The 57,350-nt window shown below is 59.5% G+C and carries 57 protein-coding genes, 1 tRNA gene and 1 pseudogene (1 of these 59 running past the window's edge); 42 read left to right on the top strand and 17 right to left on the bottom strand.

Annotation, left to right across the window (positions count from 1 at the left end):
- From BGO89_06575 to BGO89_06440, 28 genes are all read left to right on the top strand, one after another.
- Window positions 1-880, top strand: partial view of a transketolase gene (locus BGO89_06575; protein ID OJX57632.1) — the 3' portion only. Its footprint begins 107 nt before the window's first position; 880 of the gene's 987 nt are visible here — the last part of the coding sequence; the start codon falls outside the window, past its left edge; it ends in the stop codon at window positions 878-880.
- Between the two features lie 65 nt (window positions 881-945).
- Window positions 946-2,421 (top strand): tRNA nucleotidyltransferase, encoded by a 1,476-nt coding sequence (locus tag BGO89_06570; protein ID OJX57631.1) that lies wholly within the window; start codon window positions 946-948, stop codon window positions 2,419-2,421.
- A 17-nt stretch (window positions 2,422-2,438) separates the two neighbouring features.
- The gene (locus tag BGO89_06565; protein ID OJX57855.1) at window positions 2,439-2,969 is read left to right on the top strand and encodes a gamma carbonic anhydrase family protein; all 531 of its coding nucleotides are present in this window, start codon (window positions 2,439-2,441) and stop codon (window positions 2,967-2,969) included.
- A gap of 2 nt (window positions 2,970-2,971) precedes the next feature.
- Window positions 2,972-3,175 (top strand): hypothetical protein, encoded by a 204-nt coding sequence (locus tag BGO89_06560; GenBank protein ID OJX57630.1) that lies wholly within the window; start codon window positions 2,972-2,974, stop codon window positions 3,173-3,175.
- A 5-nt stretch (window positions 3,176-3,180) separates the two neighbouring features.
- Window positions 3,181-4,389 (top strand): AmmeMemoRadiSam system protein B, encoded by a 1,209-nt coding sequence (locus tag BGO89_06555; GenBank protein OJX57629.1) that lies wholly within the window; start codon window positions 3,181-3,183, stop codon window positions 4,387-4,389.
- 96 nt (window positions 4,390-4,485) lie between these two features.
- The gene (locus tag BGO89_06550) at window positions 4,486-4,947 is read left to right on the top strand and encodes a 50S ribosomal protein L13 (GenBank protein OJX57854.1); all 462 of its coding nucleotides are present in this window, start codon (window positions 4,486-4,488) and stop codon (window positions 4,945-4,947) included.
- Between the two features lie 25 nt (window positions 4,948-4,972).
- Window positions 4,973-5,359, top strand: a complete 387-nt coding sequence (locus tag BGO89_06545) for a 30S ribosomal protein S9 (protein OJX57628.1) — start codon at window positions 4,973-4,975, stop codon at window positions 5,357-5,359.
- 168 nt (window positions 5,360-5,527) lie between these two features.
- Window positions 5,528-6,337, top strand: a complete 810-nt coding sequence (locus tag BGO89_06540) for a 30S ribosomal protein S2 (GenBank protein OJX57627.1) — start codon at window positions 5,528-5,530, stop codon at window positions 6,335-6,337.
- A 31-nt stretch (window positions 6,338-6,368) separates the two neighbouring features.
- Window positions 6,369-7,229: a translation elongation factor Ts gene (locus BGO89_06535; protein OJX57626.1), complete on the top strand. Its 861-nt coding sequence runs from the start codon at window positions 6,369-6,371 to the stop codon at window positions 7,227-7,229.
- A gap of 28 nt (window positions 7,230-7,257) precedes the next feature.
- Entirely contained in the window at window positions 7,258-7,971 is a 714-nt protein-coding gene (locus BGO89_06530; protein OJX57625.1) for a UMP kinase, read from the top strand.
- Between the two features lie 62 nt (window positions 7,972-8,033).
- Complete coding sequence (locus BGO89_06525) at window positions 8,034-8,588, top strand: ribosome recycling factor (protein ID OJX57853.1); 555 nt, start codon at window positions 8,034-8,036, stop codon at window positions 8,586-8,588.
- A gap of 95 nt (window positions 8,589-8,683) precedes the next feature.
- Window positions 8,684-9,397 (top strand): 7-cyano-7-deazaguanine synthase QueC, encoded by a 714-nt coding sequence (locus tag BGO89_06520; GenBank protein ID OJX57624.1) that lies wholly within the window; start codon window positions 8,684-8,686, stop codon window positions 9,395-9,397.
- Window positions 9,398-9,492: 95 nt separating this feature from the next.
- Window positions 9,493-10,284 (top strand): hypothetical protein, encoded by a 792-nt coding sequence (locus tag BGO89_06515; protein OJX57623.1) that lies wholly within the window; start codon window positions 9,493-9,495, stop codon window positions 10,282-10,284.
- 18 nt (window positions 10,285-10,302) lie between these two features.
- Complete coding sequence (locus BGO89_06510; protein OJX57622.1) at window positions 10,303-11,118, top strand: hypothetical protein; 816 nt, start codon at window positions 10,303-10,305, stop codon at window positions 11,116-11,118.
- Window positions 11,119-11,195: 77 nt separating this feature from the next.
- A complete protein-coding gene (locus BGO89_06505) occupies window positions 11,196-11,741 on the top strand; it encodes a hypothetical protein (protein OJX57621.1) in 546 nt (181 codons plus the stop codon).
- Window positions 11,728-12,915, top strand: coding sequence for a hypothetical protein (locus BGO89_06500; protein OJX57620.1), 1,188 nt, complete (start codon window positions 11,728-11,730; stop codon window positions 12,913-12,915). The genes BGO89_06505 and BGO89_06500 overlap by 14 nt, the downstream gene beginning before the upstream one ends.
- Complete coding sequence (locus tag BGO89_06495; GenBank protein OJX57619.1) at window positions 12,912-13,490, top strand: hypothetical protein; 579 nt, start codon at window positions 12,912-12,914, stop codon at window positions 13,488-13,490. Before BGO89_06500 ends, BGO89_06495 begins: the two co-directional genes overlap by 4 nt.
- Window positions 13,491-13,573: 83 nt before the next feature.
- Window positions 13,574-14,164, top strand: a complete 591-nt coding sequence (locus tag BGO89_06490) for a hypothetical protein (protein ID OJX57618.1) — start codon at window positions 13,574-13,576, stop codon at window positions 14,162-14,164.
- 29 nt (window positions 14,165-14,193) lie between these two features.
- Window positions 14,194-17,886, top strand: coding sequence for a hypothetical protein (locus tag BGO89_06485; protein OJX57617.1), 3,693 nt, complete (start codon window positions 14,194-14,196; stop codon window positions 17,884-17,886).
- Window positions 17,887-18,394: 508 nt separating this feature from the next.
- On the top strand, window positions 18,395-18,997 hold the full coding sequence (locus BGO89_06480; GenBank protein OJX57616.1) for a 30S ribosomal protein S4: 603 nt from the start codon (window positions 18,395-18,397) through the stop codon (window positions 18,995-18,997).
- A gap of 99 nt (window positions 18,998-19,096) precedes the next feature.
- Window positions 19,097-22,180, top strand: a complete 3,084-nt coding sequence (locus BGO89_06475; protein ID OJX57615.1) for a hypothetical protein — start codon at window positions 19,097-19,099, stop codon at window positions 22,178-22,180.
- A 4-nt stretch (window positions 22,181-22,184) separates the two neighbouring features.
- Entirely contained in the window at window positions 22,185-22,847 is a 663-nt protein-coding gene (locus tag BGO89_06470) for a hypothetical protein (GenBank protein ID OJX57614.1), read from the top strand.
- On the top strand, window positions 22,823-24,106 hold the full coding sequence (locus tag BGO89_06465) for a hypothetical protein (GenBank protein ID OJX57613.1): 1,284 nt from the start codon (window positions 22,823-22,825) through the stop codon (window positions 24,104-24,106). Before BGO89_06470 ends, BGO89_06465 begins: the two co-directional genes overlap by 25 nt.
- A gap of 37 nt (window positions 24,107-24,143) precedes the next feature.
- On the top strand, window positions 24,144-26,456 hold the full coding sequence (locus BGO89_06460) for a hypothetical protein (GenBank protein ID OJX57612.1): 2,313 nt from the start codon (window positions 24,144-24,146) through the stop codon (window positions 26,454-26,456).
- Entirely contained in the window at window positions 26,444-27,367 is a 924-nt protein-coding gene (locus BGO89_06455; GenBank protein OJX57611.1) for a hypothetical protein, read from the top strand. The genes BGO89_06460 and BGO89_06455 overlap by 13 nt, the downstream gene beginning before the upstream one ends.
- Before the next feature lie 161 nt (window positions 27,368-27,528).
- A tRNA-Pro gene (locus tag BGO89_06450) sits at window positions 27,529-27,602 on the top strand.
- Between the two features lie 262 nt (window positions 27,603-27,864).
- Window positions 27,865-28,329, top strand: a complete 465-nt coding sequence (locus BGO89_06445) for an AraC family transcriptional regulator (GenBank protein ID OJX57610.1) — start codon at window positions 27,865-27,867, stop codon at window positions 28,327-28,329.
- 143 nt (window positions 28,330-28,472) lie between these two features.
- Window positions 28,473-29,009, top strand: a complete 537-nt coding sequence (locus BGO89_06440; protein OJX57609.1) for a hypothetical protein — start codon at window positions 28,473-28,475, stop codon at window positions 29,007-29,009.
- Between the two features lie 127 nt (window positions 29,010-29,136).
- Here BGO89_06440 and BGO89_06435 read toward each other — a convergent pair whose 3' ends face one another.
- Window positions 29,137-29,763 (bottom strand): hypothetical protein, encoded by a 627-nt coding sequence (locus BGO89_06435; GenBank protein ID OJX57608.1) that lies wholly within the window; start codon window positions 29,761-29,763, stop codon window positions 29,137-29,139.
- A gap of 57 nt (window positions 29,764-29,820) precedes the next feature.
- A complete protein-coding gene (locus BGO89_06430; GenBank protein ID OJX57607.1) occupies window positions 29,821-30,345 on the bottom strand; it encodes a hypothetical protein in 525 nt (174 codons plus the stop codon).
- A 623-nt stretch (window positions 30,346-30,968) separates the two neighbouring features.
- Between BGO89_06430 and BGO89_06425 the strand changes: the two genes are divergently transcribed.
- A complete protein-coding gene (locus BGO89_06425) occupies window positions 30,969-31,874 on the top strand; it encodes a hypothetical protein (protein ID OJX57606.1) in 906 nt (301 codons plus the stop codon).
- Here the strand turns inward: BGO89_06425 and BGO89_06420 are convergent.
- Both BGO89_06420 and BGO89_06415 read right to left on the bottom strand, forming a co-directional pair.
- Entirely contained in the window at window positions 31,871-32,206 is a 336-nt protein-coding gene (locus BGO89_06420; GenBank protein OJX57605.1) for a hypothetical protein, read from the bottom strand. The two genes, BGO89_06425 and BGO89_06420, sit on opposite strands and share 4 nt — an antisense overlap.
- Window positions 32,203-32,511 (bottom strand): hypothetical protein, encoded by a 309-nt coding sequence (locus BGO89_06415; GenBank protein ID OJX57604.1) that lies wholly within the window; start codon window positions 32,509-32,511, stop codon window positions 32,203-32,205. The genes BGO89_06420 and BGO89_06415 overlap by 4 nt, the downstream gene beginning before the upstream one ends.
- A 115-nt stretch (window positions 32,512-32,626) precedes the next feature.
- On the opposite strand from BGO89_06415, the gene BGO89_06410 reads away from it, so the two are divergent.
- From BGO89_06410 to BGO89_06380, 7 genes are read left to right on the top strand one after another with little or no spacing between them, the layout of a single operon-like run.
- The gene (locus BGO89_06410; GenBank protein OJX57603.1) at window positions 32,627-33,592 is read left to right on the top strand and encodes a hypothetical protein; all 966 of its coding nucleotides are present in this window, start codon (window positions 32,627-32,629) and stop codon (window positions 33,590-33,592) included.
- Window positions 33,589-34,035 carry a hypothetical protein gene (locus BGO89_06405; GenBank protein OJX57602.1) on the top strand — a complete coding sequence of 149 codons (447 nt, stop codon included), beginning with the start codon at window positions 33,589-33,591 and terminating at the stop codon, window positions 34,033-34,035. The genes BGO89_06410 and BGO89_06405 overlap by 4 nt, the downstream gene beginning before the upstream one ends.
- Window positions 34,036-34,041: 6 nt before the next feature.
- A complete protein-coding gene (locus BGO89_06400; GenBank protein OJX57601.1) occupies window positions 34,042-36,015 on the top strand; it encodes an NAD(+) synthase in 1,974 nt (657 codons plus the stop codon).
- A gap of 48 nt (window positions 36,016-36,063) precedes the next feature.
- Complete coding sequence (locus tag BGO89_06395) at window positions 36,064-36,756, top strand: hypothetical protein (protein OJX57600.1); 693 nt, start codon at window positions 36,064-36,066, stop codon at window positions 36,754-36,756.
- 25 nt (window positions 36,757-36,781) lie between these two features.
- Entirely contained in the window at window positions 36,782-37,678 is an 897-nt protein-coding gene (locus BGO89_06390) for a hypothetical protein (protein OJX57599.1), read from the top strand.
- Window positions 37,678-38,568, top strand: coding sequence for a 4-hydroxy-tetrahydrodipicolinate synthase (locus BGO89_06385; GenBank protein ID OJX57598.1), 891 nt, complete (start codon window positions 37,678-37,680; stop codon window positions 38,566-38,568). The genes BGO89_06390 and BGO89_06385 overlap by 1 nt, the downstream gene beginning before the upstream one ends.
- Window positions 38,569-38,578: 10 nt before the next feature.
- Complete coding sequence (locus BGO89_06380) at window positions 38,579-39,376, top strand: dihydropteroate synthase (GenBank protein ID OJX57597.1); 798 nt, start codon at window positions 38,579-38,581, stop codon at window positions 39,374-39,376.
- Between the two features lie 2 nt (window positions 39,377-39,378).
- Here the strand turns inward: BGO89_06380 and BGO89_06375 are convergent, their stop codons facing one another.
- The 6 genes from BGO89_06375 to BGO89_06350 form a co-directional block, all read right to left on the bottom strand.
- A complete protein-coding gene (locus BGO89_06375) occupies window positions 39,379-40,848 on the bottom strand; it encodes a hypothetical protein (GenBank protein OJX57596.1) in 1,470 nt (489 codons plus the stop codon).
- Window positions 40,849-40,859: 11 nt separating this feature from the next.
- Window positions 40,860-41,342: a hypothetical protein gene (locus BGO89_06370; GenBank protein OJX57595.1), complete on the bottom strand. Its 483-nt coding sequence runs from the start codon at window positions 41,340-41,342 to the stop codon at window positions 40,860-40,862.
- Complete coding sequence (locus tag BGO89_06365; GenBank protein ID OJX57594.1) at window positions 41,339-42,796, bottom strand: glutamate--tRNA ligase; 1,458 nt, start codon at window positions 42,794-42,796, stop codon at window positions 41,339-41,341. Before BGO89_06365 ends, BGO89_06370 begins: the two co-directional genes overlap by 4 nt.
- 56 nt (window positions 42,797-42,852) lie before the next feature.
- On the bottom strand, window positions 42,853-43,275 hold the full coding sequence (locus BGO89_06360; protein ID OJX57593.1) for a hypothetical protein: 423 nt from the start codon (window positions 43,273-43,275) through the stop codon (window positions 42,853-42,855).
- Between the two features lie 3 nt (window positions 43,276-43,278).
- Complete coding sequence (locus tag BGO89_06355) at window positions 43,279-43,617, bottom strand: NADPH-dependent 7-cyano-7-deazaguanine reductase QueF (protein OJX57592.1); 339 nt, start codon at window positions 43,615-43,617, stop codon at window positions 43,279-43,281.
- 135 nt (window positions 43,618-43,752) lie between these two features.
- Window positions 43,753-45,603 (bottom strand): signal peptide peptidase SppA, encoded by a 1,851-nt coding sequence (locus BGO89_06350; GenBank protein OJX57591.1) that lies wholly within the window; start codon window positions 45,601-45,603, stop codon window positions 43,753-43,755.
- 124 nt (window positions 45,604-45,727) lie between these two features.
- Between BGO89_06350 and BGO89_06345 the strand changes: the two genes are divergently transcribed.
- The gene (locus BGO89_06345) at window positions 45,728-47,002 is read left to right on the top strand and encodes a hypothetical protein (protein ID OJX57590.1); all 1,275 of its coding nucleotides are present in this window, start codon (window positions 45,728-45,730) and stop codon (window positions 47,000-47,002) included.
- Here BGO89_06345 and BGO89_06340 read toward each other — a convergent pair.
- From BGO89_06340 to BGO89_06325, 4 genes are read right to left on the bottom strand one after another with little or no spacing between them, the layout of a single operon-like run.
- Window positions 46,991-47,887 (bottom strand): hypothetical protein, encoded by an 897-nt coding sequence (locus BGO89_06340; protein ID OJX57589.1) that lies wholly within the window; start codon window positions 47,885-47,887, stop codon window positions 46,991-46,993. The genes BGO89_06345 and BGO89_06340 overlap by 12 nt on opposite strands.
- Window positions 47,884-49,809: a DNA primase gene (locus tag BGO89_06335; GenBank protein ID OJX57588.1), complete on the bottom strand. Its 1,926-nt coding sequence runs from the start codon at window positions 49,807-49,809 to the stop codon at window positions 47,884-47,886. Before BGO89_06335 ends, BGO89_06340 begins: the two co-directional genes overlap by 4 nt.
- Window positions 49,810-49,836: 27 nt before the next feature.
- Entirely contained in the window at window positions 49,837-50,292 is a 456-nt protein-coding gene (locus tag BGO89_06330) for a 2-amino-4-hydroxy-6-hydroxymethyldihydropteridine diphosphokinase (GenBank protein OJX57852.1), read from the bottom strand.
- A gap of 10 nt (window positions 50,293-50,302) precedes the next feature.
- Window positions 50,303-50,686, bottom strand: coding sequence for a dihydroneopterin aldolase (locus tag BGO89_06325; GenBank protein ID OJX57587.1), 384 nt, complete (start codon window positions 50,684-50,686; stop codon window positions 50,303-50,305).
- 121 nt (window positions 50,687-50,807) lie between these two features.
- Here BGO89_06325 and BGO89_06320 point away from each other — a divergent pair, with 121 nt between their 5' ends.
- Genes BGO89_06320 through BGO89_06310 form a run of 3 tightly spaced genes read left to right on the top strand, consistent with a single transcriptional unit; the run spans window position 50,808 to window position 52,813 of the window.
- The gene (locus tag BGO89_06320) at window positions 50,808-51,317 is read left to right on the top strand and encodes a ferritin (GenBank protein ID OJX57586.1); all 510 of its coding nucleotides are present in this window, start codon (window positions 50,808-50,810) and stop codon (window positions 51,315-51,317) included.
- Between the two features lie 9 nt (window positions 51,318-51,326).
- Window positions 51,327-52,349, top strand: coding sequence for a hypothetical protein (locus BGO89_06315; protein ID OJX57585.1), 1,023 nt, complete (start codon window positions 51,327-51,329; stop codon window positions 52,347-52,349).
- Window positions 52,346-52,813, top strand: a complete 468-nt coding sequence (locus BGO89_06310) for a hypothetical protein (protein OJX57584.1) — start codon at window positions 52,346-52,348, stop codon at window positions 52,811-52,813. The genes BGO89_06315 and BGO89_06310 overlap by 4 nt, the downstream gene beginning before the upstream one ends.
- On the opposite strand, the gene BGO89_06305 is transcribed toward BGO89_06310, so the two are convergent.
- From BGO89_06305 to BGO89_06295, 3 genes are read right to left on the bottom strand one after another with little or no spacing between them, the layout of a single operon-like run.
- Window positions 52,791-54,032 carry a hypothetical protein gene (locus tag BGO89_06305; GenBank protein ID OJX57583.1) on the bottom strand — a complete coding sequence of 414 codons (1,242 nt, stop codon included), beginning with the start codon at window positions 54,030-54,032 and terminating at the stop codon, window positions 52,791-52,793. The genes BGO89_06310 and BGO89_06305 overlap by 23 nt on opposite strands.
- Complete coding sequence (locus tag BGO89_06300; GenBank protein ID OJX57582.1) at window positions 54,029-55,210, bottom strand: hypothetical protein; 1,182 nt, start codon at window positions 55,208-55,210, stop codon at window positions 54,029-54,031. Before BGO89_06300 ends, BGO89_06305 begins: the two co-directional genes overlap by 4 nt.
- Window positions 55,211-55,248: 38 nt before the next feature.
- On the bottom strand, window positions 55,249-56,724 hold the full coding sequence (locus tag BGO89_06295) for a hypothetical protein (GenBank protein ID OJX57581.1): 1,476 nt from the start codon (window positions 56,722-56,724) through the stop codon (window positions 55,249-55,251).
- 138 nt (window positions 56,725-56,862) lie between these two features.
- Here BGO89_06295 and BGO89_06290 point away from each other — a divergent pair, with 138 nt between their 5' ends.
- Entirely contained in the window at window positions 56,863-57,105 is a 243-nt protein-coding gene (locus tag BGO89_06290) for a hypothetical protein (GenBank protein ID OJX57580.1), read from the top strand.
- Between the two features lie 12 nt (window positions 57,106-57,117).
- Window positions 57,118-57,350, top strand: a pseudogene (locus tag BGO89_06285) (hypothetical protein).

Genomic DNA, 57,350 nt, shown 5'->3' with positions numbered 1-57,350 from the left:
CACCGGCTCGGTCATGACGTCGCTCTTCCGCGACAAATTCCCCGATCGGTTCTTCTCCATCGGTATCGCCGAACAGAATGCCACGACGATCGCCGCAGGCCTCGCCCTGTCCGGCAAGATCCCGTTCTTCGCTTCCTACGGCGCATTCTGCGCACTGCGGAATGCCGACCAGCTCCGCATCTCCGTGGCCTACAACGAGGCGAACGTGAAGATCGGCGGCGGCCACGCAGGCATCAGCGTCGGTCCCGACGGCGCCACGCACCAGGTTCTCGAGGAAGTGGCCTTCCTGCGTACGCTGCCTCATATGACGATGATCGTACCGGCGGACTATGAAGAAGCCCGCAAGGCGACGATCGCCATGGGTGAGATGGTCGGTCCGGCTTATATCCGCTTCGGTCGTTCGCCCGTTCCGATGTTCACCACGGAAGAATCCCGGTTCGAACTCGGCAAGGCCAATCAGTTGACGGACGGCGACGACGTCGCCATCATCGCGTGCGGCGCCATGGTATGGGAGTCCATCCAGGCCGCATCGCAACTGGCCGAAAAGGGAATCAAGGCGCGGGTCATCAATGTCCATACCATCAAGCCCTTCGACTTCGAAACGGTCACGAAGGCAGCCCGCGAATGCGGCGCCATCGTCACGGCCGAAGAGCATCAGGTGCACGGTGGTCTCGGTGGAGCCGTCGCCGAATGCACGGCCAAGAACGCCCCCGTTCCCATCGAATTCGTCGGCGTCAAGGACTCCTTCGGTGGTTCGGGAGAGCCCGAAGAACTGATGGTCAAGTTCGGCCTCACGTCGAAGGAAATCGCCGCCGCTGCCCTGGTCGCGATGGAACGACGGGACAAGGGCAGTTCGGGCATCCGCCGTATCGTGGATTGACCGATGCCTTCTGCACCAGTAACGAAGAACAATGAGCGCCGGTCCCAGACCGGCGCTGACGTTTTATGACGACCAACACGCCCGCGATCGACATCTCCGATCCGATCCTTCTCCGTATCTCGGCCTTCGCCGCGGAGCGGGGCATCGACGCCTACGTGGTCGGTGGCTACGTCCGCGACTCGTTGATGGGACGCATCCGTACGGATATCGACATCACCGTCGTCGGCGATGCGCTGGACTTCGCCGATGCCGTCGCATCGCTCTTCAATTCCAAGGCCGTGCACTACGAGCGTTTCCGTACGGCACTCGTGCCCGTAGGCGAACAGCACCTGGAGTTCGTGGGCACGCGCGCGGAGGTCTACGAGCCGGGTTCCCGTAATCCCGTCGTGACGGAAGGAAGCCTGGAAGACGATCTGCGGCGCAGGGACTTCACGGTGAACGCACTCGCGGCATCGCTGCATCCCGATCGACTCGGCGCGCTTGTCGACATGTTCGACGGTGCGGGCGACATCGACCGACGCATACTGCGCACACCGCTGGATCCGGTCGTCACGATGAACGACGATCCGCTTCGCATGATGCGTGCCGCACGGTTCGCCTCGCAATTGCAGTTCGACGTCGAACCTGCGGTCCTCGAAGCCATTCGATCCATGGCCGATCGCATCCGGATCATCTCGCAGGAACGCATCTCCGACGAATTCATGAAGATCATGGCTTCGCCGAAGCCGAGCGTCGGACTGCACATCCTGCACGATACGGGCCTGCTGGCCCATGTCTTCCCCGAAGTCGAACGGCTCTCCGGCGTCGATCTGGTGACGACCGGTGGCAGGGAATACCGCCACAAGGACGTCTTCCTGCACACGCTTCAGGTCGTCGACAACGTCGCCGCGATGAGCGCCGACGTATGGCTGCGCTTCGCCACGCTCATGCACGACGTGGCCAAGCCACGCACGAAGCGGTTCGTCGAGGGAACGGGATGGACCTTCCATGGCCATGAAGAAGTCGGCGCGCGGTGGCAGGACAAGATATTCCGCCGCATGAAGCTGCCCCTGCATCATCTGCCCTACGTGCAGACGCTGGTGCGGCTGCATCAGAGGCCGATGAAGCTCGTGGATGACGGAGTGACGGACTCGGCTATCAGGCGTCTGGCCGTCCAAGCCGGCGGGGCCATCGAAGATCTCTTCATCCTCTGCAAGGCGGACGTCACCACACGGAATCCGCGGCTCGCGGAGAAGTACGTGCGGAACTACGACATCGTGCGCACGAAGGTGCTCGACGTCCAGGAGCGGGACCGTCTGCGCGAATTCCAGTCGCCCGTACGTGGCGAGGACATCATGGAGATCGCCGGTATCGGTCCTTCCCGTACGGTCGGCTATCTCAAGTACATGATCGAGGAAGCCATTCTCGACGGATACATTCCGAACGACTATGATGCTGCGAGGGCCTATCTTGTCGTGCACCTCGACGAATGGGTTGCCGCAGCCGATACGGCGCATTTCGAACGCCGCGGCGGTACGTCCGCCGAAAGGGAAGATGTATGATGCGACATGAAACGGGAATGAACGGCACGATCCTGTCCTATGGCCAGTACGAGCCGAAGCTGCACGAAAGCGTCTTCGTGGCCCATGGTGCCGTCATCCTGGGTGACGTGGAGATCGGCAAGGATTCCACGGTATGGTTCAACTGCGTCATCCGGGGGGACGTGCACTGGATCCGGATCGGCGAGCGTACCAACATCCAGGATCTGTGCATGCTGCACACGACGTTCAGGAAGCATCCGCTCTCCATCGGCAACAACGTGACGGTCGGGCACAGCGCCATGCTGCACGGCTGTACCATCGAGGACTACGTCCTGGTCGGCATGCAGTGCACGGTTCTGGACCGTGCCGTCGTCCGGCCGTATTCCATGATCGCTGCCGGTGCCGTCGTGCGCGAAGGCTTCGAGGTACCCGAGGGCACGCTCGTAGCCGGAGTCCCGGCCAAGGTCGTCCGTGAACTGTCGGACGAAGAGCGGCGCAAGCTCGAACAGAGTGCGCAGAACTACATCGACTACAGGGATTCCTACAGAACAAACAAACCGGTGCGGTAATCATGGCCAAGAAGAAAAGTCTGGGCTCTGCGCTCGTCGTCATCCTCATTTCCAGTGTCCTGTGCGTGCTGCTCACCGTCGCCGCCGCCATCATCACCGGTGAAATGCTGTATCTCGTCGCCGCGCTCCTCTTCCTGATCTCCGGTGTATCGGGTATCTGGGTGGTGCGTAACCTCGACCGGAAGATCAACGGACCCAGGGCCTGATTCCGATGACGAACGTCCTGCCGAGATTCCGTGCCGATGTCCATGTCTCCGTCGTCCAGGATGGCGGAGAGGACATGCTTCTGCTCCACGATCCGATGAACATCGCCGACGGACCGATCCTGCTGCATCCCGATATGGTCGAGATCCTTGAAGTATGCGACGGGCATACGACGTGGGAAGAGCTGGCATCGTCATCGGGCGTCAGCCCCGACGGCCCGGAACTCCTGCATGCGCGGGCCTTCGTGGCACAACTGGCCCGGATGGGCTTCCTCGAAGGACCTGCCTACGATGCGATGCTCCATGCGTCCGAAGAAGCCTTCGCCGGTCTCGACGTACGTCCGGCGGTCTGCGCCGGTTCGTCCTATCCGGCGGACGCCATCGAGCTGAGGGAGATGTTCGGAGCGATCGAACGGCAGGCGGGGACGGTCGGTGTCGTCAATCCATCCGTCCTGCTCATGCCGCACATCGATTTCCGGGTGGGCGCCGATGCCTATGCCGCGCCTCTGGCCGCACTCCGGACGACGGATGCGGATCTGTACGTCATCGTGGGTACGGCCCATCACTGGTCGGATCATCAGGTCATTCTCACGGAAAAGCACTTCGAAACGCCACTGGGAACGGTCCATACCGATCGGGATCTCGTCGGTGCCGTGCGCGCACGGCTCGAAGGCATTCCGGGCCGGGTGGCGCCGACCGATCTGGCCCATCGTCCCGAACACTCCATCGAATATCACGTCGCCCTGCTCCAGCACGCCGTCGGGAACAGGCCGTTCGCCGTTCTCCCCGTTCTCGTGACGGGTATCCAGCATCTCTTCATGGAGCCGGGGAGCATCGTATCGCAGCCTGACGTCGCGGACGTGGCGAAGGCGCTGCACGACGTCGTGGCTGCCGACGGACGCAAGGTCTGCTGGCTCATCAGCGGCGATCTCGCCCATATCGGCACCCGTTTCGGCGATTCCCGGCCGGCTGCAGAGCTCTTCGATCTCGTACGGATGGAAGACGAGCGGCTGCTGGAACGCCTCGTGGAAGGCGACGTGGAAGGCTATTACGAGGAAGTCAGAAGGGTAGGGGACCGGCGGCGCATCTGCGGCCTTGCTCCCACGGTCATGGCACTGGCCGCTGCCGGACCTCGGCCGGGCACCCTCCTCTCCTACGATCAGTGGGACGATTCCGAGACAGGAAGCGGCGTTACGTACGCCTCGGTAGCCTTTTGAACGAAGGCATTTGGTGAAAACATCACCATGAAGTATCTTTGCAAGCTCTAAAAGAAGCTGTGTGACATTTCGGTCCAAATGGACCCCATGAAAACCATGCAACAGTCCGCATACATCACGAAGTCGCTCCGCAAGGAAGACGTGCAGCACGACTGGTGGGTTGTCGATGCCACGGGTCAAACCGTAGGCCGTATCGCTTCCCAGGTCGCCACGATTCTTCGCGGCAAGCACAAGCCGTCATTCACCCCCCATGTCGACTGTGGCGATTTCGTCGTGGTGATCAATGCCGAGAAGGTCGTCCTCGAAGGCAAGCGTTCGGAACAGAAGGAGTACTTCCACAACACCGGATATCCGGGTGGTGGTCGTCACCGCAAGTTCAAGGACGTGATCAAGGACAAGCCGACGGACGTTCTGGAGTGGGCCATCAAGGGCATGCTTCCGAAGAACCGTCTCGGACGCGTCATCGGCAAGAAGGTGAAGATCTACACTGGCAGCGAGCATCCGCACGAGGCACAACAGCCGAAGCCGTTGAACCTGCCCTATCCTACGAACAACTAAGCACTGAATCGCAGTCGGAGCACTGATGAAGACCTATACCGGTACCGGTCGACGCAAAACGAGCGTTGCACAAGTCCGCCTTGTCGGTGGCAATGGCAATGTCGTCGTGAACAAGTTGCCGATCACTGAATACTTCCCGATCGAGACGTATCGTCGTGACGCGATGCTGGCTCTCGAAGTAGCCAAGGTCGACGGCCAGTTCGACGTCGTCGTCAACGTCCGTGGCGGTGGCAAGGCCGGTCAGGCCGGAGCCGTACGCCTGGGTGTCGCACGTGCCCTGCTGGAATACAGCGAGGAGCTTCGTGCCGTACTGCGTCCTGCGGGGCTGCTCACGCGTGACCCGCGTATGGTCGAGCGTAAGAAGTACGGTCAGAAGAAGGCCCGCAAGCGCTTCCAGTTCTCGAAGCGTTAATACCGACATCGAACGACAGCGAACGTGTCCGCTCCGGCGGACACGTTCATTTTACTACACATGCGTGGGGACTCCGCGAGGGTGTGCCGGCATCGATCCGATTCCGGTCCTCGTCTACGGAGGTTGATCCATGCAGAGGTTCCCAACACATCATTTCAAGGTATCGCCATGCCCGCAGTAAGCGTAGAAGCGCTGCTCGAGTCCGGAGCGCACTTCGGACACCTCACCCGCCGCTGGAATCCCAAGATGCGCAACTTCATTTTCATGGAGCGCAACGGGATCCACATCATCGACCTTCGCAAGACCCAGCTCCTGCTGGACATCGCCCGTGACGCCGCCCTCGACGTGGCATCGCAAGGCCGTGGCGTGCTGTTCATCGGCACGAAGAACCAGGCCAAGGGTACCATGGAAACGGAAGCGAAGCGTTCGCACTCCAACTATGTCTGCGAGCGTTGGCTCGGTGGCATGCTCACGAACTTCTCCACGATCCGCAAGTCGATCAAGCGCCTGAATACCATCGACAAGATGGAGATCGACGGCACGTTCGAGAAGATGACCAAGAAGGAGCGTCTCATGCTCGGCCGTGAGCGTGATCGTCTGCGCAAGGTCTTCGGCGGTATCGAAGACATGACGCGCCTGCCCGGCATGCTCTTCGTCGTCGACATCAAGAAGGAACACCTCGCCATCAAGGAAGCCAAGATCCTCGGCATTCCCGTGATCGGCATCGTCGATACGAACAGCGATCCCCAGGAAGTGGACTTCCCGATTCCGGCGAACGACGATTCGATCCGCACGATCGAAATCATCACGAAGGTCATCGCCGACGCCGCCATCGAAGGCCGTGAAGTATCCAAGGCCAAGACCGCCGAAATGGCTGCAGCAGGCGAGCAGGTAGCGAAGGAAGCCGAAAGCGGTGATGCCTCGCAGGTCCGTCGTCAGCTCCGTGGTCGCAAGACCGGTGGCCGCGACAACAACTGATCCCATTAACTCAACTGGAACAACAAACGCCATGTCCGCAATCAGTGCATCCCTCGTAAAAGAACTGCGCGAGAAGACCGGCGCAGGTATGGCCGACTGCAAGAAGGCCCTTGAAGAAGCGAACGGCGACATGCAGGCAGCCATCGAATGGCTGCGCAAGCGCGGTGCCGCCTCCGTCGCGAAGCGTGCCGACCGTGATGCCAACGAAGGTATCGTGATCGCCCGTACGTCGGCCGACGGCAAGACCGCTGCCATCATCGAACTGAATTGCGAAACGGACTTCGTCGCACGTAACGACGAATTCGTCCAGTTCGCCAATGCCATCGCCGACGCAGTCCTGAATCACGGTTTCGGCTCCGAAGAAGAACTGTGGAATCATTCGGTCGGAGACAAGACGCTGGGCAACCTGCGTGACGAAATCCTCGCCAAGTTCAGCGAGAAGATCGAACTCCGCCGCTTCGAGCGTATCACGACGAGCGGTCATATCACGGACTACGTCCATGCCGGTAACCGCCTCGGCGTACTCGTCGAATTCGATGCCGCCGCCATCAACAATGGTGCGAAGCCCCTCGCCCGCGACGTAGCGATGCAGATCGCCGCCATGCAGCCGATGTATATCGACCGCTCTGGTGTGGATCAGACCGCCATCGACAAGGAAATCGAGATCTACAAGCAGCAGGCCATCGAGGAAGGCAAGAAGGAAGACATCGCCGAACGCATCGCCCAGGGCCGCCTCTCGAAGTTCTACGAAGAGCAATGCCTCATCGAGCAGACCTTCGTCAAGGATCCCAGCAAGAAGATCTCCGACGTCCTCACGGAAATCGGAACGCATGCCGGTGGCGATGTGAAGGTTCTTTCCTTCCGCCGCTACAACCTCGGCGACAAGGCCTGAGGCCAGCTTTTAACTATCGGAGGCGACGATGGCCGCACGCTACCGCCGTATACTGCTGAAGCTCAGCGGTGAATCGCTGATGGGAAGTCAGCAATTCGGCATCGACCCGGATGCATTGCGTGCATTCGCGGAAGATGTGAAAGAGGCATTCGATCTGGGAATCCAGATCGGCGTCGTCTTTGGCGGAGGCAACATCTTTCGCGGCATCCAGGCCTCGCAGAAGGGGATCGACAAGGTGTCGGGCGACCATATGGGAATGCTCGCCACCGTGATCAACTGCATAGCTTTTCAGAACGCACTGGAGGCGCTGGGAGTACCCACGCGCCTCCAGACTGCGATCCGCATGGAACAAGTCGCGGAAGGGTTCATCCGGCGTCGCGCGATCCGTCACCTCGAAAAGGGACGGGTGGTTCTCTTCGGCGCGGGTACGGGGAATCCGTATTTTACCACCGATACGGCCGCAGTGCTCAGGGCCATCGAAGTCGAGGCCGAAGTCGTGATCAAGGGAACGCGCGTCGATGGCGTCTACACGGCCGATCCGGAAAAGGATCCGACGGCGAAACGCTTCGACACGCTGACCTATCGCGAAGTCCTCGAACGCGACCTGCGCGTCATGGACATGACCGCCATCACGATGGCGCAGGAGAACAACATTCCTCTCCTGGTCTTCAACATGAACGAGCGCGGTAATCTCAGACGCCTGATGACCGGCGAACCGGTGGGCACGATCGTCTCCGAATAAGTTCCCCGTTGCTGCGTCGTTCCACGCGAACCCTCACATTACAGGAGAAACTTCGCATGCCAGTGAAAACCATCGTCGACGAATCCTCGTCGCACATGAAAAAAGCCGTCGAGCACGTACAGCACCAGCTCGCCAAGGTCCGCACCGGCCGCGCTTCGGCCTCCCTTCTCGATAACGTGAAGGTCGAATACTACGGCGAGCAGACGCCCGTAGGCCAGGTAGGCAGCATCAGTACGCCCGACGCACGTTCCATCCTGATCCAGCCGTGGGATCGCTCCGCATTGAGTGGTATCGAGAGGGCCATCCTGGCCGCCAATCTCGGTATCACGCCCCAGAACGACGGGCAGGTGATCCGCATCAACGTACCCCCGCTGACGGAAGAGCGCCGCAAGGACATCGTCAAGATGTGCAAGAAGATCGCAGAAGACGGCAAGCTTGCAGTGCGCAACATCCGCCGCGATGCCAACGAAGAACTGAAGAAGAACGAGAAGACCGAACATTACAGCGAAGACGAACGCAAGCGTGGCGAGGACGATGTACAGAAGCAGACGGACAAGTACATCAAGGAGATCGATACGATCCTGGCCGCCAAGGAAGTGGAAGTCATGGAAGAGTGAGGTGATGCTCACCCTGTGCCTGATTCCCGCATGATGATGTCGGCTCGACCGCTGGTCGGGCCTTTTTTATTCGTACCCGATTCGATGGAACGTCAATGAAGTCGACACTCGCCGTCGTCCTGCTCTCCGGTGGCATGGATTCATGCGTCACCTGTGCCCGGGCCATCGAGGATGGATACGACGTGGCCGCCCTTCACGTGAACTACGGTCAGCGTACGCAGGAGCGTGAGCTGCGCAGCTTCCATGCGATCTGCGATCACTACGGCATCGTGCGAAGGTTGGTCGTCGACATCTCCCACCTGGCAGCGATCGGTGGCAGCAGCCTGACGGACGACCTGATTTCCGTCGACGATACGACGCTGGCGAAGAACGGCGCCGGCGCCGGTGATGATGCGGACGCCGTACCTTCGTCGTATGTGCCGTTCCGCAACGCCAACATCCTCGCCATCGCTACGAGTTGGGCCGAAGTGCTCTCCGCCCGAGCCATCTACATCGGTGCGGTCGAAGAGGATTCGAGCGGCTATCCCGACTGCCGCGACGTCTTCTTCCGTGCCTTCGAACAGGTCATCGAAACCGGGACGAAGCCCGGATTCAGCATCAGCATCGAGACGCCGGTCATCCATTTCACGAAACGGCGCATCGTCGAGGAAGGCATCCGCCTGGGGGCACCTCTCGAACACACGTGGTCCTGCTATCGTGACAACGACATTGCCTGCGGTACCTGCGATTCCTGCGCCTTGCGACTCCGGGGCTTCCAGCAAGCCGGCGTCACCGACCCCATCGACTACCTCGTCAGACCAGCCTACTGAGATTATTTCCATCCGGCCGCCGATTTTCTGAGACCGAAGCACAGGAACTGTGTCTGGTACAGTAGATCACTCAACAATTGCGCCGGAGAAGACAGATGGTCCGTTTCATCCTGAGCCTCGCAGCGATATCGATGCTTCTGGTATCGTGCGGTGGCGTCGTCCATCCGACGGGCGACTGTTCGATCGTGGAATCCTTCGCTCTGCGCACCGGTAACTGGTGGGTCTATTCCTGCGAGGAATCGGTCGACGACGGAGCGCGTGACGACGTTCGCATCACCACCTACCGCGACTCCATCATCGTGATGGGGACGGCCATTCTCGGGGGACGGTTGTGTCATGAAGTCCAGCGGTTCAGGGATGGTGCGATCCTCGACACCATGCATATGATCGCGGACGGTACGAAGCTGATCATGCACGGAACGACCTTCACCAAGCTGCCGTGCGCATGTTTCGACGTGGTATGGCTCGTCAGCGGCGTGTGCGGAGAGAAGGAAGATGGAACGGATCGCATGCAGACGGACGACCCGACCCTCCTGCCCGCATTGGACAGCAACGGCGAGATCGTGAACGTTCACATGCATCACGATTTCGTGGCCTGGCGCCATAGTGCCGATACGACGGTGGCCATTCCCGGCGCCGTGGTCCAGGGCAGGAAGTATGCCGTACGGACGGTCGACTCCGTCTCGATCGCCGGACCGAAGAACGTTACCTTCGCTGACGGAAAACAGTACTTGACGACGACGTTCACGCACGATTTCGTGGTGGCACCGGGCAGAGGCATCATCGTATGGAATGAGCTCGAAATGGCCATGACGGGAATCCTCGATATCGTGCCGTTCAAGTCCAGGCGCCGGATACGAAGCCTCGTCGCAAGTTCCGTACGATAACGATATGACATCATCAATATGGAGAATCCGATGAAAGCGTTCGTCTTCACCCTGTTGTGTGCATCGATCCTGTGGGGCTGTACCGACAGGGGGGTCAGCCCTCACGACGAGAATTGTAATCTCGATGAATATTTTGCCCTGCATACGGGTAACTGGTGGGTCTATACCGGTGAGCAGAAGTTCGTCACGACCTATCCTGTCGGCGAGCCCGAGCTGCGAGGGATCGAGACCTTCCGCGATTCGATCGTGGTGGTGGGCTCGACGATCTTCGATGGTCATTCGAGTTACGAACTGCATGTCTACCGTAACGGCACTCCGTTCGACAGCCTGTTCGTAGCCATGGAAGGCGATTCCATCCTGTGGAGCGGGAACGTGTTCTACAACATCGATTGCACATGCCTGTATTCGAAGATGATCAGCGGAGGCACCTGCCCGAGCCGTGGGCGCAGCACCGTCGAACGCCTGACCAGGGAGGATGAGCGACTACCGTCCATCGACAAGGACGGGAATCTCGTCGAGCTGGTCGTTGGACACAAGATTACCGTCGACAATGCGACGTCGAATACGTCCGCACCCAACTATCCGGACGTGAAGCTGTTCCAGCTCTGGGATGCGGATTCCACATACGTCGTCACTCCCGATAATGCCGTCTTCATCGAAAGTGGAAGCAGGTCGTATGTCAGGACCAGTCGTCAGGATATCCAGGTCGTGAAGAACGTCGGTATCATCTCATGGTCCGGTGAACAGGTCACCGATTTCGAAGAGCACCCGACGAAGCCAAAGAAGTCCGTCGTGACCTTTACACGTACACTCGTCCGCAGCTCGGTACACTGATCGTGAACGTCGCTCACCATGCCGATGCAGTTCTGTGTGTTCTCTGGCGAGAACATGCAGAGCTGCGTTCGGATGTGATGAACGAGCTGTATCGTCGGCATGCACAGCGATTGTACACATACTGCCGCAAGATGACGGGCGGGGAACACGAGGCATCGGATCTTTTCCAGGATGCATGGTTGAAGCTCCTGCAGGTACTCGAACGGAAGGACGTCGTACCGGATCATGTCGGTGCCTATCTCCTGCGCGTGGCGCGCAACCAGATCCTGAATGCGAAGCGGTCGGACGTCCGGCACGTGACACTCGAAGACGTGGAACTGCTCATGCGGGACAGACCGTACGAGCAGCGCGAAGCCCTCGTGCTGCTCGACGGGGCTCTCGAGCTACTGGATACTACCCTTCGCGAAGCCTTCGTTCTGTATGAGATGGAAGGCCTGACCTACGACGAGATGATGGCGATCACGGGCGAGACGATGTCCACGCTCAAGACGAGGGTATGGCGCGCTCGCACACGTCTGCGCGAGATCCTGCGCCCGGTACTTGGCGACGTTCGTGAGATGTTCGGTCACGACGATGCGCCGACACCAATCACCAAGGCGAAGAACGACGATGAAACAACGTGAACTGATACAGCGATTCCTGGACGGCGAGGTAACGGATACCGAGTCGCGTCGCCGGTTGTTCGAGATGGCAGGAAGCGATCCTTCCCTTGCCGCCGAACTCGGCGAGCACATGCTCCTTCGGCGCATGGCACGCGACTCGGCCGCAGCCACGCCGATTCCGCCCGCACTCGCCACAGGTGTCCTCGGTACCATCGCACCGTCACCCGCTACGGTCGGCGCAGCGGCCGGCTTCGGCGGACTCTCGTGGCTGATCATCCTGCTGACCACGGGAGGGGTGGTCCTGACCTCGTTCGCCATCGGCTGGTGGCTGGGAGATGCGAGGAAGGAGGACATGATCGCGCAGGGTGCCGCACGAACCGAACGGCGAATGGAACCCGCAACACCGTCGGTATCGACGCATGGGACGTCGGCGGTGACGGTCCCGACGGAAAGCCAGCGTACGAGGGAGTCCGTGCGCTATGTCGATCGCTATCGGGACCGGCCTGTGGCCGACACACGGATCCCGGACGGGAATCCGGTAGGGACGGCGATGCCGGACAAGTCCATGACCTATGCGGATATCACCCCGTCACCGATGGATGCGGTCGGAACGCCGGACGTCGAACGATACGAAACGGCATCATCGTTGTACGAAGCCACGACGATGACGCTCGAAGAGAGCGCCCGGCAACGACCGGGTGGATGGCCGGATGCCGTTTCGCTACGGACGACCGTCGGTGCCTTCGGTGGTACGATTCAACCGCTGCATGCACCGGATCTCGCCGAACGCATCGTGCTCAGTGCGATGTGGAACATCACGCCGTCACTCAGTATCGGTGTCGATCTCGGATATGAATCCGTGCTGATGTCGTGGGAAAGCGCACAGGGCAGCGATCGCCTCCGGATCGACCAGCAGCCCAATCTCCTTTGGGGTGGCGTGAGCGTGCGTTACGATGCGACGGAGTACACGATGTTCGATCGCTTCGCACCATATGCCCAGGTGACGGTCGGTGGAACGAGAGTCGGTCCTGCGGGCAGAGGGGCCCTGGGGCTGTCCGTCAACGTCCTGCAAGGTATCGACATCTATGGTGGCGCCGATGCGTCGGCATGGCTCTATTCACATGATGGTACCTTGCGTTTGACGGACCGGATCGGCTGGACCTTCGGAATACGGTCGAGGATATGGTCGCTATGAAGCATCTCGTCGTCGCATCGGTTCTAGGTATGACGTCCGTGTTCTGCGCATGCGACAATGCGGCATCGTTGAGTACGGAGAGAAGGGAGACCGTCATCGTAGGCAGCAGGATCATCCGTACTCCCGACATCGCGCTGGACTATGAAGGACGGTCCTATGTCATGGCGCACATGCCGGGTTCGTGGTCCGGGGAGATACACGTCGATGGTGATCGTGTCACGATCGATCTCCGTATGGAGGTGCAGGCCGAACGGCAGGCATCCGTGCCTGCACCGTCGAGCCTCTATATCCGATGCAAGGCCCTCGCAGCGGATGGCGAATGGCATCCCGTCGTGGGCGCACCGAGCGATATGGATGCGGAGACGGCGTCGCAGATGGGATTCTCGATGCAGGGCAGCGGCACGGTCTTCCGTATTCCTGCCGTCAACGGAGGAGGGGACACGTTGTTCCTGCGAGCGGAACCGAACAATGCCGAGCGCGAGTGCAGGGTATCCATCAGGTATCATCCCGACGATCTCTATCCTCTTGCGACGGTGGTATCCGAGGTCGCGTCCGTGTTTCTACTGCAATACTGAAATCGATATCAAATACCGGATTCCGTAGAGATACTGCGCTGCCGCATTTCATACTTTTGCGCGGCAATTTGATCGATAGTCGCATGGGGCAGAACATGGTACCAGTTACGGTGCTGCAGTCACGTATCATCCGCATCGTCGGCATCGCATTCGCGACGTCGTTCATGTGCGCATCCGTACTCCGGGCGCAGGATGCCGTCAAGGTCAGGGAGGTGGTCGCCTCCGGTGGAGCGACGCCATCCGTAAGCCTTTCGAATATCATGGTCGCTACGATCGGCCAACCCATCACGCAGGTCACGACGAACGGCGCCTTGAAGATCTATCAGGGGTTCTGGGCTCCGATTCCGATCATCACGTCCGTGGACGACGATCTCTCCGGCAAATGGCTGCGCATCTCGACGTATCCGAATCCGTTCACGGAGCATACGACCATCGACGTCGGCGAACAGCTCGGCGGCGATGTCGACGTGCTCGTGTTCGACATGTCGGGCCGTATGATCCGCACGATGAAGACGAGCGTGACGACATCCGTGCCGCAACGATTCACGTGGGATGGCACCGATGCCGACGCGCGTCCGGTCGCGACGGGGACCTACATCATCCAGGTACGTGGACGCAGCATGACGACGGGTGAGCGTGTGCGCAGCTCCGGTTCGGTTCAATTGATACGATAATGAAACATACTATACGGGCGGGCTTCATCATGTCGAATTCTTCCTCCTTCAACGGAATGCGCGGGGGCATGGCAGGGCGCATCGGTATGCGCATCGTACTGCCGGCGGCTCTCGCATTGTCCTGCATGTGCGGCCCTGTGGCGAACGCCCAGATTCCCCGCATCATCAGCTATCAGGGGCTTCTGGCCGGGGCCAACGGTCTGCCTGTGCCGGACGGTACCTATACCCTGAATCTCTCCCTCTACGACGATGCTACGGCTGGAGCGCAGGTCTATACCGAAGCTCACGTCGTCACGGTCGAACGCGGTCTCTTCACCGTGCTCATCGGTACGCAGGTCGCCATGACGAACGTGGACTTCTCGCGGCCGCTCTGGCTCGAAGTCGGGATCACGGGGCAGGCTCCCTTCCGGCCGCGTACGGCTCTGGCGCAGGTGCCATATGCCATTCACGCGGAGACGTCGGAACGTACGCTGAGCGTGGCACCTGGCGCCGACGGCGTGGTATCCAGTCTCAACGATCTCGAAGGTGCCGTCGTCATCAAGGGTGGGCAAGGCATCGACGTCGAAGTGATCGGCGATACGATCCGTATCACCGGTGCCATCGTCCAGGCAGGAGTGCGAAGTGTCGCCAGCCAGGATCGTTCCATCCATGTACGGAACGGATCGGGTCCCGACGTCATCGTCGACGTAGCCGATGACGGCATCACCACGCCCAAGCTTGCGGATGGAGCGGTGACGAGCCCGAAGCTCTCGCGCACCGGTGTCGTGCAAGGCACCTACGGTTCTTCGACGGAAATTCCCGTCGTGGCCATCGATGCACAGGGCCGTGTGACGGGTGCCGTCACCATCCCCGTCAAGGTGCCCGAACTCGACGGCCCTGCGGGAGGCGATCTCACGGGCAACTATCCCGATCCTCTGATCAGGAACGGCGCGGTCACGACGCCGAAGCTTGCCGATGGTGCGGTCACGACGTCGAAGATCGGGCGCGACCAGGTGACGTCCGACCAGATGTCGAAGACTGGTGTCGCTCCCGGCGTCTATGGCGGTACGGACAGGATTCCCGTCTTCGAAGTCGATTCGGCCGGCCGTATCCTCGGCGTCAACAACTATCTGCTTACCGGTATGCGTCCTGTGGGGCCAGCCGGTGGTGATCTGACGGGCACCTATCCCAACCCCTCCATCGCTGCGAATGCAGTCACGACGCCGAAGGTTCTCGACGGTGCGATCGCTACGTCGAAGCTTGCCGACGGTTCCGTCACGACACCGAAGATCGGCGATGCCTCCATCACGACGCCCAAGCTCGTCGATGGATCCGTGACGTCGCCGAAACTCGCGAACACGGGTGTCACGACCGGGTCCTACGGATCGTCGACACAGGTCGCGACGATCACCGTCGATCCCAAGGGCCGTATCACATCGGCAGGAAACGTCACGATATCGGGTACGGTTCCCGGTGGCAATGCAGGTGGCGATCTCGCGGGTACCTATCCCGATCCTCTCATCAGGAACGGCGCGGTGGTGACGTCGCGTCTTGCCGACAGTGCCGTGACCACTCCGAAACTCGCCGATGGATCCGTGACGTCGTCGAAGCTCGCGAATACGACCGTCACAACCGGTTCCTACGGTTCGCCGACCATGATTCCGACGTTCACGGTGGATCCGCAAGGACGCCTGACGGCGGCAGGATCGGTCGGAATCTCGGGTCCGGATCTTACCGACCTCAATGCCGGTGCCGTATCCAGTGGTATCCTGCCCATCGTTCATGGCGGTACGGGAACGGGCACGAAGCCGATGCCGGGCAGTCTGCTGATCGGCAAGACCGACAGTTCCTATCAGGTCGCGACGCTGACGGCTGGCGAAGGCGTCACCATCACCAACGGTGACGGAACCATCACCATCACGGCACCTGGGCTTCGCCACGGTACCACGCAAGGATCGACGATCTTCTGGGACGTCGAAACCGCACAGTGGACAGAGAACCTCAAGCTGCGTTCCGATGCCCAGGGCAACACGACCGTCGACGGTTCGACGATGCTCGGAGATGGCGATGCGGATGACGTAAGGATCGACGTCTCCGGTGAAGAGGGCAATGGCAGTCTCAGCATCAGGGGACTCGGGCACCACGGCGGTACCTACAGTGATATTCTCCTGATCGACAGTGAGTCGAATGTGGTCAGCCGTCGCCGGATCGGTGAACTCAACTGGCTGCTCGGCGGCAACTACCTCATGGAGCCGACCACCATCGGTTCCGTCAATCCGCAGGCCGTCGGCATCAAGACCAACGATACGACGCGTCTCGAATTCGGTCCGAACGGCGAGATGGTCCAGATGAACGGATCACAGGTCCGCTTTTCCGGCAACGTCGATGCGGGTAGTGGCGTGGACGTCGAAGGACTGTTCACCGTCACGTCCCCTGCAGGTCTGAACGTCGCCGAGGACGGCAGGCTCTCCAATCCGGAACATGCGGTACAGATCGACGATCATCTCGAAATTCTCGCCGACGTCGAATCGACGCGCGGCCTGAAGCTCTTTACCGTCGGCAACGAACGGTCCACGACCTTCAAGGCGGCATCCGAACAGGCGGACGACATCACGTATCGGTTGCCGTCCACGACGTCGCCGACGGAATCGCGCAAGGGCGGCATCCTGCAGCTCGATACGGAAACCAACGAACTCTCGTGGCTGAATGCCTCGCTCCTGGTAGCAACGGCGGATCAGGGCATCGTCTATAACTCGTCGAACGCGACGTTCGAACTCGGCGGCATCACACCCGACATGAATCCGATCACGCGCGATCACTATGTGACCATCAACGACAGGAACGATACGACGACGACCTTGACGTTCGGTGGTACCGGCGCCCTGACCATGAACGTCGAGGACATGGTAAAGATCGATAGTAAATCCCTGGACGTCGATGCGGAGTGTGCGACGTTCGACGGTGAGACGTGGTCGGGTCAGTTCACGTCGAGCTTCGACGTCAACACGAACTCGCCGATCGGCTGCGGTTGCGACGAAGAACCCGTCGGCTATGCCAACGGTTCGTTCCGCATGCTCCCGTACGGAATGTTCCTCAACTACGAAAGCAATGCCTACGGCTATCGCAGTGCGTCCATCGACATGGACGACTACGAACTGGAGCTGAGCTTCCGCGACGATTCCGAGCAGAACGGTCCCCAGAGCGTATCCGACTACTCCCGTCTGACTCTCGGCGGCGCAGGACGTGAAGGCGCATCCGTCTACCTGACGACGAAGGGCACGATGGAACTGTTCGCCGAGAACTACCTCTACGTCGGTGGTGTCAGTGGCACCTACTTCACCTCTCCCTGGATGGAACTGGGCAGGGATGTCACGACGCGCATCGTTCCTACGGGTTCATGGCAACTCTCGCTCCCGCCCGATGCGGGGAACAGCGGCGATGTACTCGTGACCGATGGTGCGGGTGTCACGACGTGGAAGAAGCCCGATGCCGCCGTCGGTATCGCACGCGGCTTCCAGGCCGGCGCCGGAAACGTCGTGGAATACACGGTTGCCATTCCGGGTGCCTACGACCTGGAGGACGGGGATGTCATCATCATCACCCCGCGTTCCGGTGCACCGATGCAGTTCGCCATCTCGGCCGTCAATGCCGCCGACAACGAATTCACGGTCACGCTGTCCGACGCTCCCACCGAAGGCGGTGGCTTCTACTGGATGGTGATGAAGACGCCCATGGCGCCGTAAACACGATGATGAAATATGAATAGCATGAAGGGGCCTGCGGGCCCCTTCGTCGTTTTGTGGATGGTCATCGCCATGTCCATCTACCACGGAACTAGGTCATCTATCCCGATCTGTCTGCCCGCAAGGTTCGCGTATGACATTGGTGAGTGACAGGACAATGTGCGTCCACGACGTGTGTGGTTCCATCCAGGCCCATTGAAAGGGAATAGGGGCATGGGTGATCCGATCGTCGATATAGTGGCCTGCACCTCGCCGGCAGAGGGATATGGTGATATGCTGACGAACACCATTCGAGCGGAGCTCGAAAAGGAAATCATGAGTCACCCGGAATCCGGGTGTGGAAGAGGATCGCAGGAATCCCCGGAGGGACGATATCAGCAGGATCGGGTTTGGTGGGAAACCCAAATACCGTATCTTTGTGGTTCTCCGCCACCCTCCCGGATTGTACCCCAGGGGTGGATTGTTCAACCCAATGTTGCACCGGATATCATCCGGTAGCGAGGTACACATGAAATACAATGGCCCCAAGGTAAAGCTGTCGCGCAAGCTCGGCTTCGCCATGACGCCGAAGGCTCGCAAGTACATGGACCGCAAGCCTAACGCGCCCGGTCAACATGGCGCTTCGAAGAAGCGCGCCAAACTTTCCGACTACGCGAAGCAGCTCATCGAGAAGCAGCGTCTGCGTCTTCAGTACAACGTGCACGAACGTCAGATGACGAATTACATGGCGAAGGCATCCCGCCTCGTCGGTAATACCGGTGATCTGCTCGTCCAACTGCTCGAATCGCGTCTGGACTCGCTCGTCTTCCGTTCGGGCTTCGCCCGCTCGATGTACGCCGCACGCCAGTATGTCCGCCACGGCCACGTTCTGGTCAATGGCAAGAAGGTCGACATGCCGGCCTATGCCGTACAGCCCAATGACGTCATCTCCGTGAAGGAAAAGAGCCGCAAGCTCGAATGCTTCCAGGAAGCCATCCGCTCGTCCGGCGCACCTCCTTATCTGGACGTGTCGAAGGCCGACTTCTCCGCGAAGTTCCTCTATCAACCGCCGCGGGAAGAAGTCCCTGTCGTCTGCGAAGTACCCCTCGTCATCGAGTACTACTCGCGGTAATCCGACACTCGACCGAAGCGCAAAAAAACTCCGTTTACGAAGCAAGCCCCGGCAATACCAGCCGGGGCTTTTTCGTTACTTTTGCGGGTTATCTCTCATTTGCGTTTCGAGGTCATGCAGAACAACAACAAGGCCCTCCATACCGCCCTTGGCGTCCTGGCCCTCGTCATCTCGTTCGTTACATACTTGATGACGGTGCAGCCCACGGTTCCCTTCTGGGACTGCGGTGAATTCACGGCCGCAGCCGTTGGACAACAGGTCCCGCACCCGCCCGGTGCTCCCTTGTTCCTCATGCTGGGCAAGCTCTTCCACCTCCTGCCCTTCGGCGATCCGGGATGGAGAGTGAACCTGGTCTCGGTCGTAGCCAGTGCCGTAACGATTCTGCTGCTCTACCTCATCACCGTCAAGGTGATACGCAATTTCTTCGATGGCGACCTCAACGAGTTCGGCAACGCACTGCTCGTCTACGGGTCGGGCTTCATCGCCGCCCTCACCTTCGCCTTCTCCGATACGTTCTGGTTCAATGCCGTCGAGTCCGAAGTCTATGCCGCATCGCAGGTCTTCGTGGCCCTCATCGTATGGTTGATGATGGTATGGACGGAGAAGGCCGATGAGCCGGGGCACGAGAAGTACCTGCTTCTCATCGCCTATATCATCGGTCTGTCCATCGGCGTCCACCTGCTGTCCATCCTCACGATCTTCTCCCTCGTCCTGCTCATCTATCTCCGCAAGTACAAGTTCGGCGTGGGAACGTTCATCCTGACGCTGCTCATCGGGCTTGCGACGTTCTTCGTCGTCTACAACCTGATCATCATGAAGCTGCCGGCCCTGTTCGCAGGGAACCTGCCCTTCAAGACGGATGCCGACGAATGGATGGTCGAAGACAGCATGTTCTTCACCCTGCTGGGCATCGGTGTCCTGATCCTCGCAGGCTACGGCGTATACTACGGCCGCAAGACGCAACATCATGTTCTCGGACTGCTCTGTTCGTCCTTCCTCCTGATCGTTCTCGGCTATTCGTCGTATACGCACATCATGATCCGTGCGAATTCGAATCCTCCGATGAACGAGAACAAGCCGGAGAACTTCGACAAGCTCGTATCCTACCTTGGCCGTGAACAGTACGGCAAGGCTCCCAGCTGGCCGCGGCGGTATCAGACCGAACAGCGCTTCGTGGAACGCTATCAGAAGTTCGGCAAGTGGACGCGTCCGCCGTACAAGGTGCTGACCAAGAAGGACGGTACGCAATTCCAGGAGCCCGATTACGGTGCATGGAAGACCGATACCGGTGCCGAGTTGGCCTATCTGTGGGGCTATCAGGTGAAGCACATGTATCTGCGCTACTTCGCCTGGAACTTCATCGGTCGCATCAGCGACGTGCAGGATTCTCCCTCGTACAGCCCCGTCACGTCGAAGACCGACGTCGAACAGTGGAATCACAAGAATGGCTATGCCAGCCATTTCCCGGTCAACTTCTGGGCCCTGCCCTTCCTTCTCGGCTGCGTCGGGCTGGTCTTCCAGTTCATGCGCGACAAGAAGATGGCCTGGGTCTATCTCGTTCTCTTCCTGATGACCGGCGTTCTCGCCGCCATCCAGCAGAACCAGCAGGATCCCCAGCCTCGCGAGCGAGACTACTTCTACGTAGGCTCCTTCATGATCTGGGCGATGTGGGTCGGTCTCGGATCGTTCGCCATCCTCGAACGCCTCCGCAAGAACGCTCCGGCGGTGGGTGGCGTCCTCGCCGCTCTCGTTCTCGTCGTCCCCGTCAACATGGCCTATCAGGGATGGTTCATCCATAGTCGTGCGGGTAACTACCTGGCCTTCGACTATGCGTACAACATCCTGCAGTCGCTCGAGAAGGACGCCATCGTCTTCACGAACGGCGATAACGATACGTTCCCGGTATGGTATCTGCAGGACGTGGCCGGTGTCCGACGCGACGTTCGCGTCGTGAACCTGTCGCTCGGCCAGACGCAATGGTACATCGAGCAGCTCAAGAACCAGGAGCCGTACGGAGCCAAGCGCCTGCCGCTTTCCTTCAGCGATGAATCGCTCACGGTGAAGGAGAACGATCCGAAGGCCCTTACCTATGACTTCGCCCCCGCTCGCGTCGTCAGCATCGACATCGACCCTGCCGTGATGGCGAAGTTCACGTCCGATTCCGCACTGTTGCGCAATCCCGTCATGACGTGGACGTACAAGGGACGGATGATGCGCCAGGACGAACGCGGCAATCCGATGTATCTGTTCGGAGTGCAGCACAAGCTCGTCTTCGATATCATCAACCAGACGAAGATGAAGCGCCCGATCTACTTCAGCACGTCGGTAGGCGATCCGTCGTGGGCCGACGAATACATCGGTCTCGACAACTACCTTCGTCTCGAAGGTATGGCCTATCGCGTCTGCCCTTCGCCACAGACATCGGCGATCGGGGAAGGCGTCAACGACGAAGTCATGACGGCGTGTCTGGTGAAGACTCGTGACGGTGACGACTTCTCGACGGAACCGGCCTACGGTCTGAAGTTCCGTAACCTGAATACACCGACGGTCTACTACGACGACGTACACCGCGGCTATCTCAGCAACTATCGTAACATCTTCTATCGTTACGCCACGTGGCTTCTGTACGAGAAGAAGGACTCCGCTCGTGCGGTCGCGATGATCCGTCGTATGAACGAGCTCATCTCGCCCGAACTCTTCAGCATGCCGATCTCCCTCGAATACAACATGATGAAGATGCTGGAATCCGCCGGAGCGCAGAAGGATGCGGAAGAGACGGCAGCGCGACTCCTGAAGACGTGCGAAGTCCTCATCAAGAAGCCTGCGCTGCGTGCATGGGAACCGCAGATGAACAACAACATCGTGCCCGAACGCATGGCTGGTGAAGTATCCGCCGTTCTCGGCCGCTACGACGACGCTGCGAATTACTATCGTCAGTTCGCCCGCGGAAGCACACAGGATCCGCTGCTCAACTTCATGATCGACGAACTGCAGATCCAGAAGCTCGAACGTGCGAAGGATTACGAAGGTGCCCTGAGAGCCGCACAGGCGCTCGAATCCAGGTATCCCGTCAATGCCCCCGACCAGCGCATGCAGCAGGCCGCTATGGAACTGCAACGCAGGATCATGCAACTGCAGGTCCGTCTGGGCAGGGCACCGCAGATGATCACCGCCGTGCAGTAACGACGTGGGCACCGACCTGTCCCTGATACCGATGACGTTGACGATCGTGATCGCCACTGCGGCGGTCACGATCGTCGCGTTTAGGAATGAAGCCATCTATCGTGCCCTCATGCTCGACGTCGACGACGTCCTGCATGGAGGACAGTTCTGGCGCATGCTGACGTCCGGTCTCGTTCACGCGGACTGGATGCACCTCTTCGCCAATATGGTTTCGCTCTTCGCCTTCGGCTCGTGGATGGAACACGTCATCGAGCCCTGGCGCTTTCTCATGCTCTACGTGCTGGGCATCCTGATCGGCTCCTTCACCGGCGTCATCAAGCATCGCCATGACGCATCGTACAGAGCCGTCGGAGCGTCCGGCGGGGTCTGCGCCGTCGTCGGCGGCGCGACGGTCCTGTATCCCGACCTTCCGATGATCATCTTCCCGCTGCCGATTCCGATCTCGTCGTGGATCGTCGGCGTTCTCTTCATCGTCTATTCGATCGCAGGCATGCGCGGACGTTGGGACAACGTCGGCCATGACGCCCATCTGGGCGGAACGCTCGTCGGTATGGGATTGATCGCCGCCTTCTATCCTGCGCTCGCCCTGCAGCACTGGCCATACATCGCTGCGATCGCAGTGGCGGGTGGTATCGCCTATATGTGGATGCAACGCCGTCCATCCTGATCGCCATGGCACATCCATTCCTGGAACTGCTGACCGAAGGACGCGGGCGACGACAGACCCCTCGCGAGCCCTGGCGACGCAATCTCCTGGTCCTGTGGTTCGCCCAGTTCATCGCCATGGTGGGAATGAGTGCCTGCATTCCGTTCCTGCCGCTCTTCATTCACGAACTCGGTGTCGCCGACAAGGACGCGAATCTCTGGAGCGGTCTCATCACCGCCGCACCCTTCATCATGTCCTCCATGCTCACCCCGGTCTGGGGAGCGATGGGGGACAAATACGGGCAGAAGAGCATGGTCGTGCGGGCGATCTTCGGTCTCGGCATCACCATGACGTTGATGGGATTCTCGACGAACGTATGGATGCTCTTCGTTCTCCGCGTCATACAGGGTGCGGCGAGCGGCTTCGTCGCATCGAACAATTCCTTCGTCAGCGCCCAGTCGCCGCCCGAACGGGTCGGCTATTCGCTGGCCACGCTGCAGACATCCATCGCAGCAGGCAACATCATCGGTCCACTCGTGGGTGGAACCATTTCCGATGCCTTCGGTATGAGGACGGTCTTCTGGTTCGTCGGCGTGATGTGTGCCGTGAGTCTCTTCATCGTCGTGCGCCGTGTACATGAGGATCGTACCGTCCGGGCTCCGCGTCCGGGACGCGTTCTCGGCAACATCAGTCTTGCCGTGAGGAACCCGTCATTGCGGACGCTTCTCGTCATCATGCTCATCTCGCAGACGGCCATCGTCCTGCCATCGCCGATCTTCCCGTACTACATCGCCGAACTTGGCGCGCCACGTGCCATCCTCAGTACGCTGGCAGGTGCCATCGTTTCGATGGTCGGTCTGTGCAGTATCGTCAGTGCGCAATGGTGGGGCGTACGGAGCGATACGATGGGTTTCCGGAGTACCATGATGATCGCCGGAAGCATCGTCGGGGCGGGGATGTTCGCCCAGGCCTTCGTTCCTTCGTATCAATGGCTCTTTCCCGTTCGCGTCGTCATCGGTCTCGCAGTCGGCGCCATCCTGCCGCTGTTGTACGGAGAGCTGACGCGGAGGTCGCCGCAGGGGCGTCGAGGCGGCATCATGGGGCTGGCCAGCAGTGCGACGCTGATGGGGAATCTGATCGGACCACTCGTGTGCAGTGCGATCACGATGGCCCTGCCCTTGAAGTGGACGTTCGTCGTGAGCGCCGTCGTCATGGCATCGTCCCTCATGCTCGTACGCGGCCTTCCCGAGCCCCGGGCGGAAGAGGAAGGATCGCCGTGATCGGAAAACAAAATGCTTCGTCAGGTGTCATGCCCGTATGATCCGTTTGCTTTCCTCGATATCCATCCTGTTGCTGGTGATGTTCGGTCAGTTGCGTGGTGCGGATGCCACGATCAACGGCGTCGTACGCGAACGTGGGTCCGCCGAGGTCGTCATAGGAGCTACCATAGCGCTGCATCGCGACAGTCTCCGTGCGGACAGACGGCCGGAACGCGGTACGTATTCGAACAGATACGGCTACTATGCCCTGAAGGGACTCCGCGAAGGCAGATATACCATCGTCGTGACGGCCGTCGGATACAGTCCGTGGATGAAGGCCATCACCATCGGCGACACGACGACGTCGCTGACGATCGACGTGGAGATGTCGTCGGCCGATGTCGCAGGTCGCGAGATCGTCGTCAATGCCGAGCGGGAAGGGTCGGCACTCGAACGCATCGGAACGATATCCGTCTCACCCGAGTTCATCTCGAACATGCCGTCGTTCGGTGGTGAAGTCGACGTCTTCAGGGCCCTGCAGCTTCTTCCCGGTGTCAAGGCGTCTACGGAGCTGTCCAGCGGACTCTATGTACGTGGGGGATCGCCCGACCAGAACCTTATTCTTCTCGATGGTGTCGTCGTTTACAATCCATCGCACCTCGGTGGCTTCCTCAGCTCGTTCCATGCGGATGCCTTGCGTGATATCAAGCTGATCAAGGGTGCGTTTCCGGCGGAGTACGGAGGACGTCTGTCGAGCGTTCTCGACCTCACGATGAAGGAGGGCAATGCCGAGCGCATCAAGGGATCGGCGCACATCAGCATGATCGCCGCAGGAGCGACCGTGGACGGCCCGATCACGGAAGACGTGACCTTCATGATATCGGGACGCAGGTTCTATGCCGATATCTTCGCACCGTTGTTCGTCACCGACACGCTTCCCGCACCATCGTACTACTTCTACGACCTGAACGCCAAGCTCAACTGGAAGATCAACGAGCGGGACCGGATCTATGCCAGCGCCTACTTCGGTCGTGACGTCCTGGCGGCTTCGCCCGACAAGGGAGACGAGATCAAGGTCGACTGGGGTAACGCTACGGCCAATCTGAGATGGACGCATCTCATTTCGCCGGGACTGTTCGCGTCATCGTCGTTCATCTACACGGACTACGTCTTCGGTACGGGCCTGATCGATACCCGGCGCTCCACCGGCATTACCTACAACTTCAATACCGATTCCCGCATACGGGACATCATGCTCCGGACCGAGCTTCAATGGACGGCAGAGGCGGATCACCTCGTCAAGGCAGGCGTCGAGGCGACGCATCACAGGTTCATCGCCAATGCCTACACGGATCGTGTGCAGAATCTCGAACGTATCGGCCGTACCGGGACGATCGAGGCTCTGGATGCAGCGGCATTCATCCAGGACGAATGGACGATCACCGACGCACTGTCGGCCAACGTCGGCGCCCGACTGTACTGGTTCCAGACCGGGAACTATCTGCGCCTCGAACCGCGTGTCTCGCTGGCATGGACCGTCTCTCCGACGACGACGCTCACGGCATCGGCAGCGATGGCCCATCAGTTCCTCCATCTCATCATCCGCAACGACATCGCCCTGCCGACCGATCTCTGGTTCCCGTCCACACCGTCGATCCTCCCGGGAAGAAGTATCCAGGCCATTCTCGGTCTCCAGCAGCAACTGTTCGACGGCGATGTACTCTTCACGGCGGAAGGCTACATCAAGGACATGCAGAATCTCTACGAGTACAAGGAGAATGCGCAGTTCACGCTCGGTCTACCTCTCGAATCGCAGTTCACGCGTGGTAAGGGCATCGCCTACGGTGTGGAGATGTTCCTCAACAAGCGTGCAGGCAAGTTCACGGGATGGATCGGCTATACGCTCGCATGGACGACGCGCACGTTCGCCGAACTCAATGGCGGGCGGCCATTCTATCCGCGATACGATCGCCGCCATGACGTCTCCGTCGTCGGCAACTACAAGCTGAACGACACATGGAGCTTCGGCGCTACGTGGACGTACGGTACCGGACAGGCCTATACCGTACCCGTCGCGTGGTATCCGACGACGTATGGGCGGAGCGATGTCGGCCAGTTATACACGGAACGCAACGGCTATCGCATCGCACCGTTCCACAAGCTCGATCTTCAGGCCACCTATTCGTACGAATGGTTCGGACTGCCGTTCCAGTTGTCGCTCAACATCTACAACGTCTACAACAGGCGTAATCCCTTCGCGCTCTATGCCGATGAAGTCTACAATCCGTCGAAGGGTGAGTTCGAGAACGTGATCAAGCAATTGACGCTGTTTCCCATCATCCCTACGCTGGGGCTGCGATGCACATTCTGAGACAGATCATATCGCTCGCGAGGAACGGAATCCGTCGTATCCCGAACGGATCACTTGACGCCGCGGCACGTGTCATGTCCATGTCGACGGAGATCCGGGCGCTGGCCTTGATAGCAGCATTGTTCATCGTTCCCTGGCTGACGGGTTGCGAACAGGTCATCACCATCGACATACCGTATCGTGAGCAGCTCGTCATCAATACCTTCATCGGACAGGACGATACGACGCGTATCCAGATCCAGCGTACCCTTCCTACCGGCGTACAGCCGACGTTCGATAATTCCATCGTATTCGGGGGCCGCATAACGCTTTCATGGAATGGACAGACGGTCACTCTGACCGAGGACAGAACGACTGGCTTCCACATGCTCGAGTCCGTGTCCCTTCCGGATCACGTTCCGATCTCGATCGACGTCCAGGCCGGTTCCATGCGTGCGTCGTCCGTGACGACCATTCCGTCGCCCGTCGATCTCGTCTCCGTCGAAGCCGTCGATACCACGTTTGGGAGCATGCGTGGCAAGCGGATCGTGGCACGTCTGCGTCTCCAGCCGTCGACGGTCGCGTGGATGACGACGAAGAGCACGGCCCGGTACATCGAGCCGGTGCCTACCACGCCGTTCCTCGTCGACGACAACGACCTTGCCGATACCACGGGGCAGCAGCCCGGCGGTATCGTCGAGCTCCGATCCCGGTCCATCTATACCAACGTCAGCATATCCGGACCCGATTCCCTCGATGTATCGATCTGGGTCGCCGAGCGTCCCTTCCTCGACTTCGTGGAGAGCAAGGAAGAGGGGTTCAATCCTTTCGGATTCAGCGGCCGCAATCCGAAGTTCAACGTCACGGGCGATGCCATCGGTGCCTTTTTCGGCGCCCGCAAGGTCACGAAGCGGATCAGGATCAAGGACTAGAGCCGTTTCCGCCGTATCCGGATGGGCCTCACGCTCCCGACGATGAGCGCGTCGATAGCCGGATGTCAGGCAGAATATCTGCTGCGACGAACCATCTTTTACGAAGTGAATCACGGCGCTTTTCGTATTTTTGTCATCCGATTCTCGAATCGGAAAGGTAACGGCGTGTAGCGCAGCCCGGTAGCGCACCACTTTGGGGTAGTGGGGGTCGTGGGTTCAAATCCCGCCACGCCGACGGACGATGAGCCGTGTCAGCTTAGGTTGGCACGGCTTTGTCGTTAATGAGGCGGTTCTCTTCGTCGGAATGCAGGAGCTGTGCGCTTCGTTTTATCTCTATCTTTACGATCCGTTCGTGCCGTATCCGTTGAATCACGATACGTCGACCGATAGGAGTCGCCGAGCGCGAGTCGTATTTAGCGAAACAGTATCACCTTTGAGTCGGTAGTCTTCACCTGATCGAATTTCCGTTCCTATCATTCAATGCAGGAGATGTATCCATGCTCACCGAACCCACCATCGTCGAGACGTCGGCCCAGGCATCGGCCGTCATCCGTCTTACCATTCCGCGTTCGGAGATCCAGAACTCGATGGGGCCCGCCTTCCAGGAACTGATGGGTACGATCGCCGCCCAGGGAATCGCGCCCACGGGTGCTGCTTATTCCCATCATTTCCGGTTCGATCCCGACGTCTTCGATTTCGAGGTCGGTGTCCCGGTATCGGCTCCGGTGCAGGCTTCAGGACGTGTCGTACCCGGTGAACTTCCGGCGGCAACGGTAGCGCGTACGTACTATCAAGGACCCTACGAAGGTCTTGGGCCGGCCTGGGGCGAGTTCGGCGAATGGCTCGCGTCGCATGGATACGACACGCAGCAGAGTCTGTGGGAGTCCTACGTCGAAGGTCCGGGAACGCAGCCGGATCCGACGAAATGGCGTACGGAGCTGAACAGACCGCTGAACAAGTGATCGATTCCCGTCGAAGAATACCGCGCCTCTCCACTACCGGAGGGGCGCCGTCGTTTCGGGCATCGGGGATCGTGCTATCGACCCGACGGGAACGTCGTAATATTGCGTCCGGAATCTTCGATCATCCTCATACTGGAGTTGTCATGCCTTCCGTCGTCGAAGCCGTACGCGATGAGTATCTCCGCTACAAGCATCTTGGTGAAGGTGCGATCAGGCAATTGCAGGACGATCAGTTGAGTGCGACGACGGCGGCCAACGACAATTCGGTCGCCACCATCGTCTGGCATATCGGCGGCAACCTGCGATCACGCTTCACGGATTTTCTTACGACGGACGGCGAGAAGCCCTGGCGCGATCGCGACAGCGAATTCCTTCAGCGTACGACGACGCAAGGTGAATTGCTGGATGTATGGAACGAGGGATGGAGTGTTCTCCTGGATGCGCTCGATGGATTGACCGACGAGGATCTCTTCCGTAACGTCGTCATTCGCGGGCAGCAGTTATCCGTCATCGAAGCATTGCAGCGATCGGTCGCCCATGTGGCCTATCATGTAGGCCAGATCGTCTTTCTCGCGAAAGGGCTCCGTGGTGCGGAATGGACGTATCTCAGCATTCCCCCGGGACAGTCGAAGAGCTACAACCAGAATCCGACGCTGGAACGTCCACCATCGAAACGATAAGCTGCGTCGTATGGAACGACGCACAAACATAACGGTGTTCATCACTCACGATGGATAGTATCACGATCCGACATCGATGATCGACGGATGATGGGGCAACCGTCGATCATCGATATTGGTGACGGGATCAGTGGCAGCAGTCGGGGCCGACGCGATAGTCGCAGTCGATCGAGACGCAACCGGTTCCGGGAGGACATGTGGCGCCATCATCGCAGGAACCGAGTAACGTCGTCGTACATTGGCCCGGAACGGGGAAGTTGGGCTGATACCTGATCAGATGCGAGCAGCATGGAGAGCCGGCGCACGTAGTCCAGCAATCGGTGACGGGATTCTGCGACCAGCACCTTCCATAGCTGACGAGCCATATGTAGTCCGGTCCGATCGTGCATCCAGGAAGCTGCGCACCGCTGCTGCAGCATATGCCGATGCCCGTGATCGTGGCCTGCACGAGCGCCTGGATGTTCGTAGTGGACCAACTGATGGGACAGATACTCTTGATGACCGTTCGGGCATTGATCGGTTGAGTCGCACAGGGATGAGGATATGCAACGGCAGGGCAGAAGCCTTCCGTGCATACGGTAACGTGAACGAGCCGTATCTCGTTCTCGAAGCAGATCAGGACCTGCAGGAGTTGTTCAGGAGCCGAGCATTCGCACGACTGCTGCGCGTTGATACGCGTAGTCGTCGTGAACGTGCATGCGATAGCGAGCATCAGAACGATCAATGCACGCATATGTGCAGGAACGTGTGACATCGGAAACCTCATGGATACTATGACGGGAATGGTAGTCGAAACGGATAGGAATGTGCATCAGAAGCAGCAGATAGGTCCACCCGGCAGCGTACATATCTGCGTCTCGCACCCCGGTGAGGAGCATGTGCCGGGATCGGTGCAGCCGCCAAGAATGGTGGTCAGGCATTCGCCGGCCGTCGGAACACCGGGTTGATAGCGGACGAAGAACGAGCAGCATGGCCCCAAGGTGGTGCATTCTGCCCAACAGTTGGTGACGGGATCCATCGTCCAGCACTTGTTGGAACTCACGAGCAGTACGTAGTCGGTGTTCAGCGTACAAGCAGGGAGATAAGTGTTGCCGGAACAGCATGCGCCGAGTCCCGCGATGGTCGAGATCAGAAGAGTGTTGATGTTCGTTGCCGTCCAACCTACCGGGCATATCTTCTTGATGATGACGCGCGCGTTGACGGGCTGCCCACCACAGGGACTCGGATACGGCTGGGCCGGGCAGTAGCTGTCGATGCAGAACGTGAGATCGATCGCACGTGTCTGACCTTCGGTGCAGATGGAGATGCGTTGCACCACGTCCGGTCCGAAGCACATACAGGGCTGTGCGGTAGAACGTTGTGCGGCGACTCCGAGGAATACGAGAACTATGGACACGCCTGTCAACAGGCGTGCAAGAAAAGGTCTTCGTGACATCGGAAACCTCAGTACATGATATATGGAAGCACTACATACCGGACCCCATTCCGGTGTACAAGAATATCAAGATTACCACTGTTATCCTCCTCTGGAGTACCTGACCATCGGTTGCTACCGGTAGCGGAGGACTATGTCTCGTTAGTAGTTACATTGTCATTGATCGTGTAGACCGATTCCGATGGTTCTCGCAATGGATAGGATCTCACGCAATACGCTATACAAGGTTCTGTAAAGGTTCGCCGTAGATCATCGTAGGATAGATTGATTACGCAATCACTATCGATGGCGTGAATATGTTTCGATTGGGTTATGCCTGCGCCTGGGCGGAAGACAGGGTCGCGACCTGGTCTCATGTACCGTGGAACCTCTACGGTGCTTTGTGTGGGATATCGGCACTCGAGGTTGTCGACCTGCCTGCCGTCCTTTCACCCTTGACCCGGATGGTGCTTCGATACGGAACATTGCGTAGGCACCATGGGCGTTGGGTAAGCCAATGGCGTGTCGATCCAGCAACGTTCGCCATGTTCGATCTGTCATTGAGGCGTCGAATCCGAAATGCGGTGCCATGCGACGCCGTCCTGGCTATTGGTGACGTCGGTCTCGTGCATCCACATACCTTCATCTATCAGGATGCGAGCATGGCCCACATCATGGAGGAGATGGGGCCAGGTGGGGTTGCCGCTTCGCAGTTCGCTACCTATACGCGATCACGCCTCCTTCGCCGTATGCGTCAACAGGAGGGGCGTTATCGTCGAACATACGGTATTATCACGATGTCGGAATGGGATGCGATCTTCATCAGGAAGTCAGGGGTCATTCCATCAGACCGCGTCTTCGTGGTGCCACCGGCCATCAACAGTCATGTGTCATTACCTCGTACGATGCGGAGCGGGAATAACCAGGCCAGGACGTTACTGTTCGTAGGCAAGGATTTCGAGCGGAAGGGCGGGAGGCTCGTCGTGGAGGCGTTCGTCCATGCCAGGAAGAACGCCACAATACCACTTCGGTTGATCGTGGCAGGTCCGTCCACATGGCCTCTGCCTGGTCCGATTCCGGATGGGATCATTTTTGCCGGAAAGGTGTTGCCCGACGTCGTTGGGATGCTGATGAATCAGGCCGATGTGTTCATCATGCCGTCGACCTTCGAGGCCTTTGGCATTGTCTTCGTAGAGGCATTGTCGGCAGGTCTGCCTGTCATTGCGCGGAACGCGTATGCGATGCCCGAAATAATTCGAAACGGTGACAACGGCGTCCTCATCGATCATCATGACGCATACCGTCTGGCCGATACTATGATCACGGTTTGTATGGATGACGAGATGAAGAGGCGAGCTGAAGAGCAAGCGATGTCCGTCCAGAGCCATTACTCATGGAGTAACGTCGCATGTGCGATACATTCCATCATGACTACCTGCCTCGCATCCTAGCGCACTACCTGCCGTGCAGCGATCGTATGACGTATGCACGTCGAATGCTCGATGTTATCGTCGGAGTCGACGATATCGAGCCATACATCCCATGCGCCGAGCATCAGCTCTTCCCTGCATGTCACGTCGATGCTTCCCGGCCCTGTTCGTACGGCACGGACCGTGTCGTTATCCGCACGATGATCGACGAGAACGGGACCGATCCGTATCATCGTGATACGATGGCGAAGCCAGACGGAGATATAGCGTACGTCGTCCGGCAGATCGATGCATTCGAGCCGGAACGAACGTCCGTCCTGTGCGTGGGGAACGAGACCGGTGATGATCGTCATCCGTTTCGTTCGCTCGTGGCGAGGAAGCGTTTGTCGACCCAGAACGTCCCGAACGGCAGGAGGGAACCGAGGAAGACCTTCAGGAGCGTTGCTGCAGGCCACTTGCGTTCCATATGGGCATAGAACATGGCGAGGATGTAGAGGACGAAGAGCAGACCGTGAATCAGTCCGACGCCGCGCACTGCCTGCGGGCTGTCTGCGAAATACTTGAGGGGCATGGCGATGAAGAGCAGCACCAGGAAGGAGATGCCTTCGACGAAGGCAACGACACGCAGACGTCCAACGGCCGAGGAGAGGAGTGACATGATGGATTGCGGCGAATGTTGACGAAGCTAGCCTGCAAAATTACCTATCCTTATCGATCCCCATACCTTGGCGATATTGCCGTCATTCCAGTAACGGCGATCCGATATGACTGATATGGATACGATGGGATTGTCGGCCGCGAACGAGCTGTTCGCCGGTATCGACGTCGGCGGTACCGCGATCAAGTATGGTATCGTCGATGCGCATGGCCAGATCGTCCGCCAGGGCACGATTCCGACGAAGGCGGAACTCGGTGTGGAAGCAACGGTAGCATCGATCGTCGACGTGGCCCAGGCCTTGTGCTCCTCCACACCACGCGTCGCTTCGCTGGGAATAGGGGTGCCCGGTGTGGTCCATCCGGAAACCTATGTCGTGCAGAATCCACCGAACCTTCCGGGATGGGATATAGTACCCCTTCGCGATATCGTCCAGCAGGCCGTACCCGTCCCCGTCAGTATCGCAAACGACGCCAACGCGGCCGCCATAGCCGAGGCTATGGCCGGTGCGGGCAGGGAGCTCGCCGATTTCCTTTACGTAACATTGGGCACGGGCATCGGTGGCGGTGTGATCATGAACCATCGCCTGCATACAGGGCCATTCGGCGATGCCGGAGAGATAGGGCATATCATCGTCGACATCCATGAAAGGCCTACACCGGAGCAGATCGACAAGGGACTGTCGTTCCGTGCCGGAACGATGGAAGAGATGATCGGCAGGCATGGAGTGCTCGCTTCATGGACCCGACTGAGCGGTCGGACGGGTGACGATGTCGAGGATATATCGGCATTTGCGAGGAATGGGGACGAGACCGCCCTTCGTTGTCTGGGCCATGTGGGAACCGTACTCGGGACGGGTCTCGCCAGTGCCCTGGCTGTTCTGGGCATGGTTGAGGTGGTCATCGGCGGAGGCATCGCACAGGCGCATCCGATCCTGCTGGAAGCCACGCTGGAGACGATTCGTCGAAGGGCGATACCGACGATTTCAAGAAGGATTACTATCCGTCCTGCTACATTCGGAACCACATCGGGATTGGTGGGAGCAGCGATGATAGGGAAATATGGTCGTATCTTTGCAGCATGAACAAAAGCAAGCGCACACCGCCTGCTGACGTTATGGGCCTCGGATATCTATTCAATGGCGTCGCCATACGTTGGCAAAAACTCATGAATGATGCACTGACCGACCTCGAGTTGAGTACGGTGCAATTGTCCCTCATGTGGGGTATCTCGGAACTTACGTCCGCAGAACCCGAACCACTCACGCAGACACGGCTGGCATCCTTCGTCTATGCCGACGTCATGCTCACGTCGAAGACGCTGCGTTCTCTCGAAGAACGCGGCCTTGTCGATCGTCAACCTCATCCGCACGATACGCGCGCCCGTTCCCTCGTCCTCACGAAGGAAGGCGCCTCACTCCTCAAGCGTGCGCAGAAGGTTGTGGGGAAGATCGACCAGGACTTCTTCGAAGCCGTTCCTGCAAAGGATAGGCTTCGGAAGAGTCTGCTCGCCACCCTCGAACAGTAAACCGCAATGCAAGCCTCGCTCATCGCCCCCCTCGGTCTTCGTCGTATGGTCGTAGGGTCTCCCGTCGTTCGGCCTGCCGACGTCATGGGAAACGTTGCCAACACCATCGCGATGGCAGCGTCGGGCGAAGCACTCGGTGCGGACGTCATCGTCTTCCCCGAGCTTGGGCTTACCGGTTACACGTGTGGAGATCTGATCATGCAGGATTCGCTGCTCGAAGCGGCGATGAACGGGGTGGAGAGTATCCGGACATGGACGGAAACGCATCGTCCGATGCTGATCGTCGGTCTGCCACTCGTCGTGGCGACGAGGCTCTACAACGTCGCATGCGTGATTCACGGTGGAAGGATCCTCGGCATCGTGCCGAAGACCATGCTTCCCAATGCACAGGAATTCTACGATGCCCGCTGGTTCACCGGCGGGCATCATGTAGCCGTTTGCGATATACGCATCGGTTCGGCGGTCGTGCCGTTCGGTACGGATCTGCTCTTCGAGGATGCGAACGATGCACGCTTCGTGCTCGGCATCGAGATATGCGAAGATCTGTGGAGCGTCATCCCTCCGAGCTCGATGATGTCGCTGGCAGGTGCCACCATCATCGCCAATCTTTCCGCGAGCAACGATCTCGCAGGAAAGGCGGGCTATCGTCGTGCATTGGTGCGCCAGCAGTCCGCCCGTACCTATACCGCCTATGCCTATGCGTCGGCAGGGATATGGGAGAGCACCACGGATACGGTCTTCGGTGGCCATCTTATGATCGCCGAAGCAGGGGAGATGCTCGCGGAGAACAGCCCGTGTTCCTTCGACGCTTCCATCGTCATGGGAGAGATCGATCTCGATCGTCTCGTTGCCGAACGACGTCTTGCGACGTCCTTCAAACAGGAGCCGGCCGTCGACTCATATCGCCGTGTCCTGTTCGATCACGTTCCCGCCGTGCACGAGACGGTGGCACGCCGGGTCGCGAAGCATCCCTTCGTACCGGAAGAAGGCAGTCAACGTAACGAACGTTGCCACGAGATATTCAACCTTCAGGTGGCGGGCCTCGCCGTACGGATGACCCGTGCTTCGGCCCGGCGTCTGGTCATCGGTGTTTCGGGTGGGCTCGATTCCACGCTGGCCCTGCTGGTCTGTGTGGAAGCGTGCAGGAGATTGAAGCGTCCGCTGGACGATATCCTGGCGATCTCGATGCCCGGCTTCGGTACTACGGATCGTACCCGGAACAATGCGGAACAGCTCGCAGCCACGCTGGGCATTCCGATGCGTGTGATTTCCATCGCCGAGGCCGTGCGGAAGCATTTCACCGACATCGGGCACGACGGCAGGACCCACGACGTGGTATTCGAGAACGCCCAGGCCAGGGAACGCACGCAGATCCTGATGGACGTGGCCAACGGAGAGAACGGCATCGTGGTCGGTACCGGAGATATGTCCGAGCTGGCTCTCGGATGGTGTACCTATAACGCAGACCAGATGTCCATGTACGGCGTCAATGCGGGTGTACCCAAGACGCTCGTGCGTCATCTCATCGAGTGGTATGCCGACAGCATGGCTTCCGTTCCGACGGCAGCGATCCTGGGAGACGTGCTCGCCACGCCGATTTCACCGGAGCTCCTGCCCCCCGGCGAGGACGGAGCCATTTCCCAGAAGACCGAGGACATGATCGGTCCGTACGAACTGCACGATTTCTTCCTCTATCATCTCGTACGACACCAGGCGTCGGTTCGTAAAATCGCCGTACTGGCCGCCGCCGCATTCGACGGTATCTATAGCCCGGCCGTGATATGCCATTGGCTGGATGTCTTTCTCCGACGCTTCATATCACAGCAGTTCAAGCGTTCGAGCATGCCGGACGGGGTCAAGGTAGGGTCCGTGGCCCTGTCTCCCCGGACCGACTGGAGGATGCCCAGCGATGCCTCCGCGGCCGTATGGAGGGCCGAACTGGAGGAGGTTCGCCGTCACTACGGGATCGGTGACGCCTAGGAAGTTCGTATCTTTCTGACGCGGTTTCATTCAACCATACGATATGCAATGGCTACTGATAGCTTCAACAATGGAAGCAAACAACCGACCAGAGTCATTATCTCCGATGATCACGAAATATCTCGTATCGGAATTCGCAGACTCCTATCGATAGCTACCGACGTCGAAATCGTCGCTGAAGCTGTGAATGGTTCTCAGACGGTCGATCTTGTTCGCTCCCTCCGCCCCAACGTGGTATTGATGGACGTTCTCATGCCTGGTCTTTCCGGCATCGAGGCGGCTCAACGCATCAAGCAGGACAATCCGGATACCCTCGTCATCATGCTCAGCTCCTCGGAGGACGAGAAGTCCATCGAACGTGCCATGTATGCCGGTGCCGACGGATATCTGAGCAAGGAAGTGACGTCCCAGGAACTGGTCGAAGCCATCCACAACGTCATGCTCGGTGAACGTGTTTTCAGCCGTTCGATCCTGAATCTGCTGGAAGGCAAGTCGCAGGCTGGCCCGGGCAACGAAATGCCCATCAGCCTGACGAAGCGCGAAGAGGAAATCGTGGGACTCGTGGCCAAGGGACTCACCAGTCAGGAGATCGCCAAGAAGCTGTTCATCTCGCCGCGTACGGTGGAAACGCACCGTGCAAGAATCATGGACAAGCTCGGCGTCAATAATGCCGCAGGACTCGTCCGCTTCGCCCTGCTCCATTCGACCTACTTCAATTCGAACAACACCTCCGACCAATGATCGTCGGTGTCGCATACCCGACGACATGGAACAGGCCACATCATATCTGCACCCCGACGTCGTTGCCAGGCTAGGCAGCATGGAGCTGCGTGCCCGGCTCGTCGTGGAGGGCTTCATCACCGGACTGCACCGCTCGCCCTTCCATGGCTTCAGCGCCGAGTTCTCCGAACACAGGCAGTACCGTCATGGCGATGAACTGAAGCACATCGACTGGAAGATCTACGGCCGGTCCAACCGGTTCTACGTCAAGCAGTACGAGGACGAGACGAATCTCCGCTGCGTGATCGCCGTCGATGCCAGTGCATCGATGAAGTATGCGTCGCAGGGACACATCTCGAAGTTCCAGTACGCCACGTATCTGGCGGCTTCGCTCATGTACCTGGTCCTGCACCAGCGCGACGCCGCAGGGCTCGCACTGTACAACGAGGACCTGCTCCAGTATCTGCCACCACGGTCGAAGATGTCCTACGTGTCCGAACTGATCAGGACGCTCGACCAGGCCACGCCGTCGCAGTCGACCTCGACCGCAGCGGCATTGCATCGTCTGGCGGAGCGGCTCTCGCGCCGGGGGCTCGTCATCGTCATCAGCGATCTGTTCGACGATCCCGCATCGATCATGCAGGCATTGCGGCACTTCCGTCATGACAGTCATGACGTGCTCGTGATGCACGTGCTCGATCCTCGTGAAGTCGACTTCAATTTTTCGTCCCCGGCCGTGTTCAAGGACATGGAATCGGGGCTTGAACTGACAACGCAGCCTCTCCATCTCCAGCGCAGCTATCGCATGGCGATGGAAGAGTTCTGTACCGAGATCAAACGCGGGTGCTATGGGCAGAACATCGACTACGTGCGGATCACGACGGATCGCACGTTCGACGTGGCACTGCGCGAGTATCTCGTAAAACGCGCAAGGGTACGGTAATGAAGCTGAGAGGATTGTATACGGCGATAGTGACTCCGTTCGATGCCGACGGCGAGCTCGATCAGGCCGCCTTCCTGCGTCTGATCGATATGCAGATCGCCGGTGGTGTGAACGGTATCGTGGTGACGGGATCGACGGGCGAAGGCGCCACGACGACGACGGCCGAAAAGGAGCGACTGTGGTCCTGGGCCGTGGAACATGTGGCAGGCAGGGTATCCGTCATCGCCGGAACGGGAACCAACGACACGCGTTCCACCATCGAGCTCACCGCGCTCGCGAAGCGCTGCGGGGCCCAGGCTGCCCTGCTGGTGACACCGTATTACAACAAGCCCACGCAGGCCGGCATCATCGCCCATCACAAGGCCGTCGCCGATGCAGTGGACCTTCCCCAGATCATGTACAACGTTCCCGGACGTACGGCAACGAACGTCCTGGCCGAAACGCAGATCGCCATCGCCGAGGCCAGCACGAACGTCGTGGCCACGAAGGAAGCATCCGCCAACCTCGAACAGATCAGCGAAATCATCCGCAACGCTCCTGCACATTTCAGCGTGCTGGCAGGGGACGATGTCCTGGCTCTGCCGACGATCGCATGCGGTGGCACAGGTGTGATCGCCGTGATCTCCAACTACCTCCCGGTCACGTACGCGGACCTGGTAGGTGCAGCCCTGAAGGGCGACGTCGCTACTGCCGGCAAGCGTCAGCGTCAGTTGATGCCGTATTACAAGGCCAACTTCATCGAATCCAATCCGGTGCCTGTCAAGTACATCATGCACAGGCTCGGGTATATCGGTCCCGACTACCGCCTGCCGCTCGTCCCGCCGCTTGCGTCGACGCGTGCCGCACTGGACGCGTTGCTGCTGGGCATCTCCGATCCCCTCGTCGACTAAGGACGCAGGCATGAACTTTCCCCGCATCATGGGTGTGGTGAACGTCACACCGGATTCGTTTTCCGATGGTGGGCAGTTCATCTCACCCGCGCAGGCCATCGACCATGCGCTGCGCCTGATCGATCAAGGGGCCGATCAGCTCGACATCGGTGGTGAAAGTACACGGCCGGGGGCCGAAGGGATCGTTCCCGTTGATGAAGAGATGCATCGCGTCATTCCCGTCATCGAGGGTATACGCCGCATCCACGCAGGGATCCCGATCTCGATCGATACCAGAAAGGCCATCGTAGCGGAAGCCGCACTGGAGTCCGGAGCGACGATGGTGAACGATGTCACGGCGGGCCGTCATGACCCGGCCATGTTCGCCATTGTCACCCGTCACGACGTACCGTTCGTCGTCATGCATATGCAGGGTACACCCGGCACGATGCAGGATTCACCGATGTATGCGGACGTCGTCGCCGAAGTTCACGAATTTCTTCGGGAGCGGGTGGAAGCCGCACGGAATGCGGGAATCGGTACGGTCTATGTCGATGTCGGAATCGGATTCGGCAAGACACTCGAACACAACCTGTCCCTGCTGCGGAACCTGCAGCGTTTCAACGATCTCGGTGACGGGCAGGTGCTGGGCATTTCACGTAAACGATTCCTCGGCGCCATCACGGGAATCACCGAGCCCAGGGAACGGGACGAGGCCACGGCCCTCATGCATGCATTGCTGGCTGCCGTTCCCGTCTACATGATCAGGGTGCACAACGTCGAACTGATAGGAAGGCTGCGGTTGCTGGTCCGCTCGCTGAACGGCTGAGCCTAGCCGCGGACCCTGAAGGCCTGGATATCGATACCGTACTTGCGGATCTTGTTGTGGAGCGTTTCGCGGCTGACGCCGAGAATGGCCGCCGCCTTGCTGACGTTACCGTTCGTACGTTCCAGCGTCTTCTCGATCTTCATCTTGTCCACCATCGCCAGATCGTCCTTGAGTGAACGGTCCGCGGACAGCAGCGTATCGCCGTTCGCAGGTTGTTGTGGCGAGGACTGATGGTGCGTCGTATGATTCTGCGGTGCGGCCGTGTGTGCTGCAACGGCGTGGGATGCAGGCGCCGCATTCGCCGAACGGCGGATGATGCGGTGCAGGTCCGTCACTTCGAGCTGATCCGTGGCGATCGTCTGCAGGGCCACGCGCAGGACGCTGGCGAGTTCGCGGACGTTGCCGGGCCATTCGTACTGTTGCAGGTATTCGAGCGCAGCAGGTGCGACGGTCTTCGCATCGCCCATTTCACGATTGTGCTTCGCGATGTAGAAGTCGACGATCAGCGGGATGTCCTCGCGTCGTTCACGCAGCGAGGGGATGTAGATCTCGCATTCCCGCAGTCGATGGTAGAGCTGTTCGCGGAAACGGCCGTCCTGCATCGCCGATACGAGGTCGCGGTCCGTAGCCGAAACGAAACGGAGATCCACTTCTTCGGTTTCGACGGAGCCGACGCGGCGTACGGCCTTCTGCTCCGTAGGCAGAAGAAGATTGGCCTGCAGCTCGAGCGGCATGTCGCCGATCTCGTCCATGAACAGCGTACCCCGGTGAGCCTGATGGAAGAGGCCGCGCTTGTTCTCCATGGCGCCGGAGAAGGCACCCTTGACATGGCCGAACAGTTCGCTCTGGAACAGGTCGCGGGGGATATTCGGAATGTCGACGGTGATGAAGGGATACTTCGAGCGCTTGCTCACGCCGTGCAGGGCCGTGGCCACGAGCTTCTTGCCGGTGCCCGTTTCACCCGTGATCAGAACGTTGAGATCGGTGCGGCCATAGCGCAGGATCTTGTCGGCGACGTCCATCATGGCCGTGCTGCGTCCGATGATGCCCTGCGTTTCGATCATGCGCCGGAGTTCCTCGTTGGAACGGTCGTTATGGACGCGTTCCATCGCACTCTTCAGTACGTCGACGAGGCGATCGTTGCTGAGGGACGACTTGTCGATGAAGTTGAGGGCACCGAGCTTCGTTGCCTTCACGGCAGTTTCGATCGTTCCCTTGCCCGAAATCATGATGACGGGAATGGACGGAAAGTGCCGGATGGAATGTCCCAATACGTCGATACCCGTCATCGAGGACTGGCTGCCGAATTCGATGTCAAGCAGCATGAGGCCTACGTCACGGCTGTTGCCTTCGAGGAAGGACAGTGCGCTTTCGGGGCTGTTGCGGATTTCCGTATTCCAACCTTGTGATTGGACGACATCAGCGATGGTGGAACAGAAATCCAGGTTGTCGTCGACGATGAGAATCTTCATGGGATGCGGAGTCAATTGGCGGGCACGAGCTGCATGAGCGCCTCGTACTGTGCACGGAAGTCCCGACTTTGGAATGTCTGTAGATCGGGATTCCATACCACGCGTAAATATACGCCTGTTCGTGGATTCACATATTCGACGAACCGTCCGCGAATCCCCCGAACGTTCAATGCCTGTGTCTTGAGAAATGCATCCTTCGTTGCTGCGGCTTCCTCGCAATACGCCGCCTGATCAACGAAGCCCAGATACGTGCGCGGAAGAGAGTCCGCGGCCGATTTCGGTCCCTCGAACCGAAACACTTCACCCTTGGTCGTAAGCTCGTATCCTTCGACGGTCGAGATGGAATCATGTTCCGTGCCCCAGCGGATCACCAGCTCCTTGAGGGATTCGCCGATGCATGGTGCAGTCGTCGTCGGCCGGGATGAGCCGCAACCGCCGAGCCATGCCGCGCAGGTCGTGGCGACGATGCAGGTGATGACGAGGGAATGCTTCATGCGTTGGACTTCAATCGTGCGAGCGAACGTTCACGGCCGAGGAGTTCCATGGTGTCGAACAGTCCGGCACCGACGCTCTTGCCGGTGAGGACCGCACGAAGCGGATGGAGCAGGGCACCCATCTTGAGGCCGCGCTCCTTGGCATATGCCGACGCGAGATCGTGCAGCGTGGCATGATCGAACGACGGAGCTGCGTCGAATATCGTGGAGAGATCGGCGATCATCGCAGCGGTCCCTTCGTTCCAGTGCTTGGCGCGATACTCTTCGTCGATGGTAACGGTGTCCGAGAACAGGTAGTCGGCGAACTGGACGACGTCCTTCACGAACGTGATGCGCTCACGCAGCAGGGTGATGACGCGCGCCACGTAGGCGGGATCGACGTAGGTATAGCCTGCCTCTTCGAGCATCGGCATGATGCCGGGGACCATCGTCGCAGGGTCCTTGCTCTTGAGGTATTCGCCGTTCATCCATTCGAGCTTCTTGTAGTCGAAGACGGCGCCTGCCTTGTTCACGCGTTCGAGCGAGAAGGCCTCGACGAGTTCGGTCATCGAGAAGATCTCGCGGTCGCTTCCGGGATTCCAGCCGCAGAGGGCCACGAAGTTGACGAGTGCATCCGGGAAGTATCCCTTCGCAGCGAAGTCGCGTACCATGACGTCGCCATGGCGTTTGCTCATCTTCGACCTGTCGGGGTTGAGGAGCAGTGGTACGTGCGCGAAGACGGGAGCCTCCCATCCGAAGGCTTCGTAGAGCAGGACGTGCTTCGGTGTCGACGGCAGCCACTCTTCCGCGCGGATGACGTGCGTGATCTCCATCAGATGGTCGTCGACGACGTTGGCCAGGTGATAGGTCGGGAAGCCATCGCTCTTGAGCAGGATCTGGTCGTCGATCTCACGGCCGTTGACGACGACATCACCGCGGATCTCGTCGTGAAAGCGTACGTCCGCCTGAAGCGGAACCTTGAGCCGTATGACGTGATGGGCACCTTCGCCCAGGAGGCGTTGTGTCTCCTGCTCACCGAGCGTATACTGGTTACGCATGGACGACCGATCGTACTTCGGTGCGATGCCTGCGGCCTGTTGGCGTACGCGCATGGCATCGAGTTCCTCGGATGTATCGAAGGCATAGTAGGCGTGGCCCGTTTCGACGAGCTTCATACCGTATTCGCGGTAGAGCGGGAAGCGTTCGCTCTGGACGTAGGGACCAAAGTTTCCGCCGACGTGCGGACCTTCGTCGAAGATCACACCGGCCCATGCGAGCGATCCGATCTGTTCCTCCATGGCGCCTTCGACGAGGCGTGTACGGTCCGTATCCTCGATACGAAGGATGCACGAGCCGCCGTTGTGCTTGGCGAACAGGAAGTTATAGAGCGCTGTGCGCAGGCTTCCGATATGGAGGAAACCCGTCGGTGACGGTGCGAAGCGAACGCGTGGAGGCTTGTTGGTTGATGCTTGCATGGCGGATTCGTGTTCTTGAATGATGGGTGGCGTTCCGTCACCCGGTATTCCGGACGTCACAGTCCGGCTTCGACTTCTGCCCAGGTCTTCTCCGTTTCGTAGACGCGCACACGGACGGCGTCGAGCCTGTGGTCGTGGGGCAGGCGTTCCACGATACGTTCGAGGAGCATGCGTGCGATGTTCTCGGCAGTGGTCGGGAAGCCGACGCTGACGACCTTCATCGGATGTGCTGCGAAGAAGTCTCCGAGCACGGTGTCGGACGTATCGAGAAGGAAGCAGTGATCGAGTTCATCGATGATCGGCTGCACCATCGTCTTGACGTCGAAGTAGTCCATGACCATGCCGTCGGCCGCAGGCTCGCCGGCGAGGACGACGAGAGCTTCGTACGAATGACCGTGGATGTTCCGGCAGAGGCCAGGATGGGTGGGCAGGCGATGGCCCATTTCCCAGCGGAAGGTTTTGGAGATCGTTGTGCGCATCGATCAGCTCTTGACGTATTCGGCGACGATGATACTGTTGATGCCGCCGCGTGCCTTCCATTCCGCGGTGACCTTCATCGAACGCGGTGCACAGCATGCCACGAGATCGTCGAGGATCTGGTTGGTCACGGCTTCGTAGAAGATGCCCTTGTTGCGGAAGTCGAGATAGTAGTATTTCAGGGCCTTCAGTTCGATACACGTCGCATCCGGTACGTACTCGACGGTCATCGTGCCGAAGTCGGGCAGGCCCGTCTTCGGGCATACCGACGTGAATTCGGGGTTCACGTGCGTGATGGTGTACGGGCGCTCGGGGCGCGGATTGGGGAACGTTTCGATGGTCATGACGGATTCCAGCGGTTAGATCGTAGAAGGGGCCGGACCGCACTGGCACGGCGAACGGCAAATTTACGGAAGATAAAACAGAGAAGCCCGGCTCCAGGGAGCCGGGCTTCGGGAGATGGCCGGAATATGGTTCCGTCAGTCGTTCGTCAGGAGGCTGGGCAGCATGACGAGGGTGTGTTCGTGCAGGCCGAGATCGGTCAGCGTGGCCGCGTGCTTGACCTGCTCCTTCATCGGTCCCGGAAGGGTCTTCCAGACCTGTTCGACGGGCGTTCCCTTGTCCGTCACGGCCGCCAGGAAGTTCTGGACGGTCGACGTGTTCGTGTGGTTCTCTTCGGTGTCGTCGTTATCGTTGAGGCCGAGCATGCGCAGCAGGGCGTCGATGCTGTTGGTCTTCTCCGGATACATCCGGATTCGCACCTTCACGTCCTCCGCGATACCGAGGCGTTTCTTGACGACCTTGATGGTTTCGAGCAGGCCGCCGTTGATGTCCACGAGACCGTTGGCTCTGGCCGCCTCACCGGTCCATACGCGGCCACGGGCGAGAAGGCGCGTTTCCTCGAAGGACTTCTTGCGGCTGTCGGCGACTTTCTGGACGAAGCGGCGATAGACGCCGGAACCGAATTCGTGGAAGACCTTCTTGTCCGTCTCCGACATCGGCATGGTGACGTTCAGGAAGTGAGCCGAGCGTCCCAGCGTGATGGTGTCGGTGGTGACGCCGATCTTGCTCATGGTGCCGGAGAGGTTGGGGATGGCCGAGATTACGCCGATGGAGCCCGTGATCGTGCTGGGATGGGCGATGATCGTATCGCAGGCCATGGCCATGTAGTATCCGCCGGACGCGGCCACGTCGCTCATCGAAGCATAGACGGGCTTCGTCTTGCGGATGTCCACGATGGCATCCCAGATCTCGTCCGACGCCATCGCCGAGCCCCCGGGGCTGTCGATGCGGAGGATGATGGCCGAGATGTCGTCGTTGTCGCGTGCGGCCCGCAGTTCCTTGATCAGGTTCTTGGCATAGATCCCTTCGTTGTCGAAGGCATTGTCATTCTTGCCCGGGCGGATGGCGCCGCTCGCATAGACGATCGCGACGGTATGGTTGCGATCGGTGGCGGCTTCGGCAGCCTTGGCGTCGACCGAGCTGACGTACTTGTTGATCGAGAGCAGGCGGAGGGTTCCGGATTCACTGGAATCCTTGGGATCGATGCGCAGGCGGATGCGGTCCCGCACGCCGCTTTCCATCGCGACACCATCGATGAACTTGTTCGCCAGGGCCGTATCCGTCGTGAAGATGCCGCGGTCCAGCGCCGCGCGAACGGCGGCAGGATCGAGCTTGCGGCTTGCGGCGATGGCGTCGACGAACGTGCGTTCACGTTGTTCGACGATGGCACGCAGTTCTTCCTTGGCTGGTCCGGTCCAGTTGCTGCGGCTCATCGTTTCGGCGGCCGACTTGTATTCCTCGAACTGCTCCACGTGCCATTCCACGCCGAGCTTGTCGAAGGCGCCCTTGAGGAACGGAGCGGACGCGCCGAAGGCGTTGATCGTCACGAGCGCTTCCTGCGGCATGAAGATCGAATCGGCGACGGATGCGAGGAAGTAGTGGGCCTTGGTGCCGCCTTCCATGTAGGCATAGATGAACTTGCCGGACGTCTTGAAGTCGATGAGGGCGTCGCGTACTTCGGACAGCTTGGCATAGCCGATACCTTCGCCGCCGGCTCGGTAGTAGATGCCCTTGATCTTCGTGTCTTCCTTGGCGCGGCGGATCGCCAGAAGCACGTCGAACAGCGTCACACTGCGTTTGTTGTTACCGAAGTTGAAAGGTGCGGGAACGTCGTACTCCTGCAGTCCGTTCGAGAGATCGAGCAGCAGGACGGAATTGTTCCTCACGGATACGGGCTCGTCCTTGCTTCCGAGGCCACTGGTGACGGCGCTCACGAAGATGCCGATGATGGCGATGAAGACGACGAGGATACCTCCGATGATGGCCACGGGAATCCACCACCGCGTCCTGCGGCGGGGTTGGTAGGCCATGGGTGGAGGCGGTACGGGCGGAGGGGTATGGCTATCTTGCATGTATCGTGGCTCCGGTCAAATGGCTGGGAAAAGGAACGGGATGCGGTACGCTCCCCATTCCGAAAGGTTGCATACGACTGGAAATTACATCATGGATCTCTCCCGCTATACCTACGACCTTCCCGAACAACGCATCGCCCGGCATCCTCTCGAAGAACGTGACTCCAGCCGCCTGCTCGTGGCGGACGTCGAGGAAGGAACCATCCGGCATCGTGTCTTCAGCGATATCGCCGATCTCCTTCCAGAGGGATCGATGCTCGTCGTGAACAGGACGCGCGTCATCGCTGCGAGGCTGCAGCTCTTCAAACCGACGGGTGGACGTGTCGAAGTGTTCCTCGTGAATCCCGTCGCTCCGTCACCCGATCCCGCCATCGTTCTCGCTTCCAGAGAGCCCAGTGACTGGGAATGTCTGATCGGCGGGCGTCATGTACTGCAGGACATGGTTCTCGTGGACCGGATTTCCGGGGATGCGAATCTCCGCGCCGTGGTACTGTCGAAGACGGATGGCGAAGCCACGGTACGGTTGCAGTGGTCGACGGGTGGAACGTTGTCCGCCATCCTCGAAGAATACGGCAGCGTTCCCTTGCCCCCATATCTGCATCGCGATGCCGAAGAGTCGGACAAGGAACGATATCAGACCGTCTTCGCCAGGGAAGAGGGATCGGTGGCCGCACCGACGGCCGGGCTTCACTTCACACCTCGCGTGATGGACGCACTCGGAGAGAAAGGGGTCGCGACGGCTGCAGTGACGCTGCACGTGGGGATGGGAACGTTCAAGCCGGTCAGCGCCGCCGATGTCCGTGATCATGTGATGCACCGTGAACGGATCGGCATCGCACGAACGGAGCTGGAACGTATCGTGGAACATACGGCCCACGACGAGGCATGGATCACCGTCGTCGGTACGACGTCGTTGCGCACGCTGGAATCGGTCTATCTGTTCGGAGCACGCCTCGTGCGTGATGGCTTCGATACGGATGGCCTCGACATCGGTCAGTGGGATGCCCTCGATACGACGCTTACGTCCGTGTCGCGTCATGACGCATTCGACGCCGTACTGGAATGGATGAAGGCGAACGATATGGAGACGTGCTGGGGGACGACGGCCGTCATGCTGTTGCCCGGGGCCGCGATACGATCCTGCGACGCTCTCGTCACGAACTTCCATCAACCCGGAAGCACGTTGCTTCTTCTCGTGGCGGCACTGTGTGGTGAGCCGTTCTGGCGGACGATCTACGGCACGGCGTTGGCCGATGGCTACCGCTTCCTGAGTTACGGTGATAGTTCGCTGATCATGCGGCGATCACTGCGCTGACGGCAGGCGTTCGACGTAGCGGACGATGGGGGGAATGGTACCGACGGACCACGTACCGGCGGGCACCGTGACGCGAGGCCGTACGAAGCCGTCCAATAGCTTGTCGGCTTCAGGCAACGCGACCTGGATATCGTTGATCGATACCCTGGCCAGATCTTCCACACCGCCGCGCAGGATGACCTTGACGTGCGTAGGAAATACCATCGACGTTTCCTTGTTCAGCGACGGCGGCATCGTCACAGGAACGTCGGCGACGATCTGATCGGCCAGTTGCTGGACGTTGACGCGTACATGGACGGTATTGGGGACGACGTTCAGCATCGTCGACATCGTATCGCTCACGGGAATGGTCGTATTCACGGGCTCGTGGACGTCGGTCAATATCACGCGCTCCGTATACCATCGCTTCAACGACTGAAGGATGGGCCCACTGCCGCGTACTTCCACGTTCGCAGGGCTCACGACAGGTTCGCCTACCATCAGGAATCCCTGACGGGTCGAGACGCTGTATCGCAGTTTCACGGGAAGGGACCGGATCGTGAGGTCTCCCGTTGCCAGTATCATCGTCGACGGGCGGACGCTCTGCGTCGTCATGGACTGCGTCGTCGTGATCGACCGGACGATATCGTCCTTGGTGATCCGATACATCGCCTGGCTTTCGGGCTTCATCTTCCCGAGATCGAGCGTACATGCCGACGTTCGCGAGAACAGCTTGAGATTGAGCAGTTGCAGTCCCGTTGCGCGCGCGCGTACGACGATCCGCTGCGGTACGGTGGACAGCAGCGCCTGGTTGGGCGGTGGTATCACCGTGAGCGGTAGCTCGACGTCGTCTTCATACATCCTGTTCAATGATACGTACCCCCACAGCAGCGAGGCGAGCATCATGCAGAAGATGAGGACGCCGATGGAGTGACGGCGTGCAGCCATGTAGGATCGTCCGGACTGAGTTTGAGATAGTTGCGGACCGTTTCCCGCTTGATGACGAGATCGTTGATGCGATAGACGATCCGGTCGCGTGCATCGACGTCGCCGACATCGTCCACCACACGCATCAACGATGCGAGATCGTGCTGGATGCGGTGCAGATGGAGATTCACGAGTGCGTCACGTACCAGCAGCGACACTTCCTGTGGAGGCATGTCGACGTTGAACCGCTCCCACTGGGCACTGACCTTGACCGTGCTGTAGGCGATGTCCGCCACTTCCTGACGTTCCGTCGGCGACAGCTCCTCGTCGTTGAGCACGGGATGGAGCGCATCATGATGTTCGTCCTCGGCGATGACGATACGCTGGAATATACGTCGTCCGCCCTCACTCCAGAACGTTTCGTCCGTCACTTGATACTTGTGCATCAGCATGGCGAGGCCGTGATCCATGGTAAGGGCGATACGGATCAGTTCGCGTTCCGACGTCAACATGACGGGTGTGGTCGACAGGACATCCGCAGGCTGCTGCGGTTCCGTCGTCTGCGGCACCGGAGGCGCAGATCGCGAGGTGGAGGTCGGCTTCGGTGCGGACAGGACGGTGGCGAGTTCGCGCAGGAGGAAGTTCTCCTGGAGACGGAACCGTTCGGCCAGTTCGCGGACGAGGAATGGATGCCGGAGCCTGTCGGGGACGGAGGCTATCCATTGAAGGAGGGTCCGTACGGCCTTGGCCTGATGCGCGGGATCGTCCAGCAACCCGAGGTCGCGGAACCGTTCGGCCTGGAATTCGAGGAAGGACACTGCACCGTCGAGCATCGTCTGCATGCTGTCCGCACCCTGGTCACGGATGATGCTGTCGGGATCCGAGCCTGCGGGAAGGACGACGACGCGAACGTCGAAGCCGATGGACAGTGCCAGCTCGATGGCCCGCGTCATCGCCTGTTGTCCGGCATTGTCCGCGTCGAACAGCAGGGTGACCGTATCGGCGTAGCGATGCAGCAGTTGCAGATGTTCGCGGGTGAGAGACGTTCCGCTGCTGGCGACGGTATTGATGAAGCCGCCCTGATGCATCGACACGACGTCGGCCTGGCCTTCGACGATGATGGCCGTACGCAGTTCGTTGATCTTGCGCTTGGCCCTGTCCAGACCATAGACGATGCGGCTCTTGTCGAACAGCAGGCCCTGCGGTGAGTTGATGTACTTGGGCTGCCCTTCGGCATCGGCCAGGATACGTGCGCTGAAGCCCACGACCCGGCCCTGGTCGTCGCGGATGGTGAAGACGGCCCGTCCGCGGAAACGGTCGTACATGCGACCGTCCTCGCGGACGACGACGAGGCCTGCATCGACCATATGCTCGTCGGTGAATCCGTTGCCGCGCAGATGCAGGATGGTCGCGTCCCATGCGGCGGGAGCGGCACCGAGCGTGAAGTCCGTGATGGTCTTCGCGGTGAATCCGCGTTTCGCGAAATAGTCCGTGGCCGTGGCTCCGGCCGGACTGGTCAGTACCTGGGCGTAGAATTCCGCCGCCGTACGCAGTGCAGCGAAGGCTCCGTCCTTGCGACCATGGATACCGGTCGGATCGTCCTGACGTTCTTCGGGAATGACGATACCCGCGCGTGCGGCCAGGATCCTGATGGCATCGACGAAGCCGACGTGCTGGTACTCGGTGACGAAGGTGATGGCATTGCCGGCCTTGCCGCAACCGAAGCACTTGTAGATGCCGCGCTCGGGATTGACGTTGAAGGACGGTGTCTTCTCGTTGTGGAACGGGCACAGACCGAGGTAGTTGCGCCCCATCTTCTTCAGACGGACGTGCTCGCCGATGACGTCGACGATGTCCGACGCCGCACGTACTTCATCGATGATGTGGTCCGGTATGCGCATGGGAGTGGTGGTCGTTACCCCGGTGTACTACCGGAGCCTGGAGCGAAGCTGGCCTATGGTCGTTCCGAGAACGGGATGGAGCATGTCGGGAGCGATTTCCGCAGCGGGATCGAGCACGAAGGCGCGCTCATGCATCCTCGGATGGGGAATCGTGAGCAAGGGCGTATCGATGACCTGCACTCCGTACAGGATGATGTCGATATCGATTTCGCGTTCCCTCCACCGATCCCGATGTTGCCGCCCGATCCGGCGTTCGATGTCCTTGCAGATGCTGAACAACTCTTCCGCGCCGAGCGACGTCGTTCCGGTGATGGCGGCATTCAGGAAGTCGGGCTGGTCGGTGTAGCCCACCGGCTCCGTCGCATACATCGACGAACGCCGGGTATCCGTCAGTGCTTCCAGTTCGAGAAGGCGCATGGCCTCTTCGATGCGCTCTCGCCGTGGTTCCAGATTCGCGCCCAGAGCCAGGAGGATGCGTATCATGCCAGGGGCCTCATCCTTCACGTACGACGCTGTACTCGGCTTCCACGTAGTCGATGATCTGCTGGATCGGCACGTTCATCTTACGTACGCGGACCGTAGCCTGGTGGATGGTGCCGAAACGGTCGAGGATGGCCGTCGCCACGTCATAGGCGATGGTCTCGATGAGATCGTAGGGTTCACCGTTCATATGCTCGTTCACGATGAAGAGCACTTCCTCGTAATTGATCGTATCGTTCAGGTTGTCGCTCACCACCGCCTGCGTGGCATTGTAGAACAGATCGACATCGACCTGGTAGCGGCCACCGAGTTGTTGTTCTTCGTTCCTGACGCCGTGGAAGGCATAGAATTCGGCGTTCGAGATGCTGAGGCGTGTGAGCGCTACGTGTCTGGCCATGTCGGAATCCGATGATGTCGATGGTGAAGTATGGACGACGAATCTACGGGCATTCCCAGCCTTTTGCTAATATCGTCCCCTGACGAACGTCAACGTAGTGCCATTTTCCCCGGAGCAAGCCATGAAAACCAAACTCGTAGGTGCCATCAACGACCAGATCTGTGCCGAATTCAAGTCGGCATACCTGTATCTGGCCATGGCCGCTTGGTTCACGGAGAACAACCTTCCTGGATTCGCCCACTGGATGAAGCTGCAGTGGCAGGAAGAGACCCAGCATGCCATCAAGCTCTACGACTTTCTCCACAGCCGTGGTGCTTCCGTCACGCTGCAGGCGATGGACGCGCCGAAGAAGAATTTCAAGGCACCTCTCGAGATCTTCGAGCAGGTCCGCAAGCACGAGACCATGATCACGGAGCGTATCAACGCACTGTACGAACTTGCCGTTCAGGAGAAGGATTATCCCCTGCAGATCGTTCTGCAGTGGTTCATCAACGAACAGGTCGAAGAAGAATCCCAGGTGATGGAAATCGTCGAACGCCTCAAGCTGATCGGCTCCGACGGTCCTTCCATCTACCTGTTCGACCGTCAACTGGCCGGACGTGCCACGACGGCTTCTTCAACAAAGGAATAAATCCGACCCATGTACGACCTCTCGCGTCAGCGTACGCGTACCTTGCTGGAAGCCGCCCGTGGGGCGGAGATCGCCGTCGTCGGCGACGTGATGCTCGACCGTTATTTCTGGGGCTCGGTGAGCAGGGTGTCGCCAGAAGCTCCCGTGCCCGTCGTCGACATCGACAACGAGACGTTTCATCTCGGTGGTGCGGCCAACGTCGCGGGCAATCTCCTCGCCCTCGGTGCCAGGCCGTTACTCTGCGGCGTGATCGGCGACGATACGTCCGGGCGCCTCCTGTGTCAGATCGCGGAAGATGCGGGCCTGGACCCTTCGTCGTTCGTGGTCTCGGAAGGACGCCCGACGACGGTGAAGACGCGCGTGATCGGTAACAATCAGCAGATCGTTCGCCTCGATCGCGAAACGCGTTCCGACGTCCCCGACCGCGTCATCGAACGTGTCGTGCAGCATCTCGGATCGCGCGAAGCGCTGCGGGGCATCATTCTCGAAGACTACAACAAGGGCTTCCTTTCGACCGAGCTCATCACGCGGGTGATCGCCCTCGCCAACGAACGGAACATTCCCGTCTTCGTCGATCCCAAACGACAGAACTTCTTCGCCTACAAGGGTGCCTATCTCGTCAAGCCCAATCGGAAGGAAGCGCAGGAAGCGCTTGGATACGGACTCCATTCCGATGCCGATATCCTGCGTGCCGGACAGGAACTGCGGAACCGCCTGGCCTGCACGAACGTCCTCATCACGCTCGGTGCTGCCGGAATGATGTTGTTCGAAGGCAATGGCGACGTGAGTTCCGTACCGACGATCGCGAAGAAGGTGGCCGATGTTTCCGGTGCCGGAGATACGGCCATCGCCACGCTGGCCTTCATGGTGGCGGCAGGTGCCTCCATACGTGAGGCCGCCGCCCTCGCCAACGTCGCCGCAGGAATCGTCGTCGAAGAACCGGGCATCGTCTCGATCACGACGTCGACGCTCCTTCAGGCTATCGCCGACGAGGACGACGTTCCGGCATCGTTGCAAGGAGAACATCGATGATCGTCACCACCAAGGAAGAACTCGTCGCACTGCGCGATGACCTGCGCGGGCAGGGACGCCGTGTCGTCTTCACGAACGGCTGTTTCGATATCCTGCATGCAGGTCACGTCATGTATCTCGAGGCCGCACGGGAGTTCGGCGACGTGCTCGTCGTGGGATTGAACAGCGACGATTCCGTCCGTCGTCTGAAAGGACCCGAGAGACCCATCAATACGGCCGACGATCGTGCCCGAGTGCTGGCGGCATTGCGCTGCGTCGATCATGTCGTGGAATTCACGGACGATACGCCGCTGGACGTCATCACGCTCTTGTTGCCGGACGTGCTCGTGAAGGGGGGCGACTATACGCGCCATACGGTCATCGGCGCGGACGTCGTGGAAGAGCATGGGGGACGCGTCGAGATCATTCCGCTACTGAAGGGACGTTCGACGACGTCGATCATCACTCGCGCGCGAACGGTCTGAACCATATCTCGCCGATGCTGAAGGCTACGGAGAGCCGTCCGAAGACGTTCTGCTGGCCGCTCCCACCCATCGGAGTACGGATGCCGAGCGTCGCTGCGGCATCGACCATCGCGGCACCGCCAAGCGGGAAGTTGAAGCCGCCGCTCACGAAGTATTCCGCGAGCGTCGATCCCTGTACCTTGTAGTACATCTGCTGATAACCGACACCCGCACTGTAGCCGACGCGTTCGCCGAAGGTGGCGTTGGTGTGGTGTGCACCGGACTGCGCCGCGGCAGCCGTAGCGCGGAAGGCCGTACCGTAGGTGGCGTTCGGGGTCTGCTGGACGTTCAGGCCGGAATAGTCTTCGAACTGAAGGTCCGCACCGATCTGTGTCCGTCCGTTCTTCCACGTCGCACCGAGTCCTGCCGTGAAGGGCAGGGCCGATGTCTTGTTGTAGGTCATCGTACTGTCGAAGAACAGCTCTCCGGGACGGACGCCGACGGCACGATCGGTATGCTCTACCGAGGCATTGCCTCCGCCGCCGATGATGGCGCCGATGAAGATGTTCTGGGCGACGTTCCAGTAGATGCCGCCACGGAAGAGCAGGCCGCGGACGTCGTAGGAAGAGATGGACTGGGATGTATAGTATCCGCCGGCATCGACGATGACCTGATCCGTCTGCGTGATCGTTCCGAACAGGGCCTGCATGCTGGCACCGACGTAGAGACGATCGGTGATCTTCGTCGAAGCACCCAGAATGATGGCAGAGATACCGCCGTCGCCGATCTGCAGGCTGTGGCCGCTTATCGTCTGTCCTTCGATCGTCGTCGACAGGGGGCGGGAGAGGCTGTAGTTCACGGACGAATAGGGCAGGAGGCCGAAGTTGATACCGATGCCCAGGGACGTGTCGACGGAGAACATGCTCATTACGCCGTCGAGTTCGCCGTTGTTCTGATAACTGTTACGGCCGCCCTGTATGTTCAGGTTCTGCTTGAAGTGGTAGCCGGTCTGCAGGCGGGTATAGGGTGTCATTCCCAGCAGGGCCGGATTCACCGTGTTGATGCCGTGGTCGGTCTGCATGGCGATGGACGTGCCGGCCATTGCGTCGTACAATGCGCCTACGCCACGACGAAGGTCTCCGAGACCGAAGATGGAATAGTTCGAGCCGCCCTGGGCATGGCTCTGCGTCGTCAACACCGCGATGGAAACGATCGAGAGAACGAGAATGCGGCGCATCATTGCAATACCTTCGGAACCGTATAGATCAGGGTGACGCGTGGCCGCAGGGTGGTATCGGCATTCGCACCGTGCAGACGGATACGGTTCATGCGCCAGAATTCGGAGCTTCCTTCGGGGGAGATCAGGATGGTACCCTTGCGATCCGCATTACGCAGGATCAACTGGAAGATGAATCCCATGTTGGTGAACGCATAGCCATAGGAGTCGTCCCGTCTGGTCGTCGTGGACAACGCCGTACCGGATGGCGGGACATACTCGCATTTCAGCAGTTCGTCGAGTCCGCCCCGTCCCGCCTTGCTGGCCGCGGGATCGGCATTGACGCGCGCGGTGGCACCGAGGACGATGGCATTGCGTGGTAGTGCGTTGAGGTCGACGTACATGGATATACGATAGACGCGGGAGCCCTGCAGCACCAGTTCACCCGGCTGGGGTACCGGTGTGTTCGTGAAACAGGCCACGACGGATTCCATGTAGGTCGTATCGTTATCCGTGCTGTCCTTGTGCCTGATGATGAACCGCATGGCCATGATCTGGTTCTGCCCGTTCAGATTCCTGAACTGACGGATCGAGGAGCCGGACGAGGGTAGAAGGACGAAGCCATGGAGCTCCTTCCTCAAGGTGGAATCGACGCCCTTGGTCAGCCAGCGCTTGGCCGCGACGGGATCGAAGGGAACGTAGACCAGGCTGTCGGCGGTATCCACCAGCGTCTTGCTGAACGAACACACCTGCGGTGTGCCCGTGGAATAGTAGGACGTGGCGCCGCTCGACGTCCAGATGCTGTCCCATGTCGCCTGCGGATCCCATTCCTTCTGCAGTTCGTAGGCTTCCACAGCCAGGGTCCGATCGTTGGTATCGCCGTAGATGTAGTATTGCGGACGCATCATCAGCTCGGCGGCGACGACGTCGTAGTCCGTAGCCGGTGGCAGATTCGAGGGATAGTTGACCAGTTCGATGAAGAGGCGTGCCTCGGAGTCGTCTGTCTTTCCGAAGAGGAAGTACGTGTTGTTGAAGATCGGTGACTGCTTCGGGGTCAGGACCACGGAATCGACGAGCGGTACCGTGATGGACGACAGCGCATACAGTGAATCCGTACCCGGGATGATGTCCGTACCGAGGTCGGTGGGTTTGTCGTTGCAGGCAGCCAGTACGAACAGGGCCGTCAGTCCGATGACGTACATGCCAACGGAACGGCGGAGCGCGGTGAGGAACGCCACGGTTATTTCGTTTCCTTCATCAGGTTGCGATAGAGTTCGTCGTAGGGCAGTGCCGAAGCACCCCAGCCGACGGGTGTCGTCATGGCATTGCTGACGATGGCATTCCAGGTTTCTTGTTGACCGTGGGCCTTGATGGCGCGTTTCATTGCCTTGCCCAGATCCGCCGCATCGGCCTTCTTGAAGAGGAAGGCGTTGCCCGTACCCTTGGTTTCGTCGATGTCGACGAGACCTTCCGTGATGCCTCCGGTGGTGCGGATGACGGGAATCGTGCCGTAGACGAGGGCCACGCGCTGGAACTGGCCCGAAGCTTCCGTACGCGACGGCTTCATGATGACCGTAGCTCCGGCGATGAGGTGGTGGAGGAATTCCTCGTCGAATGCCGGACGATAGCATACCTGTTGAGGATGCTTCTTGGCGAGCGCTTCGAAGTTCTTGGACAACGCTGCAGGAATGTCCGTTGCGATGACGACCTGGACACCGTCGGCGATCAGGGAAGGAATGGCGTCCGCGACGATATCGGCGCCCATGGCTTCGGTCAGCGGACCGACGAAGGCGGCGATCATCGCCGAGGGATTGACGGCCAGACCGGCAGCCTTCTGGAGGAATTCCTGTGCTGCCGCCTTGTTGGAAAAGTCGGTCGAATCGAACTTCGATTTCAGATTGACGTCCGTCTTGGGATTCCACTGCATCAGGTCGACGCCGTGAGGAATACCCGTGAGCGGCTTCTTGTGCAGAAGGGGAAGCCAGTTCTCCTTGAATTCCTTCGTAGCCAGCAGTTCCGATGCGTAGCCGGGCGACAGCGTCGTGACGCGGTCCGCATAGACGAGGCCTGCGCGGAGGAAGTTCGTCTTGTTCTTGTACTTGGCCGCTTCGAGCGCTTCTTCGGGAAGTCCCGTCTTCGCGAGCGTCTTGAGGGGGAAGACGCCTTGTTCGTTGAAGTCGGTGATCGTCATCACGATCTTCGTCTTCCGGAACTCCTGGGCGAACATCGTACGGATATAGGCGGGGATCAGAGCCGTCTGCCAGCCCATGCAATGGATCACGTCGGGGAACCATCCGAGCAGCATGCACGTTTCCAGTACCGTGCGATTGAAGAAGATGAAGCGTTCGTCGTTGTTCGGGAATTCCTTGCCCGATGCGATATCGTGCATGATGCCCTTGTTCACGTCGAGGTAGTTCGAGTTCGTCGTGATGTAGGCCTGTACTTTTACGCGTGGGTTGTTGATCGAGGAGGATTTGACCGTCGCGGGGTGGGCTTCTTCTCCGATGGGAATCGGGATGTCACGCAGGCGGTTGATTTCATGAATGCGGTTCTTGCGTTCGGAGATGAATCCATACTTCGGCATCATCACACGGATGTCGTGTCCCACTTCACGTACACCCAGTGAATGGGCGTAGCAGAGGTCCGCATATTCCGTCGTCTTGATGAACGGATAGACTTCACTGGACACGAACAAGACGCTCAGCGGTTTGGCCATGACTTTCGATCGTAGTGTGCGACACGGTTGCGCTCAAAGTGCAAAAATAGGGAAATAAGGGGTAGTATGTCTCTGATGCCTGCGGACTTCGGTGGAGTCGGGGCTTCTCGCCATGCTGTTCGGACGTCATGTACCCGTATGCCTTCGCAGATATCGATCGGGTATCGGAGATGGGTGAACCTGTTGCATGTCCTGTTGTCGATAGTGGCCATGTGCATGCTGGAACGACGTGCGCAATCCATCATGTATGCATTCGTGAGTGCGGGGATGATGGTGCTCGTGGGACGGGGAACCATGCGGCGAAATGCAGCGAACGCTGCTCGACGCTTCGCTGGAACACCTGGTGTTCCGGATGCCCGGAAGGCGATGAAAACGATATGATGGTGTTCCTGAATGGCGGTAGATGGTATCGTTCATCGCATCGATGCGGTCATCGGAAAGATTTTTTTCGAATGGAAGAGCTGTTCCCGAAAACCCAGTATTCATGCGGGTTTGAAGGCTGTCCGCATCCTCTTCCCGGAGGGCTGGATTCAGTACGTCACGCATGGTTTTTCACATGACCATTTGGTGAAGAGGAGAAAGTGCCGTAAGTTTGTCGTCCCTGAAGCGCGCAACTGTGCAACGGG

Origin of the sequence: Candidatus Kapaibacterium thiocyanatum (genome assembly GCA_001899175.1) — a bacterium.
GTDB classification, from domain to species: domain Bacteria; phylum Bacteroidota; class Ignavibacteria; order Kapaibacteriales; family Kapaibacteriaceae; genus Kapaibacterium; species Kapaibacterium thiocyanatum.
Note: the sequence above shows the minus strand (reverse complement) of the source record. Positions and strands in the feature narration are given on the sequence as shown.

Excerpts from the sequence above, each read along its gene's own strand:
- BGO89_06535 (OJX57626.1), top strand. The coding sequence starts at position 6,369 with ATGTCCGCAATCAGTGCATCCCTCGTAAAAGAACTGCGCGAGAAGACC.
- BGO89_06295 (OJX57581.1), bottom strand. The coding sequence starts at position 56,724 with ATGGCCAAACCGCTGAGCGTCTTGTTCGTGTCCAGTGAAGTCTATCCG.
- BGO89_06380 (OJX57597.1), top strand. The coding sequence starts at position 38,579 with ATGAACTTTCCCCGCATCATGGGTGTGGTGAACGTCACACCGGATTCG.
- BGO89_06370 (OJX57595.1), bottom strand. The coding sequence starts at position 41,342 with ATGAAGCATTCCCTCGTCATCACCTGCATCGTCGCCACGACCTGCGCG.
- BGO89_06360 (OJX57593.1), bottom strand. The coding sequence starts at position 43,275 with ATGCGCACAACGATCTCCAAAACCTTCCGCTGGGAAATGGGCCATCGC.
- BGO89_06515 (OJX57623.1), top strand. The coding sequence starts at position 9,493 with ATGGTCCGTTTCATCCTGAGCCTCGCAGCGATATCGATGCTTCTGGTA.
- BGO89_06500 (OJX57620.1), top strand. The coding sequence starts at position 11,728 with ATGAAACAACGTGAACTGATACAGCGATTCCTGGACGGCGAGGTAACG.
- BGO89_06520 (OJX57624.1), top strand. The coding sequence starts at position 8,684 with ATGAAGTCGACACTCGCCGTCGTCCTGCTCTCCGGTGGCATGGATTCA.
- BGO89_06405 (OJX57602.1), top strand. The coding sequence starts at position 33,589 with ATGAACAAAAGCAAGCGCACACCGCCTGCTGACGTTATGGGCCTCGGA.
- BGO89_06425 (OJX57606.1), top strand. The coding sequence starts at position 30,969 with ATGTTCGATCTGTCATTGAGGCGTCGAATCCGAAATGCGGTGCCATGC.
- BGO89_06305 (OJX57583.1), bottom strand. The coding sequence starts at position 54,032 with ATGATGCGCCGCATTCTCGTTCTCTCGATCGTTTCCATCGCGGTGTTG.
- BGO89_06415 (OJX57604.1), bottom strand. The coding sequence starts at position 32,511 with ATGTCACTCCTCTCCTCGGCCGTTGGACGTCTGCGTGTCGTTGCCTTC.
- BGO89_06505 (OJX57621.1), top strand. The coding sequence starts at position 11,196 with ATGAACGAGCTGTATCGTCGGCATGCACAGCGATTGTACACATACTGC.
- BGO89_06540 (OJX57627.1), top strand. The coding sequence starts at position 5,528 with ATGCCCGCAGTAAGCGTAGAAGCGCTGCTCGAGTCCGGAGCGCACTTC.
- BGO89_06485 (OJX57617.1), top strand. The coding sequence starts at position 14,194 with ATGTCGAATTCTTCCTCCTTCAACGGAATGCGCGGGGGCATGGCAGGG.
- BGO89_06410 (OJX57603.1), top strand. The coding sequence starts at position 32,627 with ATGGATACGATGGGATTGTCGGCCGCGAACGAGCTGTTCGCCGGTATC.
- BGO89_06310 (OJX57584.1), top strand. The coding sequence starts at position 52,346 with ATGATCGTCACCACCAAGGAAGAACTCGTCGCACTGCGCGATGACCTG.
- BGO89_06365 (OJX57594.1), bottom strand. The coding sequence starts at position 42,796 with ATGCAAGCATCAACCAACAAGCCTCCACGCGTTCGCTTCGCACCGTCA.
- BGO89_06455 (OJX57611.1), top strand. The coding sequence starts at position 26,444 with ATGCACATTCTGAGACAGATCATATCGCTCGCGAGGAACGGAATCCGT.
- BGO89_06400 (OJX57601.1), top strand. The coding sequence starts at position 34,042 with ATGCAAGCCTCGCTCATCGCCCCCCTCGGTCTTCGTCGTATGGTCGTA.
- BGO89_06495 (OJX57619.1), top strand. The coding sequence starts at position 12,912 with ATGAAGCATCTCGTCGTCGCATCGGTTCTAGGTATGACGTCCGTGTTC.
- BGO89_06320 (OJX57586.1), top strand. The coding sequence starts at position 50,808 with ATGAAAACCAAACTCGTAGGTGCCATCAACGACCAGATCTGTGCCGAA.
- BGO89_06555 (OJX57629.1), top strand. The coding sequence starts at position 3,181 with ATGACGAACGTCCTGCCGAGATTCCGTGCCGATGTCCATGTCTCCGTC.
- BGO89_06440 (OJX57609.1), top strand. The coding sequence starts at position 28,473 with ATGCCTTCCGTCGTCGAAGCCGTACGCGATGAGTATCTCCGCTACAAG.
- BGO89_06570 (OJX57631.1), top strand. The coding sequence starts at position 946 with ATGACGACCAACACGCCCGCGATCGACATCTCCGATCCGATCCTTCTC.
- BGO89_06395 (OJX57600.1), top strand. The coding sequence starts at position 36,064 with ATGGCTACTGATAGCTTCAACAATGGAAGCAAACAACCGACCAGAGTC.
- BGO89_06565 (OJX57855.1), top strand. The coding sequence starts at position 2,439 with ATGAACGGCACGATCCTGTCCTATGGCCAGTACGAGCCGAAGCTGCAC.
- BGO89_06430 (OJX57607.1), bottom strand. The coding sequence starts at position 30,345 with ATGTGCTTCGGACCGGACGTGGTGCAACGCATCTCCATCTGCACCGAA.
- BGO89_06345 (OJX57590.1), top strand. The coding sequence starts at position 45,728 with ATGCGGTACGCTCCCCATTCCGAAAGGTTGCATACGACTGGAAATTAC.
- BGO89_06375 (OJX57596.1), bottom strand. The coding sequence starts at position 40,848 with ATGAAGATTCTCATCGTCGACGACAACCTGGATTTCTGTTCCACCATC.
- BGO89_06315 (OJX57585.1), top strand. The coding sequence starts at position 51,327 with ATGTACGACCTCTCGCGTCAGCGTACGCGTACCTTGCTGGAAGCCGCC.
- BGO89_06490 (OJX57618.1), top strand. The coding sequence starts at position 13,574 with ATGGGGCAGAACATGGTACCAGTTACGGTGCTGCAGTCACGTATCATC.
- BGO89_06545 (OJX57628.1), top strand. The coding sequence starts at position 4,973 with ATGAAGACCTATACCGGTACCGGTCGACGCAAAACGAGCGTTGCACAA.
- BGO89_06510 (OJX57622.1), top strand. The coding sequence starts at position 10,303 with ATGGAGAATCCGATGAAAGCGTTCGTCTTCACCCTGTTGTGTGCATCG.
- BGO89_06445 (OJX57610.1), top strand. The coding sequence starts at position 27,865 with ATGCTCACCGAACCCACCATCGTCGAGACGTCGGCCCAGGCATCGGCC.
- BGO89_06325 (OJX57587.1), bottom strand. The coding sequence starts at position 50,686 with ATGGCCAGACACGTAGCGCTCACACGCCTCAGCATCTCGAACGCCGAA.
- BGO89_06335 (OJX57588.1), bottom strand. The coding sequence starts at position 49,809 with ATGCGCATACCGGACCACATCATCGATGAAGTACGTGCGGCGTCGGAC.
- BGO89_06300 (OJX57582.1), bottom strand. The coding sequence starts at position 55,210 with ATGTACGTCATCGGACTGACGGCCCTGTTCGTACTGGCTGCCTGCAAC.
- BGO89_06420 (OJX57605.1), bottom strand. The coding sequence starts at position 32,206 with ATGACGATCATCACCGGTCTCGTTCCCCACGCACAGGACGGACGTTCG.
- BGO89_06530 (OJX57625.1), top strand. The coding sequence starts at position 7,258 with ATGGCCGCACGCTACCGCCGTATACTGCTGAAGCTCAGCGGTGAATCG.
- BGO89_06560 (OJX57630.1), top strand. The coding sequence starts at position 2,972 with ATGGCCAAGAAGAAAAGTCTGGGCTCTGCGCTCGTCGTCATCCTCATT.
- BGO89_06290 (OJX57580.1), top strand. The coding sequence starts at position 56,863 with ATGCCTTCGCAGATATCGATCGGGTATCGGAGATGGGTGAACCTGTTG.
- BGO89_06435 (OJX57608.1), bottom strand. The coding sequence starts at position 29,763 with ATGTCACACGTTCCTGCACATATGCGTGCATTGATCGTTCTGATGCTC.
- BGO89_06480 (OJX57616.1), top strand. The coding sequence starts at position 18,395 with ATGAAATACAATGGCCCCAAGGTAAAGCTGTCGCGCAAGCTCGGCTTC.
- BGO89_06355 (OJX57592.1), bottom strand. The coding sequence starts at position 43,617 with ATGACCATCGAAACGTTCCCCAATCCGCGCCCCGAGCGCCCGTACACC.
- BGO89_06460 (OJX57612.1), top strand. The coding sequence starts at position 24,144 with ATGATCCGTTTGCTTTCCTCGATATCCATCCTGTTGCTGGTGATGTTC.
- BGO89_06340 (OJX57589.1), bottom strand. The coding sequence starts at position 47,887 with ATGATGCTCGCCTCGCTGCTGTGGGGGTACGTATCATTGAACAGGATG.
- BGO89_06550 (OJX57854.1), top strand. The coding sequence starts at position 4,486 with ATGCAACAGTCCGCATACATCACGAAGTCGCTCCGCAAGGAAGACGTG.
- BGO89_06330 (OJX57852.1), bottom strand. The coding sequence starts at position 50,292 with ATGATACGCATCCTCCTGGCTCTGGGCGCGAATCTGGAACCACGGCGA.
- BGO89_06385 (OJX57598.1), top strand. The coding sequence starts at position 37,678 with ATGAAGCTGAGAGGATTGTATACGGCGATAGTGACTCCGTTCGATGCC.
- BGO89_06390 (OJX57599.1), top strand. The coding sequence starts at position 36,782 with ATGGAACAGGCCACATCATATCTGCACCCCGACGTCGTTGCCAGGCTA.